The following is a 47,969-nucleotide window of genomic DNA, read 5'->3' as shown; positions in this document are numbered from 1 at the left end:
AGCAGGTAGCGGTGCAGGGCAGGATCCGACGGCATCGTGCTGCCGCCCATGCGGAACCAGATCATCCGCGAGGGCGGGCAGTCGTGGCATTCTTCCACCGTGATGAACTCGACGGGATGACCGCGAAAGCGCTGATGGACCGCCTTGCCCTCCGCCAGCAACGCTTCCGGCGACGGCACGTCGGGCGCGGTAGGCTGGTGGTGCAGGCCGTGTTCACGCCCCTGGAAGGAAGCGCTGCAGAAGAATATCGGCTTGCCTTTCTGAATCGCCGTGACCCGACGCGTGGTGAAACTGCCGCCATCGCGAACGCGATCGACGGAATAGACGACTGGCAACTGGGCATCGCCGGGGCGCAGGAAATAGCCGTGCAGCGAGTGCAAAAAGCGGTCTTCGGGGACCGTGCGGGTAGCGGCGGCGGCGGATTGTCCGAGGGCCTGACCTCCGAAAAGCTGCGGCAGTCCCAGATCCTGGCTCTGGCCGCGGAACAGGTTCTCCTCCAGCGCTTCCAGGCCAAGAAGCTGGATAAGGTCGTTCAGCGCTTGTGTCATTCGGGTATCCTTGATGGCGCGTCGATGAAGGCTTTTCGAACCAGATTCGTCACGAGTATATCCTGCTCGCCGACGACTCGCCGCGACGCCGGATGGGGCAATACGGGACGGTCATGATACGTAGCGACGAATTCTACATGCACCGTGCGCTGGAGCAGGCGCAACGGGCGTTCGACAGTGGCGAGGTGCCGGTTGGCGCCGTGGTGGTCGATGCGGCGGGCACGGTGATCGGGGCCGGCTACAACTGCCCGGTCGAGGGAAAGGACCCGACCGCTCATGCCGAAGTGCAGGCGCTGCGCAGCGCGGCGCTGGCATTGGGCAACTATCGGCTGGACGAGTGCTCGCTCTATGTCACCCTCGAGCCCTGCCTGATGTGCACGGGCGCGATCATCCATGCCCGTATTCGCCGGGTCGTCTACGCCACCGCCGAACCCAAGGGCGGCATGGTCGAATCCCGCGCCAATCTCTTCGCACAGCCCTGGTTCAATCACCGCGTCGAGATCGACGGAGGCGTGCTTGCCGCCCCGGCGAAGCGGTTGCTCCAGCAGTTCTTTCGGGAACGTCGCCAGCATGATGCGTCACCGGGGACCTCTTCGAACTGACCGAGCCGGCGCGAAGGGGGAGCTTCTGTCCGACCCTACGCTGTGTCTGGAAAATGTCTGCGTTTTCAGACAGAGCTTAAAGCGTCGATTCGGACGGCTCGGCAAGCACGACGCGATTGCGGCCCTCCTGCTTTGCGCGGTACAGCGAATCGTCGGCGGTCTGGAAAATCCGGTTGCGCTGCAACGGGAGCGAGTCGGTGACGCTGACCCCGATGCTCAGCGTCACCGGCTCGTCGTTAGGTAGCACGAGGCCGCTCTGGGCGACCGTTCGGCGTATCGATTCGGCGATCTTCCCGGCCATATGGCGATCGCAATTCGGCAGACAGGCGACGAACTCCTCGCCGCCGTAGCGGGCGAACATTCCGCCCGCGCGCTCCACCGGCAGGCGGCAGCGCTCGGCGATCGTCTTGAGGTAACGATCCCCCTCCAGATGCCCGAAATGGTCGTTGACGCTCTTGAAGTGATCGAGATCGCAGATCAATACCGCCAGTGGCAAGGGATGCTCGCAGGCATCCATCCAATGCATCAACTCGCGCCGATTGGGCAGTTGGGTCAACTCGTCGTGACTGGCGATCCATTCGATTTCCTGCTGAAGCCGTTCTCGCTCCTTGATCTCTTCGCGTAGCGAGGCGTTGGCCTGATTGGCCAGACGATGCTGGTGCGCCAGACGCCGATAGATGTAGAGCACCATATGCAACAGATAGGCGAGCAGAATGCCGAAGATCAGGGTGATTTCCGGTAGCCTGCTCCGCATCGCCTGTAACCAGGACAAGGAGGGTCTCACGCTGAGGATGAGCCGGTCGGTGCCCATCTCGACCATCTGTTGATAGCGCCAGTCGGCCAGGTCGCCGAGCGGGCCATAATGGAAATAGAGCTGGCCGTTGCCGCTGAGCGTGATGGCTTGATTCCTGTTGCTGGTTTGCGCGAGCAACGAATTGAGCAGAGTGTCGACGCTGACCGACATGCTGACCGCGCCCAGCAGCGTGCCATCGACCAGGTTGCGCACCGGCAGATAATTGATGATGCCGCGCCCGCCCTGAAGGAAGTCGACGATGCCGGTCTGCCCCTCGATGCCGTAGATCAGCGATCGGTCCAGTGCTTTCCTGGCCAACGTGTACGACTTGTAGAGATTGAGGTCGAGGGTGGATTGATTGCCGCGCAGCGGATAGACGCGGATGACGGTGCCATCGAGGTCGATGAAGGCAATGTTACGGAAGTAGCCGAAATCGTCGTGATAGCGTTTGGCCTGCTGTTCCCATTCCGAGCGTGTGGGCACGTGCCCCAGCATGTTCCAGAAACTGGCGAAGCGTCGCATGGCCTTGACGTGATCGTCGGTTTCCGTGGCCAGCAGAGTCGCGATCCTGTTGCCCTCGCTGGCGGCGAGGGCGTAGAGGCGCAGGTCATCCGTCTGGCGCTGCTCCTGCCAGCTGACCATGGCCAGCAGCGCGATCAAGCCACCGACCAGGAGCGGTAGCAGAATTCGCCGCCAGTAGCGTCGTAGCGTCGGAAAGAGCGATAGCCCCTGAGCGGCCCACAACAGCCATAGCGCCACCAGCATCGGCAACGGGATACCGTTCAGGCTGGAGGCATGTTCCGGTGGTGGAGTCAGCCAGCGATAGCCGAGCCAGGCGCCGCACATGGCCACCAGCAGCAGCGTGATGGGGGAGCCCAGGCCCAGCCGCGACAGCAGCAGCACATTGAGAATCAGCCCGAAGATCATGCACAGCGCGAGAATGGGTGGGCGGCTGTGGAAGAGCTCCCAATGGCCCGGCAGAAAATCGAGCCCGCGTTGCCAGAGATCGACGCTGACCCAGTGTTCCGCGATGAGAAAGGTGGCGATGATCGCCAGGGTCAGGATACCGGTGGGAATCAGCAGCCAGCGACTGGTCCCGATCCGCTGACGAAGGGCAGCGAACTGACCCAGCCACAGCAGGCCAAGCAGCAGAAGGATCCAGTACTGGTCTGGCTCGCCGTCTGGCCAGAGACCCAGCAGCAAGGCCGGAAGTGCCAGATACAACGACAGACGGGACAACACCATCGACATAGACGTTAGGGTTCTCCACCGCGGCTGCCGACGACAGCCCAGCGACAACTCGGCGACAATCCGGTGACAGTCTGGCAGAACGACCGGTCACAGCAGGGGAGCGACGGTCTCGAGAGGTAGCGTATCCCCCTCGAGTGCGCGCTCCCCTAACAGGTTGAACTGCTGCTGGCTGCGATTGACGTACTTTAATATTTCGTAATAGCGGCGCACGTTACGCACGTAGATTACCGGTTCCCCGCCACGAGCGTAACCGTGGTGTACCCGAGAGTACCATTCCCGGTCCTGCAGCAACGGCAGCGCTTCGCGAACGTCGGCCCAGCGGTTGGGATCGCCCCCGCGCAGGCGGGCGATATCCTGGGCATCGAACAGGTGCCCGAGCCCGACGTTGTAGGCGGCCAGCGCCATCCAGGTGCGATCCGGCTCGGGGATGTCCTCGCTGAGGCGCTGCTTGACCTGAAGCAGGTATCGCGCGCCACCGTCGACGCTCTGGCGCGGGTCGAGGCGATTATCGATGCCGATCTCCTCGGCGGTGGGGCGCGTCAACATCATCAGGCCGCGAACGCCGGTCGGCGATTCGGCATCGGCTTCCCAGTGCGATTCCTGGAAACCCAGCGCCGCCAGCAGACGCCAGTCGAAACCGGTCTCGCGCGCGGCCTCCTTGAAGTAAGGCAGAAAACGCGGCAGACGAGTGCCGATGTGATGGATGAAAAGCCGGGCGCCGACATACTCGAGGTAGTCGTCATGGCCGAAATACCGTCCGATGAGCTCGTCCAGCCCGCCATTGCGCCGCTGCGCCTGGAGAAAGTCGTTGGCGGCATTGAGGAGATCGATCGGCTGGTTTGCCGCAAAGGCCCAGGCCAGGCTCAGGGGCTTGCCCAACGGAAAGCCACGCTCGACGTTGGGGAAGAACAGGCGGTTGAGCTGGAACTGGTGGGTATAGACGACAGCGGCATCGAGATCGTCGCGCTCGACCATCTCCATCAGATCGGCAATGGTCAGCCCGTCCGCTTCGCGCCAGCCGAGCCCCGGCAGGTTCTGCTGCTGCGTGTGCAGTGCCTCGGCGTTGCCGGAGTTGGCAATGACCCCGATACGCAGCCCCACGAGGTCGTCCAGGGTGCGCACCGGTGGCAGGCCACGGCGATAGACCACCAGCGGCTGCAGCGTCAGAATCGGTTTGCTGTAGCGAATGCCCGGTCGGCTCAGATCCAGAGACAATGCGGCGGCGCCCATGTCCGCCTTGCCGCTGCGCACGTCGTCGAGGACGTCGTCGATACGGGTATCGCTGTCGACCGCCAGACTGACGCCCAGCGACTGTGCGAAACGTCGCATCAGTTCGTATTCGAATCCGGTCGGCCCATGCCCTCCGTTATAGAAGGTAATGGGACCCTTGCGAGTCGCGACCTGCAGGAAATCGCGCTTTCGAATCGGATCGAGCCCGTCACTGTAGCGCAGCGCGAACTGAGCGGGGCAGAGAAGAGTCGCCAGCGTCAGCAGCACTGTCAGCGCGAGTCGCAGACGTGTCAGGAGCTTGGGCATGCAATGGGGTCGGTAACAGCGTGACGGGACACCATAGCCGGCCACCGTCTCGCTGTCATCCATTCGGTTTCCTGCCACGCACCCCGAAACGCGGGCATCAGGCGTCGATCATGGCGGTATCTTCCCCGCCGGATTCATGGCTTGCGACCGAGACCGGCGTGTTGACTTAGCGAGCGCCGCCGCTTTCCAGTATCATGTCGCCCTGATCCCGGCATCGCTGCCCGTCTCGAGCTCAGTATCTCGAAATGAGACAAACGCGATCCTCGACCGTCCTGGAGGCTTTCCACGCCATGCTCGAATTGCAAGGCGCTCCCGCGCTATCTGCATTCCGTCACGCCAAACTGCTCGCCGATCTTCGCGCTGTCGTTCCCGAAGTCGAGTCTCTCAGCGCGCATTACGTCCACTTCGTCGATCACCATGACGAGCTCGATGATCAGGCTCGCCAAGTGCTGGACCGGCTGCTGGACTACGGTGTTCAAAGCCTCGAAGGTTTCGAAAGCCGTGGCAGCGACGCCGACCAGCGTGCGTCCACCGACGGCCATCTGTTTCTGGTCGTTCCCCGTATCGGCACGATCTCGCCCTGGTCCTCCAAGGCCACCGATATCGCCCACAATTGCGGGCTGGATCAGGTCGCGCGCATCGAGCGAGGCATCGCCTACCGCGTGACATTGAAGAGCGCACCGAGCGCCGAGGCCTACGAGGCCATGGTCGCGCACCTGCATGACCGCATGGTCGAAACCGTGCTGTTCGACTCGAGCGACGCGGCCAAGCTGTTCTCGCACCACCAGCCGACGCCGCTGGCGACGGTGGACGTGCTGGGCGGCGGCCGGCCGGCGCTGGCCAGCGCCAACACCGAACTGGGGCTGGCACTCGCCGACGACGAGATCGACTACCTGGTCGAGGCCTTCGGCGAGCTCGGGCGCAACCCGACCGACGTCGAACTGATGATGTTCGCCCAGGCCAACTCCGAGCACTGCCGCCACAAGATCTTCAATGCTGACTGGGTGATCGACGGCGAACCCGAGACGCACTCGCTGTTCAAGATGATCAAGAACACCTTCGAGCAGTCCAGCGACAAGGTGCTCTCGGCCTACAGCGACAACGCGGCGATCATCGAAGGGCCGACGGCCGGGCGCTTCTTCCCCGCGCCGGACAGCCAGGTCTACGGTGCGACCCGGGAGCCGATCCATATCCTGATGAAGGTGGAAACCCACAACCACCCGACCGCGATCGCCCCGCATCCGGGCGCGGCCACCGGCGCCGGCGGCGAGATTCGCGACGAGGGCGCGACGGGGCGCGGCGGCAAACCCAAGGCGGGGCTCACCGGCTTCACCGTCTCCAACCTGCGCATTCCCGAATTCGTGCAGCCGTGGGAAGCCTTCGACTACGGCAAGCCGGAGCGGATCCAGTCGGCGCTCGACATCATGCTCGAAGGGCCGATCGGTGGCGCGGCGTTCAACAACGAGTTCGGCCGGCCCAACCTCAACGGCTTCTTCCGCACCTTCGAGCTCGATGCGGTGGGCGCCGGCGGCATCGAGCGTCGCGGCTACCACAAGCCGGTGATGCTGGCCGGCGGCTACGGCAACGTCCGCGACGGCCACGTGCTCAAGGGCGACATTCCGGTCGGCGCCAAGCTGATCGTGATGGGCGGCCCGGCGATGCTGATCGGTCTCGGCGGCGGTGCGGCGTCGTCGATGGCGTCCGGTGCTTCCAGCGAAGATCTCGACTTCGCCTCGGTGCAGCGCGACAACCCCGAGATCGAGCGTCGCGTCCAGGAAGTGATCGATCGCTGCTGGGCGCTGGGTGACGCCAACCCCATCGCCTTCATCCACGATGTCGGCGCCGGCGGTCTCTCCAACGCCCTGCCGGAGCTGGTCAAGGACGGCGGCCGCGGCGGCCTGTTCGACCTGCGTGCGGTGCCCAACGCCGAACCGGGCATGAGCCCGCTGGAAATCTGGTGCAACGAGGCGCAGGAGCGTTACGTGCTGGCGGTCACGCCCGAGCAGCTCGACACCTTCGATGCGCTGTGTGTCCGCGAACGCTGCCCCTACGCCGTGGTCGGCGAAGCCACCGAAGCGCACCATCTGGCGGTGCGCGATGGCCATTTCGAAGCCGATCCCGTCGATCTGCCGATGAGCGTGCTGTTCGGCAAGCCGCCCAGGATGCAGCGCAGCTTCGAGCGGCACACGCTCAACCTGCCGGGGCTGGGGCTCGACAACCTCGACCTGCGTGAAGCGCTGGATCGCGTGCTGCGGCTGCCCACGGTGGCGTCGAAGAGCTTTTTGATCACCATCGGCGACCGCTCGATTACAGGCCAAGTGGCCCGCGACCAGATGGTCGGCCCCTGGCAGGTACCGGTGGCTGACTGCGCGGTGACCACCTCGAGCTACGACACCCACGCCGGCGAAGCGATGGCGATGGGCGAGCGCCCGCCGGTGGCGCTGATCGATCCTGCGGCCAGCGCGCGGCTGGCGGTGGCCGAGGCGATCACCAACCTGGCGGCGGCACCGATCACGCAGCTTTCCGACATCAAGCTCTCCGCCAACTGGATGAGTGCGGCCGACCACGTCGGCGAGAATCAGGCGCTGTATGATGCCGTTCACGCCGTGGGCATGGAACTCTGCCCGGCACTGGGTATTGCCGTGCCGGTGGGCAAGGATTCGATGTCCATGCGCACTGCCTGGCAGACAGAAGAGGGTGACGAGAAGAGCATCACCGCACCGCTGACGCTGAACATCACCGGCTTCGCCCCGGTCACCGATGCGCTGCGCACACTCACGCCGCAGCTGCGTCTCGACCAGGACGAGAGCGATCTGATCCTGATCGACCTTGGCCGCGGCCAGAACCGTCTCGGCGGCTCGGCGTTGGCGCAGGTCTATGGTCAGGTCGGCAACGTCTGCCCGGATCTCGACGAGGCCGAGGACCTGGTGGCGTTCTTCAACGTCATCCAGGGGCTCAATGCCGACGGCAAGCTGCTCGCCTATCACGATCGCAGCGACGGCGGCCTGATCGTGACGCTGCTGGAGATGGCCTTCGCCGGCCGCGGCGGGCTCGAGATAAAGCTCGACTGGCTCACTGACGATGCCGTCGGCGCGATGGATGCGCTGTTCGCCGAAGAGCTCGGCGCAGTGATTCAGGTCAACCGTCAGGATACCGAATTCGTGCTGGCGCAGTTCGCCGCCGCCGGGCTCGAGACCTGCGGTGTCATCGCCCGGCCGCGTTACGACGATCAGGTCCGCGTGACGCTGTTCGAAGAGCCGCTGCTGGAAACCACCCGCGCCATGACCCAGCGCACCTGGTCCGAGACCAGCTACCGGATGCAGGCGCTGCGCGACAACCCCGAGGCCGCCAAGAGCGAGTTCGACGGCCTGCTCAACCTGCGCGATCCGGGGCTGTCGGCCAGTCCGACCTTCGACGTCGACGACGACATTGCCGCACCTTTCATCCAGACCGGCGTGCGCCCGCGCGTGGCGATCCTGCGCGAGCAGGGCGTCAACGGTCACATGGAGATGGCGGCGGCCTTCGATCATGCCGGTTTCGAGGCGGTCGACGTGCACATGAGCGACATCCTCGCCGGGCGTGTCACCCTCGACGACATGAAAGGCCTGGTCGGCTGCGGCGGCTTCTCCTACGGCGACGTGCTCGGCGCCGGCGGCGGCTGGGCCAAGTCGGCACTGTTCAACGGCCGCGCGCGCGATCAGTTCGCCGCCTTCTTCGAACGCGAAGACACCTTCGGCCTCGGCGTCTGCAACGGCTGCCAGATGTTCTCGCAGTTGAAGGAGCTGATCCCCGGCGCCGAGCGCTGGCCGCGCTTCGTGCGCAATGACTCCGAACAGTTCGAGGCCCGCGTATCGATGGTGCAGGTCGAGGAGAGCCCGTCGATCCTGCTCGCCGGCATGGCCGGCTCGACCCTGCCGATCGCCGTCGCTCATGGCGAAGGTCAGGCGCTGTTCGAGGACGGCGGCCACCTGCGCAGCATGCAGACCAGCGGCCAGATCGCGATGCGCTACATCGACAACGAAGGCCAGGTCACGACTCGTTATCCGGCCAACCCCAACGGCTCGCCGGCCGGCATTACCGGCCTGACCACGCCGGATGGTCGCGTCACGATCATGATGCCGCACCCGGAGCGTGTCGCCCGCGCGGTGACCAACTCCTGGCGCCCGCCGGAGTGGACGCAGGACGGCGCGTGGATGCGGATGTTCCGCAATGCCCGCGTCTGGGTTGGTTGATGTAAGGGGTTGACGTCAGCGTTTTGGCGTGACGATGGAAGCCGGCTTGCCCTGGGGTCTTATACCCTGGGGCAAGCCGGTTTTTTGTCTGAGGACATCGCTATGGATGGTTATATCTGCCAGCGCCTTCGAAAGCGCGCTGGCGGATTGACGGCTAGCCGGGTCTTTCGACATGGATGTCGAAAGAGGCGCACCAGGACAGGATGTCCGTGTGCGCCGACCCGAAGCGCAGCCGGCGAATTAGCCAGGGTTTCGCGATTTCGGGCGCAAGGAGAGGGAGAGCGAAGAGAGGGCGAGCGTTAAGCCCTCTCTTCAGACCGTGCAAAAGGATAGTAAGACCGTAAGCAGTCGTGTCCTTTGCTGAGTCCGTTGTGACCGCCTTTCAGGTTTCCGGATAAAGCATCCAATGCCGCGCCCGTATCCGCTCGAGACACCGCCTGAGCTCGCCATCCAGCGCGCGATCTTCGACTACCGTGGCGAAATCTTCGCGCAGCGCACCAACCATCTCGGCGAGCGGCGCGGGCAGCGGATCGCTGCGCAGGTGTACCCCCTGCAATGCCGCCAGCAGCGCGGCGGCGGCGACCTGTTCGGTGAGTTCGAGCACTCGCAGGGCGTCGCGGGCGGCGATGGTGCCCATGCTTACCTTGTCCTGGTTGTGGCACTCGGTGGAGCGGGAGAAGACGCTGGCGGGCATGGTGCCCTTGAGCGCTTCGGCGGCCCAGGCGGAGGCGCCGATCTGGACCGCCTTGAAGCCGTGATTGATCATCGCGCGTTCGGCCGGCGCGCCGGAAAGATTGCTCGGCAGGCCGTGGTTGTAGCGGGTGTCGACCAGCAGTGCGAGCTGGCGGTCGAGCAGGTCGGCGACGTTGGCGGTCAACGTCTTGAGACTGTCCATGGCGAAGGCGATATGGCCGCCGTAGAAGTGACCGCCATGCATGACGTCTCCGACGTCAGGATCGATCAGCGGGTTGTCATTGGCGCTGTTGAGCTCGGTCTCGATGAAGCCGCGCAGCCAGCCGAGGCTATCCGCCAGCACGCCCAGCACATGCGGCGCGCAGCGCAGCGAGTAGCGGTCCTGCAGGCGCTGCCGCGGCGGCAGATTTTCCAGTTCCAGATCGGCTCTCAGCCACGCGGCGATACGAGACTGGCCGGGGTGCGGTTTGGCCGCGAACAGTCTCGCCTCGAAATGGTTGGGGTTGCCGCGCAGAGCGGCCACATTGAGCGCGGTGATGCGGGTGGCGAGCTTCAGCAGATATTCGGCGCGGCCGAAGGCCTGGCACGCCAGCGCGGTCATGACTGCCGTGCCGTTCATCAGTGCCAGCGCTTCCTTGGGTCGCAGCGTGAGCGGCTCCCAGCCCAGCTCGGCGTGCGCCTCGGCTGCCGTTCGTGTTTCACCCCGCCAGATCACCTCGCGCTCGCCGCACAGCAGGGCGGCCACGTAGGAAAGCGGCGTGAGGTCGCCGCTGGCTCCCACCGAGCCCTCTTCGGGGATCTTGGGCAGCAGATCTTCCTGTAGACAGGCGTGAAGACGCTCGAGCAGCGTGAAGCGCACGCCGGAGACGCCCTGACACAGCGACTGCAGACGCGTCGCGAGCACTGCCCGCGCCGCTTCGGGTTCGAGAAAGCGGCCCAACCCGCAGCCGTGAAAGGTATAGAGCTGGCGCGGCAGCGCTTCGACCTGGGAGAGCGGAATGGCGGTAACGCAGGAATCGCCGTAACCGGTGGTGATGCCGTAGATCTGCCCCTCGCGGTCCAGCAAGCCGTCGACGACCGCCGCGCCCCGGTCGATCCTGGCGCGCCACTGCGGATCGGCCTCGAGTGTCGACTCGGCGCGGCGTTCAGCCAGAGCAATGATCGATTCGAGGGATAGCGGCGTAGGGCCAAAAGTGACCAGCGGGGCGTTCGGGGGCATGCGGCGGCGTCCGGTTAGGCTCATGGATCGCCGAGTGTAGCCGCGAGCCAAGGCTCGCGGCCAGCAGAGGCGGCCAGGCACCTCTTTTCGATGGGCTTACTCGGGAAGGGTAGCGGTGTAGAAGAAACGTACCGAAGGCTCGCCATCGAGCAGCGGAGCGGTGCCTTCCTTGAACGGCGGGTAGTGCGGCATCTGCATGTGATGCTCGAAGGCGTTCCGGTCGCGATAGACCTCGTGCAGAACGACGATGTCTTCGCTGCCTTCCGGCGTCAGCACGTCGAATGCCAGGCAGCCTTCCTCGTTGGCCAGGGACTCGCTGGCATCGTTGTGGGCCAGTGCGAGGAAGGCCGGCACCTGGCCCGGCTTGATGCGAAATTCGGCAATGACCACGAAGTGGGTGGATTCGGCCATGGTGATCTCCTTATCGAAATTGAGCGGGGCAATGGCGAGCGCATCGTCGCCGACACGCCGGCCTGGGCATCAGTGTACGCGCGGCGCCTCGCCCATGCCGAGACGTTCCTGGAATTCGGCCACGGCGCTCTTGAGGAGTTCCAGCAATCCGGGAATCAGCGCGACGCCCTGGTCCGGCCCCTCGACGAACTGTTCGACGCTGACGTGAACGGCCTCGTTGTGCACGACCAGCTTGGCGGCTTTCAGCGTATTCATCACGTCGTTGGCGGTTTCCAGCAGCAACGTGCGATTGGTGGCCGCGGCAGCCTGCCACACGCCGGGCAGCATCAGTTGGAAGAATGCCGGTTCGTCGGTGGCGACGACCAGCACGAACTCGAGATTGTCCTGACGAATGCGCGCCGCCTGGGCGTCCATGGCCTCGATGTCGATCTCCATGGCGCGCAGCTGCTCGATATAGCGTTCGAGCGGGGTGGGGGCTTCGTGTGATGTGTCAGACTGCATGAAGACGCTCCGGGCAGAGTCATGGCGTGGGCGCGGCAGCGCCATGACCTTATTGTAAGGCAGGGCGCCAAGACGGTCAGGTTTCCGTTGCCGATGGATGCAGGACCGAAGCGCCGAGGGCTCTGAATGCATCGATTCGCTCGTCGGTGGCGTCGGTGATCAGCGTCCAATGGTGCGGGAAGGGCGTCCAGTGCTGCTGACTGGCGTGACCCAGTTTGGTGGCGTCGGCCATCACATAGACTGCCGCGGCACGCGCAATCATCGCTTCCTTTAGCCACGCCTGTTCCGGACTCGCCTCGCAGAGGCCCAGTTCGGTGATGCCGTCGGCGCTGAGGAACAGGCGATCGACCGTCAGACGCGAGAGCGCGGCGTGCGCCAGCGGGCCATAGGCGGTCATGCTCGAAGCGCGCAAGTCTCCACCGAGAACGGTGGTGTGCCCTTCCGGCAACTGCGTGAGCCAGGGAAGCGCTGCCATATTGTTGGTCACGACGTGAAGGCCGCGCCGTTCATTGAGCCGAGCCGCCAGCGCCGAAGTCGTAGTGCCTCCGTCGAGCAGTAGCGTATCGCCGTCCTTGATGCACGTCAGTGCGCAGGCCGCGAGGCGTGCCTTGACGTCACCCTGGCGCATGCGTCGCTGCTCCAGCGTCAATTCGGGCTCGCGCTGGCCAATCGTCGTGGCAGCGCCGCCGTAGGTACGAACCAGCAGCCCTTGCTGGGAGAGCGCGCCGAGATCGCGACGAGCGGTCGCCTCGGAAATGCCGAAGTGGCGGCACAACGCCTCGATACTGGTAATGCCGGCGTGGACGGCTTCCAGCATGTCGTGGCGGCGTTTGGCGACTTTCATGTAATCCTCCGCAATCGAACGAACCCGCCTGGGCGGGTTCGAGCTTCGTCTCTTGGCTAGTCTCGGCGCCTATTGTGCCAGGGTCTGGAGCTCACGGCCGCCGATCGCTGACCCATCGATGGATCAATCGCCCAGAGACAACTGATGACGCGCCGCAACGATATCGGAGAGCTCGGGAACGTACTTCTCGCCGTCACCCTGGGATTCGGCGCTGGCGTAGAGATCGCGGACCGCCTTGGCGACACCTGCCTCCACCTCCATGGCTTCGGCCAGCGCGGCGAGATAGCGCGTGTCCTTGTGGGCATTCGCCAGGGTAAAGCGATGTGCGTTACGGTCTCGCTCCAGCACGTACTGGAAGAAGGTCCGGTAGAAGCCGCTATCCATGCGCGAGCCGCGAATGACTCTATCGAACGTCTGCGGCGTGATGCCGGCCTTGGCGCCGATGGTCAGCGCCTCGGCGAAGATCGCGCCGTAACCCATGGCGAGAAAGTTGTTGAGCAGCTTCATGGTATGGCCGGCGCCCACCGGGCCTACGTGCATGATCCTGGCGGCCCAGGTTGCGATGACCGGGCGCACTCGCTCGAGCGTAGCCTTGTCGGCACCGATGATCGCCTGGAGTTCGCCGCTCTCGGCCTGCGCCGGGATGCCGCCGAGCGGGGCGTCGATCATCGAAATACGATCCGTGGCCAGCGACTCGGCAAGCTTGCGCGTCAGCGTCGGTTCGGACGTCGAGCAGTCGACGATGACGAGGTTGTCCCGTCCCGCCTGCCTGGCGCCGGCGCGGATGCCATGCTCGCCATCGATCAGTGCTTCGACCTGAGGCGCGCCGGTCACGCACAGGAAGACGATATCGCACTCGGCGCCCAGAGTGGCCGCGCTGGCCGCTTCCTCGGCACCCTTGGCAACCAGGTCGTCGATGGGTTGACGATTACGATGCGCCAGTACCTTGAGCGGATAACCCGCCTTGAGGATATTGCCGGCCATGCCGGCGCCCATGAGTCCGAGTCCTGCGAAACCGATGATCGGCATATGTCTCTCCTGGTATCGATGGATCGTTGACGATCGAGATGGGCCTCAAGCGTTGGCGTCGTGACGGCTCGCCAGTTCCACGGCCTGACGAAGCGCCTCGATCAGGCTGCGATCGTCGGCAATGCCCTTGCCGGCGATATCGAAGGCGGTTCCGTGATCCACTGACGTGCGCACGACAGGCAGGCCAACGGTGACGTTGACGCCGGCTTCGAGGCCCATCACCTTGACCGGGCCGTGGCCCTGATCATGATACATTGCCACCACGCAGTCGAAGTCGCCACGACCGGCACGGAAGAACAGCGTGTCGGCGGGCAGCGGGCCTTCGACATCCCAGCCGCGCTGGCGCAGTGACTCGATGGCCGGCACGATCTTTTCTTCCTCTTCACCATAGCCGAACAGACCGTTCTCCCCCGCGTGGGGATTGATGCCGCACACCGCGATGCGCGGATTCGTCTGGCCGGCGCGTACCAGCGTTTCATGGGCGCGCTCGATGGTACGCGTGACCAGCCCCGGCTCGATGCGCGCTATGGCGTCGATGATGCCGATGTGGGTCGTGACGTGGATCACCTTCATCTTCGGTGTCACCAGCATCATCGAGACTTCCTCGGTGTCGGTCAGGTGCGCCAGCAGTTCGGTGTGGCCCGGGAAGATGTGGCCGCCGGCATGCAGGGCTTCCTTGTTGAGCGGGGCGGTGCAGATCGCATCGAGCTCGCCGGCTTCGATCAACTCCACGGTCTTGGCGATGTACTGATAGGCGGCATCGCCCGCGATCGGAGAGACCTTGCCCCAGGGCAGGTCGGCGGGGATCAGACCGAGATCGATGCACTCGAGCGTGCCGCGCTCGAATCGCGCCTGTGCGGGAGTCTCGACGACATGCAACTGAAGCGTGGAACCGACGATCTCCATGGCCTGACGCAGGCGCCCGGCATCGCCGATGACCAGCGGACGGCACGCGTCGTGGACCGTGTCCTGGGCGAGCGCCTTGACGATGATCTCGGGGCCGACGCCGGCAGCGTCGCCCATGGTGATGCCGATGATGGGGCGGTCGGTCATGCTCGTATCCTCTGCTGAATCCTGAAAAGGGGTAGCGGCTTTTGCGTCATGCCACATCCGGGCGAAGGCGGCAGTGTCGCCAAAGCCGCCTGCCTTGGTAATGACTTCCAGCGTCCGGCCGCGATACCCGGCCTGGAGTCGCGCCATCCCGGTATCGGGTGCATCGACGAGACCTAGCCGGGTAATGTCCGCCGCTGTCAGTAACGCTCTGGCGGTAGCGCCTCCGGTGGCGATCAGTCGATCGACCGTGTCCAGATGCGGCGCGAGTATCTCGCCGAGCCGGACGCTGAGCCTGGGTCCGTCCGCGGCGTTGCGATCGTCGGGCTGGGACAGGCGAACCATGATGTCGTCCCCGGCTTGCAGCGTTTGCTGAATGCGTCGGGTGACCGATGCCAGAGTGGGCGAGAGCGAGTCGTCACGTGCCTCGCCAACGAGATCGGCGGCATCGATCTCGATCACCTCGATAGTCGGGTTGGCGTCGATCAGCGCGTCGGCCTGCGCATGCGAAATGCCGCTCATGCTGCCGATCACGATCATCGTCGGGCGCCGACGTGGTTCTCGCGGGAGACGGTTCGTGGCCGACGTGCCGGCGAGCCCCAGCGCCGCCGGCAGTGCCAGTCCCAGCCCGGCCGAACCGACCCAGAATACGTCATCGAGCGGTGCGGACAGCGTTGCCAGACGCTCTAGATCGACATCGGTCAGCGCGTCGCAAACGACGGCCTGGACGCCGTCCTGCTGATATTGACGCAACGTTTCCGACACCACGGCATCCGCTTCGTAGAGCGTCGACAGGTCGAGTCGGCGTGTTTTCAGCTCGGCGCCCTCCAGCATCTCGACCAGATCCGCGCGGCCACGAATACCTTCGTTGGTCCAGACTTCGGTCTCTTCGACGGGGCGCTCGTGAAGCCACTGGCGGCCATCACGCGTGGTTCTTCCGGTGGCCGGGTAGGCCGGTGCGACGATCGCCATGCCGGCACCGGGAACCAGGCTCGCGATTTCGGCGGCAACATTGCCGCGTAGCGTCGAGTCGACCTTCTTGAACAGATAGTGGTAACGGCCTGTCCACTGTTCCAGGCAGGTACGGTGACGCCGGGCGGCCTCGGCAGGATCGCAGGCCCGGGAATCCATATCGATAGCTGTCGCGTCGCTGTGACCGACGGTCGTGGTGGACAGCATGACGTCGGTCGACAGGCCCAGCGTGGTGCAGCCAATCGCGGAGTCTGCGGTGCCGGTGAGATCGTCGGCCAGAATCAGCAGAGATGTCAGAGCACTTTCAGGCGGATGAATGTCGGGGGGGAGAGTGTTAATCGTCATTTTTGATCGAATCGATAGAATATTGCTCTATAAAATGATCGTTTCAATCACAAAAGGCAAGTCGACGAAAGTGGTGCGTTTGCGTAAAAATGATTCATCTTCAGGGATAAAACTGGATGCAGCTGATCGGTAAGCGAGCTTTTTTGAGTGGATCGATCACTTTCGGGACAGATGTGACGTCTTCAGTCTGGCGTGGGCCGCTATAGCGCCTGAATGGACATCGGCCACGCTGCAGTCGTGCGCCAGCGCCAGCCGGTGAACATCCTCATACTCCGGCGCGACACGGATGTCCCGGCCGTTCAGCGTGCCTATCTTCACCCGTACCGTGCCCCATTCGGTTTCGACGAGTTCGATCCGGCGTTCGAGGCGCCGTCGGCTGGTCTGGTGGCGCCGCACGCCGAACGTCGAGGAGTGAAGCAGCATGAGCTGCTCCAGGCGGTCCGCTTCGTGACAGGGGGCCAGTACCGTGATCAGGGTTCCCAGGCGCGACTTTTTCATCGTGACCGGGGTGTAGAACACGTCCAGCGCCCGAGCTTCCAGCAGTACGCCCATCAGGTGGCCCAACTGCTCTCCGGTGACGTCATCGAGCTGGCACTCCAGCACCGCGATGATCTCGCGCTCCGGGGAGACTGTCGCGTTTTCCATCGAGATGACGCGCAGCACGTTGGGATGAGGAAAGTCGCGATTGCCGGCACCGTAGCCGATCCCGATCGGCGTGCCTGCCGGAGCGGCGCGGAATGACTCCACCAGCGTCGCCAGAAACGCGGCGCCGGTGGGCGTGGTCAGCTCGCCCGCGACATTAGCCTCGAAGGTGGACAGCGGCACGCCCTTGAGCAGTTCCAGCGTCGCCGGCGCGGGGATCGGGAAGCGCCCGTGCGCCATCGTGACCACACCGTATCCCACCGGCACCGGGGTCGCGGTGATCGTATCGATATCGAGTGCTTCCAGCGCGAAGCAGACGCCGAGGATGTCGATGATCGAGTCCATCGCCCCCACTTCATGCAGGTGTACCTCGGCCGGATCGATACCGTGGATTCGTCCCTCGGCCTCGGCAATCGCGGTGAAGATCGCCGTCGCCCGGCGGCGAACCCGGGGGGGGAGATCGGCGTCGGCGACCATCGTCAGAATCTCTCCCGCAAGGCGGTGGGGATGATCATGATGTTCGTGTTCGTGTTCGTGTTCGTGTTCGTGTTCGTGTTCGTGTTCGTGCGAGTGCGAAGCATCGTGGTCGTGGCCATGGCCGTGATCGTCGCCATCGGATTCAAGCTTGATTCCGAGCAGCCGCGCCCGGATACCGCAGCGATCCACCGGCCGGGTATCGAGTTCGAAAGGGTCGATTGGCAAGCGGCGTAACGCCGTGGTGACATCGTCCAGGTCGGCGCCGAGATCTACCAGCGCCGCCAGCAGCATGTCGCCGGCGATACCGAAGGTACAGTCGATATGAAGCGTCTTCATGAGCGACGCGGCTCCTCGAAACAGGCCGGACGGGGATCGGGACCTCGCTCGAGCAGCGAGAGAATGTTGGCCGCCTGCCAGGCGGCGCCGAAGCCGTTGTCGATGTTGACCACGCTCATGCCGGTGGCGCATGCCGAGAGCATGCCGAGCAGGGCGGTGACGCCCTGCAGGCTGGCGCCGTAGCCTACCGAGGTCGGCACCGCGATCACCGGATTGCGCACCAGCCCGGTGATTACGCTGGGCAGCGCGCCTTCCATGCCGGCGATCACGATCAGCACGTCGGCCCGGGTCAGCGCTTCGCGATGCGCCAGCAGTCGATCGAGCCCGGCAACGCCGACGTCGTTGAGCCGGGCGACGTTGACGCCAAGCCATTCGAGGGTGCCCGCCGCTTCTTCGGCCACGGGCAGGTCGGACGTGCCGGCGCAGATCACCGCCACGGTGCCGGGGAGGCGCTTCGGCGGAGCGCCCCAGCAAAGCAGGCGGCTGGTCGGGTCGTAGCGCCCGGCGGGATGCTCTAGGAGTACCCGCTCGGCACGCTCGGCGTCGAGACGAGTGACCAGCGCTCGCTGGTGTCGATCAATCAGGCGCCCGACGATGGCGCTGATCTGGTCGGCCTGTTTACCCTCGCCGAACACGACTTCGGGAACGCCGTTACGGTTTTCGCGATCGTGATCGACGCGGGCGAACCCCAAATCAGAAATGGGGCGGTCAGAGCGTTCGGTCATGCCATATCCTGTCGGGCCGAATTCAAGGCAGCAGGCGATTCATGCTGCCGCTGCGGTAGCCGGCCAGATCCAGCGTCACCCAGGCGTATCCCAGCGCCGTGAGTTCCGTGACCAGCCGGTCGTGATGTTCGAGCACCGTCGCCATGTCCTGGGGTTCCACTTCGATCCGCGCCAGTTCGCCGTGATGGCGTACGCGAAGCTGACCGATGTTCAAGGCCCTGATGCGGCGTTCGGCCTCGGCGATCCGTTCGAGCTTCTCCAGCGTGATGCGCTCGCCGTAGGCCACCCTCGACGACAGGCAGGCCAGCGAGGGCTTGTTCCAGGTCGGCAGGCCCATAGCCTGGGAGAGTTCGCGGATCTCGGCCTTGTAAAGACCGACTTCGTGCAGCGGGCCGCGTACGCCATATTCGCGGGCGGCCTGGGTACCGGGGCGGTGCTCGCCGTCGTCGTCGGCGATCAGGCCGAAGACGATGTTATGGAATCCCGCGTCGACCATGATCGGTGCCAGATGGGTGAACAGACCGGACTTGCAGTAGTAGCAGCGGTTGGCATCGTTCTCGGCGTAACCGGGGATGGCGATCTCCGAAGTCTCGATGACGCGGTGCGGTGCCTCCAGGCGCCGGGCCAGCTCGCGGGCGGCATCGAGTTCCTCGAACGGATAGGATTCCGAATCGGCGGTGACCGCCAGGACGCGTTCCCGGCCCAGCGTCTCCAGGGCAATGGCGAGCAGAAAGGTGCTGTCGACGCCTCCGGAGAACGCCACCACGACATCGTCCATGTCGCGAAGCACTTGGTGCAGCCGCTCGAGCTTGGCGTCGAGTTCGGCGCCCTGGGCCACGTCGGCGGTCAGCGAAACGCTGTGCGGACGCGACGGCGGCGCCGCGTCCACGCTCAAGGCGTCGATCCGTTCGGTTCGAACCATCGAGGTCATGGGATCCCTCCCGTCGTGTGATTATCGGCCAGCCGTTCAGTCATCGACCTGATTCAATTGTCGGTCTGATCAGTCATCGACATACGGCACTGTCAGCGGCCCCAGCGGCATCACGGCAATCGACATTTCCTCGCCGTAACGTGCCTTCAACGCCTGCAGCGTTTCGGCGATGTCGTGGACGGGCTCCAACAGCGCGGCGCGCGCCTGGGCGTCGCTCAGCGTCGAGTAGAGCATCACGTCGGCCCAGCTCTGGATGACCGCCTGCTTCTGCACCTGCCACTGATCGAGCATGGCGAACTCCGGATCCTCGATCATTTCGAGCAGTGCCTGGGGAGAGTCTGCCATGGCGAGAATCTCGGCGAACTTGCCGTGATCGGGAATGCCATCGGAACACTCGCAGGCCATCAGGATGGTGCCACCACGCTTGACGATCTTGTGCGCGGCGCTCATTCCTTTCACCGCCTGGTAGAGATTCTGGTCGAGCGGGTAGCCGGAATTGCCGGTGATCACAACATCGAAGCGCTGGCTGGCGCGTACCATGGCGTGTTCCAGCTCGTGTTCGCAACCCTGACGGTGCGCTTCGGTGAGGTCTCCGGCAAACACCCGAGTGATCGCCTTGTCGCGATTCAACGTGACGTTGAGCATGAAATGGGGCGGGCACAGCGCGTTGATCTCGCGGGTCATCGCCTGCAGCGGATTGTCGTCCATGTTGCCCCAGGTGGAGCGCGGGTCGCCGATCATGCGGGCGTTGTGAAACGTCATGATCGTCTCGAGACCCGCGATGCCCGGCATCACCCCTTTGGGCCCGCCGGAGAAGCCAGCGAAGAAATGGGGTTCGATGAAGCCGGTGACGATACGAAAATCGGCCTCGACCCATCGCCGATTGAGCCAGGAAGGGCAGCCGAAGCTGTTGTCTCCCACGTTGACCAGCTCATCGTAGTTGTCGCAGTGGTTGTTGATGATCTCGATGTGATCCACCACCCAGTCGCCCAGCATGCCGCGGAGCTCCTCGACCGTCTGGTCGCGGTGAGTACCGGTGCCGTTGATGATGACGAAGTTTTCATGCGGCACGTGATCGAGCGTTTCGATCAGCAGCGGTACCAGCAGATGATTGGGCGTCGGCCGGGTGATGTCGCTGATCACGATGGCGACGCGATCGCTGGCCTTGACCATCTCCTTGAGCGGCGGGGTGCCGATCGGCGAAGAGAGTGCTTCGCGCACCCCGGCTTCGGGATTCTCCATCGCGTGCTGCGTCGTGGGTTCGACGACGAAAGTGTCGTCCGGCAGGTCGAGTGCCAGCTCACCCTTGCCGTAGAGCAGAGAAATGTTCATGAAGGCTCCAGGATCGCGGCGCTTGCGCGCCGCCGGATGATATCGTGCGTCTCAGCATGCCACGATACGGCAGCGACGTCGCTCAACCGTCGCGTGCCACGCCAAGATCCTCGTCGACACGAGACTGCGGTTCGTCCTCGCGGGTGCCGTCGATACCGCGTTTCTTCTGCCAGCGGTCGACCAGCATCACGGCGATTGGCCCCAGGATGGCAGTCGTCAGCGTGGCGATCGAGATCTGCGACGTCGCGATATTGACCAGGTCGTGATAGCTCTGCGCTTCGGCCGCGCTCATCATGCCCGAGTTGGCGGCGACCGCAGCGGCTGCGGCAATGGCGGCCGGGGTGCCGGCGGCGTTGCCCGCCGTGGTCGCTTCGGAGACCGGGGCGATGACGCTGGATTCGCGGAACAGTCTGAAGACCAGGATGCCCACGCCGCCGGTGAGTACGGTCGTCATGACGCCCAGCAGCAGGCCGGCACCCACGACCTCAGGGTTGAAGAACGCCGCCAGGTTCATGTTCGCGCCCAGGGCAAAGGCGAAGAACGGTACCGGCAGGATTTCGCCGGGCTTGAGGAAGGCGCGAATGTCGCGATCGAGATTGCCCAGCAGCATGCCCAGCGCAATCGGCAGCAGCACGGCGATGAAGGCGATGACCGGGAACTGGGAGCCCAGCAGCCCGAGCGACATGAGAGTGAAGAACGGCCCGTCATTGAGCGACAGAATCGCCACCGCGCCGGTATCGGAGCGGTTGCCGTACTGGCTGGTGAGTGCCGCATACATGCCACCGTTGCCGTTGGTCATGGCAGCGATGATCGCCACAGTCGAGAGGCCCAGCAGCCCGTCGATCGGGTCGAACACCAGCCCTAGCCCCACGCCTACCGCCAGGCCGGTCAGATATTTGGCAGTGACCAGCAGGGCGCCTTTCTTGAGCGCCTTGCCCCCCACGCGCAGGTTCATCTGGCTACCGGAGCAAAACAGGAACAGCGCGATGAGTACCAGTGCGCCATCCTTGAACAGTTCCTGGGAGAAGCCGCCGATACGCAGGAATTCGTATTGACCGCTATCGGTCTGTCCCGCACCGAGCCATTGCAGGATCGCGGTGATCCATGACAGGTGGAGCTGATCTATGGTGTTGAGTGCGGCACCGAAAATGAGGGGAACCACCATCAGGCCCCCGGGAACCTTCTGGACCGTGGCGAGCAGTTTCATGAGCTGGACTCCCGTGCGCCATATGTGGCGAGTGATTCACTATTGATCGAAACGATTGCTAATCTGATCGAAACGATCATTTGTGGCAATGCCACTAAAGGCGTAGGCGACCGCAATCCGTCTATTCCCGGAACGGCTCGACCTGAGTACCATGCCGTTCATGTCCAGATCCCGCTCGGCCAACGCCTTTCCCCAGCTCCGCCCTTACCAGACGCAAGCCGTCGATAACGTCATCGCGCATTTCCGTGGCAGCGACGATCCGGCCGTGGTCGTGTTGCCTACTGGCAGCGGCAAATCGCTGGTCATTGCCGAGCTGGCACGCCGCGCGCGAGGCCGGGTGCTGGTGCTGGCGCATGTCCGTGAACTGGTCGAGCAAAATCACGCCAAGTACCTGGCCTACGGACGCGAGGCGGACATCTTCAGCGCCGGTCTGGGACGCAAGGAAAGCGGTCGCCAGGTGGTGTTTGGCTCGGTGCAGTCGGTGGTCAACGGGCTGGAGGATTTCGCCACCGGCGAGTTCACGCTGCTGGTGATCGATGAATGCCATCGCCTATCGATTTCAAAAGAGGCGCTGGCTCGCGGTGCCGGAAAGGCCGAGGATGATCGCCAGCGCAGCGCTTCCACCTACGAGAAGGTGATCGCGCGGCTGCGCGAAGCGCGGCCCAACCTCAAGGTGTTGGGGCTGACGGCAACGCCGTATCGCCTCGGCGAGGGGTTTCTCTATCACCGCCACTACCACGGCATGGTGAAAGGGCCGGAGGATGCCTTCTTCCGCGACTGCGTGTTCGAGCAGCCGCTGCGGGTGATGGTGCGTCAGGGCTATCTCGCCGAGCCCAGACGCATCGATGGCGCCATGGCGTTCTATGACTTTTCGCAGCTGATGCCACAGCGCAACGGCCAGTTCGCCGAGCGGGATCTCAACGGTGTGGTCCAGGGCAACCGCGCCACGCCCCAGATTATCCATGACGTGATCGAGCGCGCCCGCGATCGCCAGGGCGTGATGATCTTCGCCGCCACCGTCGCGCACGCCGAGGAAGTGCTTGGGCTGCTGCCCTCGGAGGAGAGTGCATTGGTGACCGGGGCGACGCCGGGGCCGGAGCGGGAGCGATTGATCGCGGCGTTCAAGGCGCGAAAGCTCAAGTATCTGGTCAACGTGGCGGTGCTGACGACCGGCTTCGATGCGCCGCATGTGGATGTGATCGCTATTCTGCGTCCGACCGAATCGGTGGGGCTCTATCAGCAGATCGTCGGCCGCGGATTGCGGCTCTCGCCGGGAAAGACCGACTGCCTGATCCTCGACTATGCCGGCAACCCGTGGGAGCTCTATGCGCCGGAGATTGCCCAGGCGCGCCCGGACGGCGAGAGCGAGCCGGTGCAGGTCGAATGCCCGGAGTGCGGCTTCGCCAATACCTTCTGGGGCAAGCGCGACGGCGACTTCGTGATCGAACATCACGGCCGGCGTTGCCAAGGGCTGGTGCTATCTACACGCGCCGCTCTCCATCGCGCCCAACCCCGCGCGAAAGACGGAAGGTCAAACCCGGCGGGCGAGCCTGATGTGGGCGCGGCTTCTGGCGCGGGTGAAGGGAAGGGCGCGGCTTCTGGCGCGGGTGAAAGGAAGGGCGCGGCTTCGGGCGCCTTGGAAAGCCGACGCCAATGCACCTTTCGTTTTCGCTTCAAGGTCTGCGAGCAGTGCGGCGGGGAGAACGATATCGCCGCGCGTGCCTGCGGCCATTGCGGCGAGCGCCTGGTCGATCCGGACGACAAATTGCGCGATGCGCTCAAGCTGCGTCATGCCAAGGTGCTCAGGGTCAGCGGCATGCAGCTCGAGGCGACCACCAACGGGCGCGGCGTGCCGCGGCTCAAGGTGACCTACCACGACGAGGATGGCGAGACGCTGAACGAATGGTTCGGATTGGAGACGCCGGCACAGCAGCACGTTTTCGACCGCGTCTTTCTACGCCAGCATCTGCGCGCGCCGGGCAGTGGCTGGCGGCCCGGTTCGGCCGAGGAGGCGGCTGCCGAAGCGGGGCGTCTGCGCGCGCCGGACTTCGTCATCGGCCGCAAGAGCGGCCGACATTGGCGGGTCGAAGAGAAACTGTTCGACTACGTTGGCCGTTATCGCAAGGCGGATGCCGCAGGGGGCGAAGTGTGAAAAATGATTTACCTGCTAATAAATTCGTTGGGGCAATGGCGACCTTTTGACTAGAATGAAGCAGCGCTCGCTCGAGCGTCGCCATAGGCGCCGCTCAGGGCGCCGCCCCTCAAACCGTTAAGCAAGGAGCTCCTCATGAGCTGGACGACCCCGGAAGTGAAGGAAATCTGTGTCGGCATGGAAATCAACGACTATATGCCCGCTGAATTTTGAACCCGCAGCAAGACGCGCGCGGCGGCGCTGCTCTGCAGCTGCGCGTACTGGGGGCGGCCGCCGGTGGCGGTTCGCCTCAGTGGAATTGCCGCTGCGACGTGTGCCGCCTGGTCTGGGAGGGCGATCCGCGCGTCACGCCACGGACCCAATCCTCGATCGCCGTTAGCGTTGACGGCGAAAACTGGGCGCTGATCAACTGCGCGCCCGATATTCTCAAACAGATTCAACAGACGCCGGCATTGCATCCGCGCCAGGGCCTTCGGCATACGCCGATCGCCAGCGTGCTGCTGACCAATGCCGACGTCGATCATGTCGGCGGGCTGCTCAATCTTCGCGAGAGCTCGCCGTTCCGGCTGCTGGCGACGCCGATGATCCAGGATGTGCTGCGTGGCAGCCCGATCTTCGATGTGCTGAACCCCGAACATGTCAGCCGTGAATCCATCGCCCTGGATCAGCCCTTTGCACTGCTCGACGGGCTGCAGGCCCGGCTGTTCGCGGTGCCGGGCAAGACCGCGCTCTATCTCGAAGGTGACCAGGTCGAGATCGGTGTCGAAGGAGAAAGCACGGTCGGCGTCGAACTGATCAGCGGGAACCGGCGCGCCTACTATATCCCCGGCTGCGCCGCGATGACGCCGACGCTGGCCGCGCGCCTCGACGGTGCCGATCTGCTGCTGTTCGACGGCACCCTGTGGCGCGACGACGAGATGGTGCGCGCCGGCGTCGGCCACAAGACGGGCAACCGCATGGGCCACATGTCGATGTCCGGCGCCGAGGGCAGTATCGCGGCGCTGGCCGATCTCTCGCTGGGCCAGCGCGTCTTCGTCCACATCAACAACACCAATCCGGTGTTGATCGCGGATTCCCCCGAGCGCCAGACGGCCGAACGCGCCGGCTGGGAGATCGCCTACGACGGTATGGAGTTGAGCTGTTGAGCCTGACCTTCGAGAATCATCCGGATTTGACCGAACCGTTGAGCGTCGAGGCGCTGGAAGCCCGACTGCGCGAGGTCGGCGAGACCCGTTATCACCATCGTCACCCCTTCCAGTTGATGCTGCAGAACGGCGAGCTCGACAAGCGTCAGGTTCAGGCCTGGGCGCTCAATCGCTACTACTATCAGGCGATGATTCCGATCAAGGATGCCTCCTTGATGGCGAGGCTGGACGATCCGGAATTACGCCGAATCTGGCGTTCGCGACTGGTCGATCATGACGGCGAAGCGGCGGGCGAGGGCGGCATCGAACGCTGGCTCAAACTGACCGATGGCCTCGGCCTGTCGCGGGAGCTGGTCGTCTCGACGCGGGGCACCCTCCCGGCGACGCGCTTCGCGGTCGAGGCGTATACCCACTTCGTGCGTGACCGGTCGCTGCTTGAGGCGATCGCCTCGTCGCTGACCGAGCTGTTCTCGCCGATGGTGATCGGCCAGCGGGTGCGCGGCATGCTCGAACACTACGACTTCGTCTCCCGCGAGACGCTTGCCTACTTCGAGCCGCGCCTGACCCAGGCGCCGCGGGATGCCGAGATGGCGCTCGATTACGTCAAGCGCCACGCGCATCGCGCCGACCAGCAGCAGGCGGTGATCGATGCGCTGCGCTTCAAGTGCAGCGTGCTGTGGGCGATGCTCGATGCTCTTCAACATGCCTACGTTGGCTCCGGCCCGAATTCATCGGGTCAGGTGCCGCCCGGTGCCTGGGGCAGCGGCATCGAAGGGCAGGAGATCGAAGGTGACGGCCTGGGTGGCTACATGAATGGCCGCCTGAGTGACGGCCTGAATGACCACGGGAGGCTTGCCCGATGAGTGCCGATAGCGATACCCATCTCGACAGCAATGCCGGCGGCGTGCCGGCGCTTGCCGAGCGCGACGTGGTAAGAATCCCGCGCGGCGTGAGGCTGCGTGAGGACAAGGCCCGTGGCGGCTGGGTGCTGCTGGCGCCGGAGCGGGTGTTCCAGCTCGATCCGATTGCCCAGCAGGTGCTCACTCGCGTCGACGGCGAGCGCGACGTCGCTGCCATCGTCGACGATCTGGCGCAGGCGTTCGCCGCGCCGCGGGATCGCATTCTCGCTGATGTGCGAGCGATGCTCGCCGATCTGATCACCAAGAACGTTCTGGAAGTGGCATGAATTCCCAACCGGAAGCGCGCCAGTCGCCCTCGATGCAACCACCCCCTATTGGCATGCTGGCGGAGCTCACGCATCGCTGTCCGCTGCAGTGCCCTTACTGCTCCAACCCGGTCGAGCTGACCCGCAAGCGCGAGGAACTCGATACCGAGACCTGGCAGCGGGTCTTTGCCGAGGCGGCCGAGCTTGGCGTACTGCAGGTGCATCTTTCCGGCGGTGAGCCAGCGCTGCGCCAGGATCTGGAAACGCTGGTGGCGAGCTGTGCCGAGCACGGCCTCTACTCCAACCTGATCACCGCCGGCGTCAACATCAGTCGCGCGCGGCTTGAGGCGCTGGCGGATGCCGGGCTCGATCACGTCCAGCTCTCGGTGCAGGGGGCGACCGCGAAGGTCAACGACCATATCGCCAATCTTCCCGGGGCCTTCGACAAGAAGCTCGCCTTTGCGGCGGAAGTGACCGACGTCGGTCTGCCGCTGACGCTCAACAGCGTGATCCATCGTGCCAACTTGCATCAGATTCCCGATCTGGTCGAGCTGGCGCTGGCGCTGGGCGCGCGGCGCCTCGAGATCGCTCACGCGCAGTATTACGGCTGGGCGCTTCAGAATCGTGGTGCGCTGATGCCGCCTCGGGAGCAGGTGATGGAAGCCCTCGAACTGGTGGAAGCGGCCCGCGAGCGGCTGAAGGGCAAGCTGGTGATCGACGCCGTGGTGCCGGATTACTACGCGCGCCTGCCCAAGCCGTGCATGAATGGCTGGGGGCGTCAGTCGCTCAATGTCTCGCCTTTGGGGAAAGTGTTGCCGTGCCACGCCGCCGAGACCATCCCCGGTCTCGAGTTCTGGAATGTGCGCGACCATGCCCTGGGCGAGATCTGGCAGGAAAGCCCCGCGTTCAACGCCTATCGCGGAACCGCCTGGATGCCGGACGCCTGCCAGAGCTGCGACCGCCGCGAGATCGACTGGGGCGGCTGCCGTTGTCAGGCTCTGATGCTGACCGGTGACGCGACCCAGATGGACCCGGTCTGCGAGCTTTCGCCCTATCACGACGAGATCCAGACGCTGGCGATCGTCGATTCCCGGCGCGACGACGAATTCACCTATCGCCGATTTTCACGCCAGCCCGCCTAGCGAAGATTCGGGAACGGGGAGGCCGCCTCCTCGCCGATAGGCCGCCGCGCCAACGCTTGATAGACTGGATGCCTTTCCGCCCAGCACCGGCTTTTCATTTCGTGGCTTTTCATTTCGTGGCTTTTCATTCAGCGGCTTTTCATTGCGCGACAATTCATGGCGCAACAAGGAGGGAGGCGGTGTGAGCGTTATCGAATCCGAACGACCCGATGCCGCCGAGGCGTCGCCCTCCGCGCAGCTGCCGCTCGAATTCGTGGCGCGGGTCAATGGCGAAGGCCTGACCGAGCTGCCGCAGGATCTCTACATCCCGCCGGAAGCGCTGAAAGTCTTCCTCGAGACCTTCGAAGGCCCGCTCGATCTGCTGCTCTACCTGATCCGCCGGCAGAATCTCGACATTCTGGCCATCGACGTTGCCGCCATTACCCACCAGTACGTCGAGTACGTCGATCTGATGCAGGCGATGGAAATCGATCTTGCCGGCGAATATCTGGTGATGGCCGCGATGCTCGCCGAGATCAAGTCGCGCACGCTGCTGCCGAGACCGCCCAGGGGAGACGACGAGGATGAAGAGGATGATCCGCAGGCCGAACTGATTCGTCGCCTGCAGGAGTACGAGCAGCTCAAGCTTTCCGCCGAGACGCTGGACGAACTGCCGCGGATGGGGCGCGACTGGCATCCGGCCCAGGCGGCATTGCCGGAGCTCGAGCCCCGCGTGGTGCATCCGGATGTCTCGCTGAGCGATCTGCTCGGGGCGCTGGGCAGCATGCTCAAGCGCGCCGACCTGCGCCAGTCCCACCGGATCAGCCGCGAAGTGCTGTCGACGCGGGAGCGAATGCTCGCGATCATGGCCAGACTCGAGGCGGATCGCTATACGCCGTTCGAATCGCTGTTCGAGCTTTCCGAGGGGCGCGCCGGGGTCATCGTCACCTTCATGGCGATTCTCGAATTAGCGCGTGAGTCGATGATCGAAATCGTGCAGAATGCGCCGCTCTCGCCGATTCACCTGCGGGCCCGGCTGGCGCTGGAGGTGGGCGTCCCCGGCGAGAACGAAGGCGCTCCCGGCGAGGCAGAGGGCGTCTTCGAGACCGGCAGCGACGACGAGGCGAAGGCATGAACCGCCTGACCGACCCCTACGTGACCCCAGCGTTGGACGAAATTCTCGAAGCGATACTGCTGGCCGCCGGCGAGCCGGTCTCGCTGGAGCGGCTCGAGACGGTGTTCGAGGCAGACCAGGCTAACGCAGGGCTGTTCGATTCGAGGCGGCCGCCGTCGCGGGCGGCGATCCGCGAATCGCTCAACAAGCTCGGCGAGCGGCTGGCAAGCGGCGGCGCACTGGAGCTGATCGAGTCGGCGTCGGGGTACCAGGTGCGCATTCGGCAGCGCTATTCGCCCTGGGTATCACGACTGTGGGACGAGAAGCCTCAGCGCTACTCGCGGGCTCTGCTCGAGACGCTGGCGCTGATCGCCTACCGCCAGCCGGTGACCCGCGGCGATATCGAAGAGGTGCGCGGCGTGGCGGTGAGCAGTTCGATCATGCGCACCCTGGTGGAGCGCGGCTGGATTCGCGTCGTCGGACACCGTGACGTGCCCGGACGGCCGGCGGTCTACGCGACCACGCGGACGTTTCTCGACGATCTGGGGCTGAAGACCCTGGATTCGTTGCCGCCGATGCATGAACTCAAGCAGTTCGAAACGTTCGAAACCGGCATGCACGAGCCTTTCGAGGATGTGCCCCCTGTCGAAACGGCTGATGAGGACGGCGGCGAGACGTCGTCACCTGAAGAAGGCGGCTCGAAAGCGGCGGTGGAAACGCAAGAACCCGATTTATCGGCAGCGTCGGGTGAATGTGACAATGATGAGCCCGACAACGACGAACACGCCGAGATGGCGTCCCCCGGCGAGTCGCTGAGTTTTGCCGAGCTCGAAGCGCGACTGGCCGAGCGTGCCCGAAAACGCCAGGCCGAGGCGGCGAACAACGCCGGCCCGGCGGACGAGAATTCGGACACGGACACCTGAGAATCGCCAATTCCGATCGGTTTGCCTGTGGGCGCGACGGTCACTGGCGAATTCTCCAGCCGACGAGGCAATGAAAGACATGACGGATACCAACACCGAAAAGCTGCAGAAAGTGCTGGCGCGCGCCGGTTACGGCTCGCGACGGGAGATGGAAACGGCGATCAGCGCCGGCCGGATCAAGGTCAACGGTCAGGTCGCCAAGCTGGGCGACCGGGTCGGGGCACGCGACCGTGTGGCGCTCGACGACCGGGCGATCAACCTGCGAGCGGTCGAGGAAGTGCCGCGACGGGTGATCATGTACAACAAGCCGGAAGGCGAGCTGTGCACCCGCAAGGATCCCGAAGGCCGGCGGACCGTCTTCGAACGCCTGCCGCGACTGAAGGGCGAGCGCTGGATCGCGATCGGGCGTCTCGACATCAATACCAGCGGGCTGTTGCTGTTCACTACCGACGGCGAGCTGGCCAACCGGCTGATGCATCCTTCACACCAGATCGAACGGGAATACGCGGTGCGCGTGATGGGTGACGTGAAGCGCGAGCACGTGGTCAACATGGTCGAAGGCGTAATGCTCGAGGACGGCCCGGCCCGTTTCACCGACGTGCAGGAGTTCGGTGGCGAGGGCATCAACACATGGTTCCACGTGGTGATCCTGGAGGGCCGCAACCGCGAGGTACGCCGGCTGTGGGAGTCCCAGGGGCTGACCGTCAGCCGCCTGAAGCGCGTGCGCTACGGCAACATCTTCCTTGACAAGCGAGCCAAGGCCGGCGAGTGGACGGAGATGACCCAGGACGAGATCGACGAGCTTTCGACCCTGGCAGGTCTCGAGCCGCGCAAGGTGCCGGAGATGACGCCGGACGAGAAGAATCGCTGGAGCCGCGACAAGAACAAGCGTCGCCCGGTGACCGCGATGAAGAAACCGCGTCGGCCGCGCCGCGAAGACGCCTGATCCCGGCGGCGCGTCGATTGCCTCGGAGCGGGGAAAAAACGCTTGCCTGCTCTGAGGCTTATGAGTAACATGTGCGCCCAGTCGGAAGGGGGTCGTTAGCTCAGTTGGTAGAGCAGTTGGCTTTTAACCAATTGGTCGTAGGTTCGAATCCTACACGACCCACCACTTTCCGACGGGTCGATGTTCTTGGCGCAAACGAGCGCCATTGATCAGAAAAGCATGGGTCGTTAGCTCAGTTGGTAGAGCAGTTGGCTTTTAACCAATTGGTCGTAGGTTCGAATCCTACACGACCCACCATCGATCTCTTCCTCGCCTTCACGGCATCGATTCGGCATTCCCTCGCCGATCATCCGTTCCGGGTCGTTAGCTCAGTTGGTAGAGCAGTTGGCTTTTAACCAATTGGTCGTAGGTTCGAATCCTACACGACCCACCATTCTGCTTTTATTTCCATGCTTCACGCTGATTGATGCGCGCCTGGTCGTGTCTGTGGTACTGGTTGATCTAGGGTCTGTTGNNGCGCCATGCGGCGTTGCGGGATTGGAAAAGGGAACCACCCTTCTCTGCATCCCGCGCCTGGCCTGGCGCCATTTGGCGCAGCAACGCGGTTCGCGCAGAAACGTCAACAGACCCTAATGACCGTTCCAGGAGAGAGCCCATGTCTTCCCGTGCCTCTGCGCCGCTCGCTGACGCTCGACACTCGTCCCGATCGAGTGTTGCCTATCGCCATGCCGACGAGCCGATCGGCAGCGTCGAGCAGATCTACAGCGGGCGGTTGGTTCCGGACCTGGCGGTCAGCACCTTTCGCAACATCGACCGGCTGTTTCCTTCGAGGATCGTCACGGCCGGCGAGCGGCCACGCCCGCTGACGCAGGCGCTGGAAAGTCTCGACGGGGTGCTGGCCATGATGAACGGGGAGTCCTACGACCTCTATGACTATCTCGCCTTGAATCAGGTCACCGGGCTGGTGGTCCTCCACCGGGGCCGCATCGTCCACGAGACCTATCAGCGCGGCAACGATCGCGTCACGCGCTGGATGTCGATGTCGGTAGCCAAGTCCATCTGCTCGACGCTGGCCGGCATGGCGATTCAGGACGGGTCGATCCGGGAGGGGCTGGCGGCTCGGGTGGTCGACTACGTGCCGGCGCTGGCGGGAAGTGCCTACGATGGCGTGAGTCTGCGCGATCTGCTGATGATGGCCTCCGGCGTGGCCTGGAACGAGACCTACACCGACCCGGCGTCCGATCGCCGTCGGCTGCTCGAGGCGCAAGTCGCCCAGCAGCCGGGCGGGGCGATGAAGGTGATGGCGTCGCTGCCTCGCGCCGCGATGCCGGGAACGGTCCACAACTACAGCACCGGCGAGACGCAGATTCTCGCCGAGCTCGTTCACCGTGCTATCGGCCGGCCGTTGGCCGACTATCTGTCGGACAAGCTGTGGCAGCCCTTCGGCATGGAGCACGATGCTACCTGGTGGCTGGAGTCGCCGGACGGCATCGAGATCGGCGGCAGCGGAATCAGCGCCACGTTGAGAGATTACGCGCGTTTCGGCCAGTTCATGCTCGAAGGCGGGAAGATCGATGGCGAACCGCTGTTGCCCGAAGGCTGGGTTGCCGAGGCCACGCGGCCGACCATGCTCGCTGGCGGCGAATCACCGGGCACTGAACCACTGGAATATGGCTACATGTGGTGGACTGCCTGGACGGACCCTTCACGCCAGGATCAGGCCTATGCGGCGAAGGGTATCCACGGGCAGGCCATTTACGTCAACCCGGCCTGTGAGATCGTGATCGCGCAGAACGCCGCCGCCCCCAAGCCGTTGGGCAAGTTGGCGATCGATCCCATGGCATTCTTCGACGCAATCGTCGCGCACCTCGACCGGCATCGCTGAATTCTGCTCTCCGGCCGTTTCTTTCTCGGCAAGAGATGTCCGGAAGCCATCGCCGGGGTCCGATGGCGGGGCAGGTCAGAAGTTTTGCATCGTATCCCGGTAGCCGAGGAAATCCTTGCGCCGCTGCTCGATGCGGCTGGCCATGGCGTAGTCGCCGCTCTGCCTGGCCACTTTCTCGGCGGAGTCTATCTGGCGGATGGCGGTGTCGATGCGTCCTTCGAGCTGTAGCTGCTCCGCGCGCGCCAGCTGGCCCCAGGCATCACGGCCGGTGCGGCCGGCGGCTTCGGCCAGTAGCCCGAACACGTTAGGGTCCTCCGGATACTGTTCGCTCATGTCGCGCAGCACGTCGAACGCCTGGACGGGAGATGTCTGCAACAGCGTTTCCGCCTGTACCCATTGCGCCGGAAAGTAGGAGGGGGAGAGCCGCAGGATGTGTTGCGCCCGCGTCAAGGCTTCCTGGCGGCGGCCGGCATCGTAGGCGATCTGCGCCGCCGTGGCGGGAATCATCGAAAGATCGGGGTATTGCCGGGCCAGCTCGTCCAGTGTTTTCAGCGCGGCGTCGGTGTGCGTCTGCTGGGCGTCGACCAGCGCCCGAAGGTAGCTCACCGCCGCCGGCGGCGGGTTGTCCTGCTCGAGCACTGTCATCGCCTGGGGCGGGTTGTCCCGATTGATCATCAGCAGTGCCCGGCCGCGAACCATGGCGTACGTGGGGTCGTCATGATGGGGAGGCGAGGACAACTGGTCGGCGCGCGCCTGGGTGTCGCTGATGCGCGATTCGGTGACCGGGTGCGTCAGCAGAAACTCCGGCGGGTTGCCGCCTTGCAGCGCGGCGAGCTTCTGCAGCGTGCGGAACATGTCCGGCATGGCCTGCGGGTCGTACCCGGCCTTGGCCATGGCGTTGAGACCGACGCGATCGGCTTCCTGCTCGAAGCGCCGGGAGTAGGCGAGCTGGTCCTGGATGAAGGCGGCCTGCGTCCCCATCATGGCGGCGATGCCGGCGCTGCCGCCACCCCCGGCCGCCAGCACCATGCCCGCCAGCATCGCCGCCATGGTCGGCAACTGCGTCTCCTCGACCCGCTCCATGCGCCGGGCATAGTGGCGCTGGGCCAGGTGGCCCAGTTCGTGGGCCAGCACCGAGGCGAACTCGTCTTCATCGGGCGCCGTGGTGAACAGGCCGGCGTTGACCCCGACCACGCCGCCGGGAACGGCAAACGCATTCAGCAGACGGCTGTCGACCAGCGTGACCACGAGCCGTTCGTCGACGCCGCTGTACGGCACCAGCTTGGCCAGCATCGAGCGGACGTAGGTCTGGGTGATCGGATCCTGCCAGGGATCGGTCTGGGCACGGAACTGGCGCAGCCAGGCGCGACCCAGGCGGTATTCGTCACTGGTAGTGACGGCGGCGCTGGTACTGCCGAGATCCGGAAGCTGATAGCCTTGCTGGGCCTGGGCGAGCGGGGCGGCGCCGGCCAGCGTTGCGGATAGCAGCGAGACGGCCAACAGCTGCCGTTTGAATGATGTCGGTCGGTGGTTTGTCATGCTGACGGTCTCGATCCCCATTCAGGCAAAGCTACGGTACAGGCAAAAGACCCGGCGCAGCCAAAGATACGCTGCAGGCGAAAGCCGCGGTAGGGGGTAACGGTCTGGGTTATTATGCCTTCGACTACAGTTTGTCGCAGACGTGCCCAGGCGCTTTCCAAAACTCGGGGAGCGATGCCACCGGCCCTGTGGCAGGCTAACGAACTTTCGATTCATCTTTCAATTTACCGTTCACCAACCCGGGATCTGTCATGTCTCAAGCGCCCGATTGCCGACTGGATGCCTCCGGTCTGAGCTGCCCGCTTCCATTGCTCAAGGCCAAGCAGGCTCTCGCCGGCATGCAGGCCGGGCAACTGCTCGAAGTGATCGCGACCGATGCGGGCTCCTGGCGTGATTTCGAGAGTTTCGTCGAGCACAGCCGACACACGCTGGTCGAGCGCGAGCAAGCGGACGGAATCTATCGCTACTGGCTGCGCAAGGCGGATGGAGACGCACCGGCATGAGTTTGAAGGGCATTCTGCGTCACTGGTTCGAGCGTTATCTCTCCGATGAAGAAGCGATCGTCCTGCTGGCACTGCTGATCGGCGGCTTTGCCATCGTGATCTGGCTCGGCGGTGCGCTGGCACCGTTTTTCACCGCGCTGGTCGTCGCCTTCCTGTTGCAGGGCGTGGTGGCCTGGCTGGAGCGTCGAGGGCTGCCGCGTCTGCTGGCGGTGGGGCTGGTCTTTCTACTGTTCGTGGGGGCGCTGCTGGCACTGGCACTGGTCATCATGCCGCTGGTCTGGAATCAGCTGGTCGAGCTGGTCCAGGAAGCCCCCAGCATGTTTGCCAGCAGCCAACGCTGGCTGGGCGAGATGCAGACGAAATATCCGACCATCGTCACGCCGGATCAGATCCAGGGCTGGATCGCCACGGCCGGACACCAGGCCTCGCAGCTCGGCCAGCGGGCGCTGACCTTCTCGCTGGCGTCGCTGGGTAATCTGATGGCGGTGATCATCTACCTGGTCCTGGTGCCGATCCTGGTCTTCTTCATGCTCAAGGATCGCGAACGGCTGGTCGCCTTCATGCTGTCGATGCTGCCGGGCAAGCGCACGCTGATGACCCGTATCTGGCAGGAAATGGATGACCAGATCGCCAACTACGTGCGCGGCAAGACCATCGAGATCATCATCGTCGGCAGCGTGGCCTTCATCGTGTTCTGGGCCTTCGGGCTGCCCTACGCCGCCTTGCTGGGGCTGATAGTGGGGCTGTCGGTGCTGGTGCCCTATATCGGCGCCGCGGTTGCCACGCTGCCGGTCGCGGCGGTGGCGGGTTTTCATTTCGGCGCCAGCGAGCAGTTCCTGTATGTGCTGGCGGCGTACGCCATTCTGCAGGCGCTCGATGGCAATGTACTAGTGCCGGTCCTGTTTTCGGAAGCGGTCAACCTGCACCCTGTCTCGATCATTCTGGCAGTGCTGTTTTTCGGCGGGTTGTGGGGCTTCTGGGGCGTGTTCTTCGCGATTCCGCTGGCAACCCTGATCAAGGCGCTGGTGCAGGCCTGGCCGCGAGGCGAGTCGGACCAGGCCGAGATAGAGAAGGCGCCCTGAAGCGCGTCGCGCCGACCGTCAGGCGTTGAGTTCGCGCGCCGCTTCGAGCACTGCTTCCACGTGCCCCGGCACCTTGACGCCGCGCCACTCGCGGGCCAGGTTGCCGTCGGCGTCGATCAGAAACGTGCTGCGCTCGACACCCAGATGCTCCTTGCCGTACATCTTCTTCAGCTTGATCACGTCGAACTGCCGGCAAATCGCTTCGTCGCGATCGGAGATCAGCTCGAACGGGAAGCCTTGCTTGGCCTTGAAGTTTTCGTGGGACTTGAGGCCATCCCGCGAGACGCCGAAGACGACCGTGTTGGCGGCCTCGAACTCGCCGATCCGGTCACGGAAATCGCCGCCTTCGGTGGTGCAGCCCGGGGTGCTGTCCTTGGGATAGAAATAGATCACCACCTGCTTGCCACGGTAGTCGCCGAGACGAAAGGTCGTGTCGCCGGTGGCCTCGGCGGAGAAATCTTCGACGGGTTGTCCAACGCTGAGGGTCATGAGCCGCTCCGAAATGAAAGGGGAAGGGTTCGCCAAAATCCCTGAGGATTCCGTTGCGAACGAACGATAGCCGATTCTGGCGGTCAATGCTCGGCGTGACGATCATCGAGGCGGGCAGCGGTCTTCAGCCAGCGGCGACGTCGGGTGTCGAGGCGCCGATCTCGGCGGGGAGCCGGCTTGCCGGCTGTACACGCCGAGGCTGCCTGAGTACCATCTGAGGTTTGCAAATCGTGCCTGGTAGGCGCCATGCCCGCATCGGCATGCGTCCGGGGTTCCGGGATCCGTCAGGTCCGGTTGTTCGCTTGCCGGATAATCGACTTGCGGTGAGTTAACGCGGCCGGCGTCCATCCCGGCCACAGGGAGAGAGCTGCAAGATGATCACAGGCAGTATCGTTGCCATGGCGACGCCGATGAAAGCCGGTGGCGAGATCGACTGGGAGGCGCTGCGTCGCCTGGTGAATTTCCATCTCGATCACGGCACTGACGCGATCGTCGCCGCCGGTACCACGGGCGAACCGACCACGATGTCGTTCGCCGAGCACTTCGATGTCATCCGCACAGTGGTCGAAGAGGTCAACGGTCGGATCCCGGTCATCGCCGGCACGGGCGCCAACAACACGGCCGAAGCGGTCGAGCTGGCGCGCTACGCCAGCGAAGTGGGCGCCGACTGCTGTCTGTCGGTGGCGCCTTACTACAACAAGCCGACCCAGGAAGGCTTGTATCAGCATTTCAAGGCGGTCGCCGAAGCCAGCGAACTGCCGATCATTCTCTACAACGTGCCTGGTCGCACCTGCTCCGACATCTATAACGAGACGGTTTTCCGCCTGGCGGAGCTCGAGCGGATCGTCGGCTTGAAAGATGCCACCGGCAATCTGGAACGTGCCGAGGAGTTGATCGATCGGCTCAAGGGCAGCGATTTCGCGCTCTACTCCGGTGACGACCCCACCGCTTGCGACTTCATGCTGATGGGCGGCCACGGCGATATCTCCGTCACCGCCAACGTGGCACCGAAGTCGATGCATGACCTGTGTGTCGCGGCGACCAGCGGCCAGCGCGAAAAGGCGCACCAGATCAACGCGCGTCTGGCGCCTTTGCATACGGCGCTGGGGATCGAATCCAACCCGATTCCGGTCAAGTGGGCGCTCAACCGCATGGGTTATGCCGACACCGGGATCCGGCTGCCGCTGACCTGGCTGTCCGAGCGCTACCACGGCAGCGTCGGCGAAGCGTTGCAGCTCGCCGGCATCGACAGCAAGTGATACCACCCGGCGTGGATCGAATCGCTAACCAGCCCATTGCTTCAAACAAAGGTGGATGCATGAAGCCCGTCCTCAAATGGATGCCTCTGGTGTTGTGCTCGTCGCTGGTCCTGTCCGGCTGCGGTCTGTTCCAAGACGGTTATTACTATGACCGCAACGACGAGTACCAGAACGCCAAGATGACCCAACCGCTGGATCTGCCGGCTTCGCGCAATCAGGTTCGCTATCAGGATTCGATGCCGGTTCCCCAGGCCGACAGCGATTTCTCGTCGACGGAGGCCATGGACGACGCGCCGCGTCCGCAGCCGCTGGCCTCCGGGCAGAGCGACGAGCAGCCTTATGTCGAAATGCGTCAGGCGGGCAGCGAGCGTTGGCTGCTGGTCGATGCCGCGCCGGCCAGTGTATGGCCGCGCCTGCAGGGCTTTGCCGTCGATCATGGCGTCAATCCGACCGCCATCAATGCCGCCAGCGGCCGCATCGATACCGCTCAGGGCAGCATGAGCCTGCGTCAGGGGCTGCGCAGCGGTACCAGCGAAGTCCGCTGCGATATCGGCAGCAGCGCCCAGTGTCTGACCTCGGTCAAGGCGTATCTGGACAGCAACCATACCGCCGACAGCGGCGTGTCGCTGGCCGCACAGCCGCTCGACCAGAGCGAGCGCGTGAAGCTGCGCAACCGCGACGGCGGCTGGAAGCTCGACCTGGCACTGGACAGCGAGCGTGCCTGGTCCGAGCTCTACTATCAGTTGCAGAACGGATTCGATGACGATCGCCTGACGGTGACGGATCAGAACCGCAGCGCTGGCCAGTTCTTCGTCGACTATCTGCCGCTGGAAGCCGACGACGGTGGCTGGTTCGACTGGTTCGGCAGCGACCCGCAGCCCAACCATTACCGCCTGCAGCTCGACTCGAACGCCAACAATACCGTGGTGACGGTCGATGATGCCGATGGTCAACCGGTGGCACCGGCCGCGGCACGGGAGCTGCTGGACGCGATCGCGTCCACGCTGCGCTGATGGCGTCGCCTTCCACACCGGGCCTTCACTTCGCCTCGCTGGGCAGCGGCAGCAAGGGCAACGCGACGCTGGTCAGCGATGGCGAGACCCTGGTGCTGGTGGATTGCGGTTTCGGCGTGCGCGAGGCGGAGAAACGCCTCGCGCGGTTGGGTGTCCATCCGCGCCAGCTGTCGGCGGTGCTGGTCACCCACGAACACAGCGATCACATCACCGGGGTGGGCGCCCTGGCGCGCCGCCACCAGCTGCCGGTCTATCTGAGCGCCGGCAGCTGGTTCTCCGGCAGATTGGGCGAGGTGCCCAGGCACGAACTGCTGGTGCCGCAGGCACGCTTCGCCATCGGCGGGCTGGAGATCGATCCGGTCACCGTTCCCCATGATGCCCGTGAACCGATCCAGTTCTGCTTTCGTGCCCACGGCCGCCGCCTCGGGGTATTGACCGATCTCGGCCACCCGACGTCTCACGTGACCGATGTCTTCGGTGGCTGCGATGCGCTGTTCCTCGAGTGCAATCACGATCCGCGCATGCTGGCCGAAGGCCCCTATCCGCCGCACCTGAAGCGCCGTGTCGCCGGTCGCTGGGGCCATCTCGCCAACGGCCAGGCGGCGGAACTGCTGCGCCGGCTGGGGCTCGATCGGCTACAGCGGATTGTCTGCTCGCACCTGTCGGCGCAAAATAATCACCCCGAGCGGGTACTGGAAACTCTGGTGCCGCTGCTCGACGGCGATGAGTCGCGTCTGCTGGTTTCGGCCCAGGATAGCGGTATCGACTGGCAGCAGGTGGCCTGACGGTGACAGGAACCGTCTCGTCGCCACACCACGTTTCACCTTCATCACCCTCATGAACCTGCTGCCCCCAAGGGGCCGCGACGCGGAGACAGCTCCATGCAAAAACGCGATCTTCTCTATGCCGGCAAGGCCAAGTCGGTCTACCTGAGCGACGACCCGCAGCGGCTTGTCCTGCACTTTCGCGATGACACCAGCGCCTTCGACGGCAAGAAGAAGGAAGCCCTCGAGCGCAAGGGCATGGTCAACAACAAGTTCAACGCCTTCATCATGGAGAAACTCCAGGCAGCGGGCATTCCCACGCACTTCGAGCAGCTGCTCTCGGACACCGAGTGCGTGGTCAAGAAGCTGGAGATGATTCCGGTGGAGTGCGTGGTGCGCAACCTGGCCGCCGGTGGCCTGGTGCGCCGCCTTGGCGTCGAAGAAGGCATCGCCCTGAATCCGCCGACCTTCGAGCTGTTCCTGAAGAATGACGAGAAGGGCGACCCGATGATCAACGAGTCGCTGGCCGAGACCTTCGGCTGGGCGACGCCCGAGCAGCTGGCGACCATGAAAGCGCTGACCTTCCAGGTCAACGACGTGCTCAAGCAGCTGTTTCTCGATGGTGGCATGCTGCTGGTCGACTACAAGCTCGAGTTCGGCGTCTTCGAGGGCGAGATCGTGCTGGGCGACGAGTTCTCGCCGGACGGCTGCCGGCTCTGGGATGCCGAAACCCGCGAGAAGCTGGACAAGGATCGTTTCCGCCAAGGGCTGGGCGGCGTGATCGAGGCCTATGAGGAGGTAGGGCGGCGTCTGGGCATGACCTTCTAGAAACGCTGTCTCAATTCTTGCGCGGGCAAATTGCTTTGTTGTACGGCCCCGGTGCGCCGGTCCGATCGGAATCCTCACCCATACCCCATAGGCTCCGGTTCCTGCGCGCCGTACGCCTTGCACATTTTCATGAGAGGCCCCGACATGACAACGTCGGGGCTTCTCGCTTTCTGGCGATGAGGTTTCCGGCGTATGCCTGCGCCTTCAGTCGATGCGTTCCGCGCTCTCGATCGTGATCGGCGTCTTCGGCACATTGGCGTGAGGGCCCTGGCGGCCGGTGGCAACGCCGGCGATCTCGTCGACGACGTCCATGCCGGAAACCACGTGACCGAACACCGTATAGCCGGGGTTGTAGAGATCGCGGTAGTTCAGCGCGCTATTGTCGACCAGATTGATGAAGAACTGGCTGGTCGCGGAATCCGGATTGGCGGTTCGCGCCATGGCGATGGTGCCGCGAGCGTTCTCGAGCCCGCTCTTCTCCAGCGCGATCGGTGCGTGGGTCTCCTTCGGTTCGAGATCCGCCGTCATGCCGCCGCCCTGGATCATGAAGTCCTGCATCACGCGATGAAAGACCGTGCCGGCATAGAAGCCTTCATCGACGTAGCTCAGGAAGTTGCCCACCGTCTTGGGGGCCGCCTGGGCATCGAGTTCGACTTCGATGTCGCCCTGGCTCGTGTGCAGGCGCACATGCGGATGATCGGCATCGGCGAGCGCCGGAAGAGAGAATGCCGTCAGGGCGGACAGGCAAAGGGCAATCAGCGACTTTTGCATCGAAGGCACTCCAGTCATTCATCGAAGTTCGCCAGCCTAGCCGCATCGGTGCCGAGTGACCAGCCCTGGTCACGTTCGATCCGCTCATCAGCGCGGCTCGATTGCTTCCACCCGAATTTCGGTGTCGACGGCACCTTCCATGACTCGAAAGCGCACGTTGACGTCGCGCAGGAAGACCCCGTAGCGCCGGGTGACGTCCTGCCGGTTCGAGCCGCTGCCGTGATAGGCGGGGCGTGGGTCCTGGGCCAGCACCTCTTCGATCAGTCGGGACAGCGATTCACCGTCGGGATGGCGCTGCAGCGCTTCCTGCGCCGCGGCACTGAAAGCGACGCGGTGCCGGGGCGGCGGCGCAGGCGCGAAACCGGCATCGGCATCGGGGCGGGACTCGGCCCAGGGCAGATAAGGCTTGATGTCGAGAATCGGCGTGGCGTCGCAGAGATCGTGCCCCCGCAGGTGCAGCTTGACCCGGCTTCGATACTCGGCCAACCGAGACCCGGCAATCGGCGTCTGGGCGAACGCGGGTTTCGGCGTGCATTCGATATCGACCAGCTCGACCAGCGACAGGCCAAGGCGGTTGGGGCGGTGGGTGCTGCGGCTGGCGAAGACGCCGATGCGCTGATTGCCTCCCAGGCGGGGCGGCCGCACCCGGGGCGTCCAGTTCTCCGGGCTGCGATCGAAGACGAAGGTCAGCCACAGATGGGTCATCGCCTCCAGGCCTTCGACGGCGAGCGGATCGTCGAACGCTGGCGCCAGATAGAGAATCGCCCGCGCCGACGGCGCCAACCCCGGCTGGCGCGGAATCCCGAACTTGTCGGGGTAATCGCTGGCGACATGACCGATCGTCTCCAGCGTGAAAGCGCTGTCGGACACTGGGGCATGGCATGAGGGCTCTGGAATCATGAAATCGCGCTTTTCGAGGTGAACTTTTGCAATGGTGCCATAATGCAGTAGCGCTCGGCCCCGGGTGCGGCAGGATTCCGGAAGCTCGCATGATACCAAGGAGAGGTGTTTGATGAGTTTTTTGCATGTTTACCACGAAGCCGATGGCGACCAGCCGTTGCTGTCGACGCGCGATGACGAACGTATCAAGCTGGAACTGGGCGCCCATCAGATTCTTTTCCAGTCCCATTCGCTACCGCCGCTTCGCAGTACCGCCAGTGCCGACGAGGTGCTCGATGAGCACGCCGCGCTCATCGACGAGATGCGTCTGCACAGCGGGTGTCAGCGGATCGAACTTCGCGGCATGAGCCCGGTCTATCCCGATGGACAGTTGCGGCGGGAGCTGCTCTACAGCGAATCGCGCGGCATGGGGCAGCAATGGCATCTGTTTCTCCATGGTCAGGCGATTTTCTACCTGCATCTGGCTTATCGTGTCTATGTCGTTGGCTGCGAGCGCGGCAATCTCATCACCATTCCCGCGAATCTGCCTCACTGGTTTGATATGGGACCACAGCCGGATTTCGTCACCGTGACGCTCAGCGAAGGGGATACGGATTCGCTGGCGGAAACCGCCAGCGACATCGCGCTGCGCTTCCCGCGCTATGAGTCTCTGGTCAACGACGCGGCGTGATCCGGCGGTGTCGTTAATGGTCGGTCAGCTCGGAGGATCTCGATATGCTCGAACGAACCCGCTTCCGTGAGGCATTGCCTCAGGATGCCTCGGATCAGGCCGAGGTTTTTTACCATGCGATCATGGAAGGCGCGGCCAATCACTATACCCTGGCCCAGCGCGAGGCCTGGGCATCGGCGCTGCCGCGCACTGCGGAAGCGTGGATGGCGCGGCAGGCGATCCACTCCACGCTGGTGGCAGAGTGCGACGGGCATTGCATCGGCTTCTGCGAACGCGATCTCCGGGCCGGGCGCATCGAAACGCTCTACGTCTGGCCGTCGGTGGCACGGCAGGGCGTGGGATCGCGTCTGCTGTCGCTGTCCATCGAGGCATTGAGAGAAGCGGGGCACAGCGAGGCAATGATCGAAGCGAGTCTGGTGCTGGCGCCGTCGTTGGTCGAGCGCGGTTGGGCGACCCTGGGCGAAGAGTGGAGCGAACGCCAGGGCGAGCGGCTGCCGCGAGTGCGAATGCGATTGGCACTGGATGCCGGCGGCACGTGAACCCAACCGTTGCCGGTTTCGGACGTCTCCATTTCCCTTGAGGCGAGAAATTCGGTAGAGTCGCTTCCATAATGAAAGTGACCCACGATATTTCCTCTTTCTGCCCGGTGGCCCGCGCACTCGACTGCGTCGGCGACAGCTGGACGCTGCTGATCCTGCGCGACGCCATGCAAGGCGCGCGTCGCTTCGACGAGTTCCAGCGCGGCCTGGGCATCGCTTCCAGCATGCTGACGCGGCGTCTGGATCGCATGGTCGCCAACACGCTGTTCGAAAAGCGCTGCTATCAGCAGCATCCGCCGCGTTACGAGTATCATCTGACGGCAAAGGGCCACGACCTCGCACCGGTCATTCTGATGCTCTACCGCTGGGGCGAAGACCATTTGCCGATCGAAGCCGACGGCTTCCATCTGGTCGATCGACAGACCCTGGACCCTGTCGATCCGATCCTGTACGACCGCCACCACGACAGGCCATTGTCGCCCGGCGATGTGCGTCTGGCCCCCGGCCCCGACGCCAGCCCGGCGGTTCATGCCCGTATCGAGCGCATGCAGAAAGCCTTCGACCGTGGTGCTTCTTCCCACTCGCAGACAGCGGCAGCGAAGGCCTCTGGCCAGCTTGTCGATGCTGCGAGTAACTCGATCAATGACTGAAAGGACATCGTCATGCGACGTATCGTAGTGACAGGTATGGGCATCCTCTCGCCGTTGGGATGCGGTATCGAAACCGTGTGGCAGCGTCTGCTGTCGGGCGCCTCCGGCCTGCGCCGGCTGCCGGCGGAGACCGTCGAAGGTCTGGCCGTGGGCGTCGGCGGGCCGGTGCCGACCATCGAGGAAGACAGCGCCGGCTTCGACCCGGATGCCACCATGGATCCGAAAGAGCGGCGCAAGATGGACCGCTTCATCCAGATGGCGGTCGCGGCGGCGGAAGAAGCGCTGACCCAGGCCAACTGGTTCCCGCAGACGGAAGCCGAGAAGGAGCGCACGGCGACCCTGATCGGCTCGGGCATCGGCGGCTTTCCCGCCATTGCCGATGCAGTGCGCACGGTAGACAGCCGGGGGCCGCGGCGGTTGTCTCCGTTCACCATTCCTTCGTTTCTGGCCAACCTCGCCTGCGGCCAGGTCTCGATCCGTCATGGCTTCAAGGGCCCGCTCGGCGCACCGGTGACAGCCTGTGCCGCCGGCCTGCAGGCGATCGGTGATGCCGCGCGCATGATTCATGCCGGCGAAGCCGATGTCGCGCTCTGCGGCGGCAGCGAGGCGTGTATCGATCGCGTCAGCCTGGGTGGTTTCGCCGCCGCCAAGGCGCTCTCCAGCCATTTCAACGACACGCCGGAGCAGGCGTCGCGGCCGTTCGACCAGGCTCGCGACGGGTTCGTGATGGGAGAAGGTGCCGGCCTGATCGTGATCGAGACCCTCGAACACGCCCTGGCACGGGGTGCGACGCCGATTGCCGAGCTGGTCGGATACGGCACGACCTCCGACGCCTACCACATGACGGCAGGGCCCGAGGACGGCTCCGGCGCGGCGCGCGCGATGCAGATCGCACTGCGCCAGGCCGGGCTGGAGGCGTCCGAGATCCAGCATCTCAACGCTCATGCCACCTCGACGCCGGTGGGCGACCGAGGCGAGCTCGCCGCCATTCATCGCCTGTTCGGCGATCGCTCGCCGGCCATCAGCGCGACCAAGGCGACCACCGGCCATCTGCTGGGTGCCGCGGGCGGTGTCGAAGCGATCTTCACGCTGCTGGCGCTGCGTGACCAGACCGCACCGCTGACCCGCAATTATGCCGATCCCGACCCGATGACGGCGGGCCTGGACATCGTCCACGGCGAATCGCGCCAGATGCCGATGGAACATGCCATCTGCAACGGCTTCGGTTTCGGGGGCGTCAACGCCAGCGCGATCTTCAAGCGTTACGAGGCGTAAGCTTTCGGCCACGAGCCACGAGCCACGAGCCACGAGCCACGAGCCACGAGCCACGAGCCACGAGCCACGAGCCACGAGCTAAAAAAGGCGCCAGCGACATTGTCGCTGGCGCCTTTTTGTTCGGGCGAACTCAACTGCGCGATGCGTGCCAAGACGTAGCGCCGACGAAAGTCGCAAGGCTAAACTCGACGTTGGCAGCCGCTCGAACCTAGTCCTTGCGATGGGGACCTGTGCTGATACCTTCGGCATAGGACGCTTTTCGCAATTCGCCGTCCCATCGCTGAAAGCCGTGGGGCTGCCGCCTCCTTATACTCGATTGACATAACCCCTAACCCTCAGGGAGAAAGACATGGCCGCGAGCCCGACACGTGACGATTTCGACCGCTACATGACCCCCAACTATTCGCCGCAGCAGGCGATCCCGGTGCGCGGCGAGGGGAGCCGCCTGTGGGATCAGGCGGGCAAGGAGTACATCGATTTCGCTGGCGGTATCGCGGTCAATGCGCTGGGGCACTGTCATCCGGCGCTGGTCGGCGCGCTGACGGAGCAGGCCAACAAGCTGTGGCACCTCTCTAACGTCTATACCAACGAGCCGGCACTGGCGCTGGCCAAGCAGATGGTCGAGCGCACCTTCGCCGACAAGGCGTACTTCTGCTCTTCCGGCGGCGAGGCCAACGAAGCAGCGTTCAAGCTGGCGCGGCGCTGGGCGTTCGACAACTTCGGCGAGAAGAAGCACAAGATCATCTCGTTCAAGCAGGCGTTCCATGGCCGTACGTTGTTCACCGTCAGCGTCGGCGGTCAGCCCAAGTACTCCGAGGGGTTCGGCCCCATCCCGGGCGGCATCGTGCACGCCGAGTTCAACAATCTCGACAGCGTTCGCGCGCTGATCGATGACGATACCTGCGCCATCGTGGTCGAGCCGATCCAGGGCGAAGGCGGCGTAACGCCGGCAACGCCCGAGTTCATGCGCGGTCTGCGCGAGCTGTGCGATCAGCACCAGGCCCTGCTGGTCCTCGACGAAGTTCAGTCCGGGGTCGGTCGCAGCGGCAAGCTCTACGCCTACATGCATTACGGCGTGACCCCGGACATCCTGACCTCTGCCAAGGCGCTGGGCGGCGGCTTCCCGATCGGCGCGATGCTGACCACCGATCGCGTGGCGCCGTCGCTGGCGGTGGGAACTCACGGTTCCACTTACGGCGGTAACGCGCTGGCCTGCGCCGTGGGTCTGGCCGCGCTGACCACCATCGATACGCCGGAAGTGCTGGCGGGCGTCGAGCGTCGTCACGAGCTCTTCCGCGAGCATCTCGAGGTCATCAATCGCAAGTACGGTGTGTTCAAGGAGATCCGCGGCATGGGTCTGCTGATCGGCGCCGAGATGAGCGACGACTTCGAGGGCCGCGCGCGGGACATCCTGCCGCTGGCCATCGAACAGGGGCTGATGATTCTGGTCGCCGGCCCCAACGTGCTGCGCATGGCGCCGTCGCTGGTGATCCCGGAGGCGGATCTCCAGGAAGGCATGGCGCGGCTGGAACTGGCCATCGAGCAGCTCGTCGGTCAATCATGAATCATGCCGATGTCGTCTCAGGTGCCGTAGCGGATTCGACGACGAGAAGCGTCGGACACCTGCTGTTTCGTCCGGCGCAGTCCGGCGATCTGGCTGCGATCGAGCGGCTGGCTGGCGGCTCCACGCCCAAGCTGACCAACCTGCCCGCGCATCGCGACCGGCTGGAGGAGCGGATCGCCCGCTCCTCCCGTTCGCTTGCGCGCAATGTCGACTTCCCCGGCGACGAGCTCTACACCTTCGTGCTCGAGGATCGGAACCTGGGGGAAATCATCGGCACGGCGAGCATCCGGGCTCAGGCCGGCGCGCAGGATGCCTATTACACCTACCGCCAGGAAACCCTGATCCACGCCTCGCAGCAGCTCAACCTGCGCCATGAGGTGCAGACGCTGTCGCTTTCCCACGAGATGTCGGAAGTCTCGCTGCTGTGCGCGCTGTCGCTGGATTCGCGCTACCGCGGCACCAGTGCGGCGACGTTGCTGCGCCGCGCCCGGCTGATGTTCATCGCCCAGTATCCTGAGCGCTTTGCGGAGACGCTGGGCGTCGCCTTCCCGGGCTTTCTCGACGAAGCGGGCGGCTCGCCGTTCTGGGACAGTGTCGGCCGCCACTTCTTCGAGCAGAGCTACCACGAGATCAACCTGCTGGCGGGTGTGCGCTCGAAGAGCTTCATCGCCGAGGTGATGCCGCAGTTCCCGCTCTATCTGCCGTTGCTGACGCCGCAGGCCCGGGCGGCGATCGGGCGTGAGCATCCGGCCCACGAGCAGGCGCTACAGGAGATGCTGGCCGAAGGCTTCGTGCGTTCGCGCCATGTCGATATCTTCGACGCCGGCCCGGTGGTCAGAGCGGAAAGGCAGCGGCTGCACACGCTGACCCACTGCGGCTGGCACCCGGTGCGGATCCGGCCGGCGGCCTCGCTGCCGGATGCCGAGCCGGCGATGGTGGCCAATCAACAGCTGGCGGATTTTCGCTGCACCGTCGCGCGTTACGCGCTCACCCCGACCGGCCAGCTGCTGCTGTCGGAAGAGCAGGCGGCATTGCTGGGCGTCGAGGAGGGGCGTGCCGTGCTGGTCGCGCCGCTGGCGCTACCCAATGTCGAAGACGCGCTGGACGAGGGAGAACTGTAATGCGCCTGCGACCCATTGGGCACCACGATATCGACGAACTGCAGGCCCTGGCCCAGGAAACCGGCGTCGGTTTCACCTCGCTGCCCAACAGCCGCGAGTTCCTGACCGCCAAGATCGACAACGCGGTAGCGGCTTTCGAAGGCCGTGTCCCCGAGCCGGAGCGGCTCTATTTCTTCGTGCTCGAGGACGAGCAGACCGGCGAGCTGGCGGGCTGCTGCGCGATCGAGGCCGAAGTCGGCCGGGAGACACCGTTCTACCACTATCGTGTCGGCAAGCTGGCCCACTCTTCGGTCCAGCTCGACCTGCATCGCACCATCGACACGCTGTTTCTGAGTTCGGATCACACCGGTGACGCCGAAGTCGCCTCGCTGTTCCTGCGCCCGGCCTACCGGCGTGACCGCAACGGCACGCTGCTCTCCAAGGCGCGCTGGCTGTTCATGGCGGAGTTCCGCGAGTGTTTCCCGGCCAAGGTGCTGGCGGAAATGCGCGGCGTCTTCAGCCCGGACGGCGTCAGCCCGTTCTGGAACAGCCTCGGCAGCCACTTCTTTCCAATGGAATTCAAGCAGGCCGACCAGCTCACCGGGCTGGGGCAGAAGAGCTTCATCGGCGAGCTGATGCCGAAGTACCCGATCTACGTGCCGTTTCTGCCACAGGCGGCGCAGGACTGCATCGGCCAGGTCCACGAGCACACCCGGCCCGCGCTGGAGATGCTCAAGAAGGAAGGGCTGCGCTGGGAAGGCTATATCGACATCTTCGATGGCGGCCCCACGGTGGAAGCCTATATCGATGACGTGCGCGCCATTCGGCATTCGCGCTGCGTCACGGTGGAAGTCGGCGGCGAGCGATTGACGCAATCCGAGCGCCCCGGCTGGCTG

The 47,969-nt window shown here is 64.5% G+C and carries 43 protein-coding genes and 3 tRNA genes; 28 read left to right on the top strand and 18 right to left on the bottom strand.

Annotated features, from left to right (window positions below; translation table 11 throughout):
- Positions 1-548, bottom strand: a 548-nt coding sequence (locus tag DOM32_RS06445) for an acyl-CoA thioesterase domain-containing protein (RefSeq protein ID WP_110632385.1), incomplete at its 3' end; no start/stop codon positions are given.
- Between the two features lie 116 nt (positions 549-664).
- Here DOM32_RS06445 and tadA point away from each other — a divergent pair.
- A complete protein-coding gene (tadA, locus tag DOM32_RS06440; RefSeq protein WP_110632454.1) occupies positions 665-1,150 on the top strand; it encodes a tRNA adenosine(34) deaminase TadA in 486 nt (161 codons plus the stop codon).
- Positions 1,151-1,226: 76 nt separating this feature from the next.
- Here tadA and DOM32_RS06435 read toward each other — a convergent pair whose 3' ends face one another.
- Both DOM32_RS06435 and mltF read right to left on the bottom strand, forming a co-directional pair.
- On the bottom strand, positions 1,227-3,194 hold the full coding sequence (locus DOM32_RS06435) for a sensor domain-containing diguanylate cyclase (RefSeq protein WP_110632382.1): 1,968 nt from the start codon (positions 3,192-3,194) through the stop codon (positions 1,227-1,229).
- An 87-nt stretch (positions 3,195-3,281) separates the two neighbouring features.
- Positions 3,282-4,730 carry a membrane-bound lytic murein transglycosylase MltF gene (gene mltF / locus DOM32_RS06430; protein ID WP_110632451.1) on the bottom strand — a complete coding sequence of 483 codons (1,449 nt, stop codon included), beginning with the start codon at positions 4,728-4,730 and terminating at the stop codon, positions 3,282-3,284.
- A gap of 290 nt (positions 4,731-5,020) precedes the next feature.
- On the opposite strand from mltF, the gene purL reads away from it, so the two are divergent.
- Complete coding sequence (gene purL / locus DOM32_RS06425; protein ID WP_110632379.1) at positions 5,021-8,962, top strand: phosphoribosylformylglycinamidine synthase; 3,942 nt, start codon at positions 5,021-5,023, stop codon at positions 8,960-8,962.
- Positions 8,963-9,344: 382 nt separating this feature from the next.
- On the opposite strand, the gene DOM32_RS06420 is transcribed toward purL, so the two are convergent.
- From DOM32_RS06420 to DOM32_RS06370, 11 genes are all read right to left on the bottom strand, one after another.
- On the bottom strand, positions 9,345-10,874 hold the full coding sequence (locus DOM32_RS06420; protein WP_110632376.1) for an HAL/PAL/TAL family ammonia-lyase: 1,530 nt from the start codon (positions 10,872-10,874) through the stop codon (positions 9,345-9,347).
- A 96-nt stretch (positions 10,875-10,970) separates the two neighbouring features.
- On the bottom strand, positions 10,971-11,285 hold the full coding sequence (locus DOM32_RS06415; protein WP_110632373.1) for a putative quinol monooxygenase: 315 nt from the start codon (positions 11,283-11,285) through the stop codon (positions 10,971-10,973).
- A gap of 69 nt (positions 11,286-11,354) precedes the next feature.
- Positions 11,355-11,786 carry a hypothetical protein gene (locus tag DOM32_RS06410; protein ID WP_071232745.1) on the bottom strand — a complete coding sequence of 144 codons (432 nt, stop codon included), beginning with the start codon at positions 11,784-11,786 and terminating at the stop codon, positions 11,355-11,357.
- A gap of 76 nt (positions 11,787-11,862) precedes the next feature.
- Positions 11,863-12,630, bottom strand: a complete 768-nt coding sequence (locus tag DOM32_RS06405) for a DeoR/GlpR family DNA-binding transcription regulator (protein WP_110632370.1) — start codon at positions 12,628-12,630, stop codon at positions 11,863-11,865.
- A gap of 123 nt (positions 12,631-12,753) precedes the next feature.
- Complete coding sequence (locus tag DOM32_RS06400; protein WP_110632367.1) at positions 12,754-13,659, bottom strand: NAD(P)-dependent oxidoreductase; 906 nt, start codon at positions 13,657-13,659, stop codon at positions 12,754-12,756.
- A gap of 45 nt (positions 13,660-13,704) precedes the next feature.
- A complete protein-coding gene (gene pdxA, locus DOM32_RS06395; RefSeq protein WP_110632364.1) occupies positions 13,705-16,026 on the bottom strand; it encodes a 4-hydroxythreonine-4-phosphate dehydrogenase PdxA in 2,322 nt (773 codons plus the stop codon).
- A 156-nt stretch (positions 16,027-16,182) separates the two neighbouring features.
- Positions 16,183-17,481, bottom strand: coding sequence for a nickel pincer cofactor biosynthesis protein LarC (gene larC / locus DOM32_RS06390; RefSeq protein ID WP_157957026.1), 1,299 nt, complete (start codon positions 17,479-17,481; stop codon positions 16,183-16,185).
- Positions 17,478-18,206 carry a nickel pincer cofactor biosynthesis protein LarB gene (gene larB, locus DOM32_RS06385; RefSeq protein ID WP_110632358.1) on the bottom strand — a complete coding sequence of 243 codons (729 nt, stop codon included), beginning with the start codon at positions 18,204-18,206 and terminating at the stop codon, positions 17,478-17,480. Before larB ends, larC begins: the two co-directional genes overlap by 4 nt.
- 22 nt (positions 18,207-18,228) lie before the next feature.
- Positions 18,229-19,137 (bottom strand): ATP-dependent sacrificial sulfur transferase LarE, encoded by a 909-nt coding sequence (gene larE, locus DOM32_RS06380; protein WP_208625325.1) that lies wholly within the window; start codon positions 19,135-19,137, stop codon positions 18,229-18,231.
- 69 nt (positions 19,138-19,206) lie between these two features.
- Positions 19,207-20,469, bottom strand: a complete 1,263-nt coding sequence (larA, locus tag DOM32_RS06375; RefSeq protein ID WP_110632355.1) for a nickel-dependent lactate racemase — start codon at positions 20,467-20,469, stop codon at positions 19,207-19,209.
- Positions 20,470-20,551: 82 nt separating this feature from the next.
- On the bottom strand, positions 20,552-21,676 hold the full coding sequence (locus tag DOM32_RS06370; protein ID WP_110632353.1) for a 2-keto-3-deoxygluconate permease: 1,125 nt from the start codon (positions 21,674-21,676) through the stop codon (positions 20,552-20,554).
- A 151-nt stretch (positions 21,677-21,827) separates the two neighbouring features.
- On the opposite strand from DOM32_RS06370, the gene DOM32_RS06365 reads away from it, so the two are divergent.
- From DOM32_RS06365 to DOM32_RS06305, 13 genes are all read left to right on the top strand, one after another.
- Complete coding sequence (locus DOM32_RS06365) at positions 21,828-23,828, top strand: DEAD/DEAH box helicase family protein (RefSeq protein WP_420876612.1); 2,001 nt, start codon at positions 21,828-21,830, stop codon at positions 23,826-23,828.
- 135 nt (positions 23,829-23,963) lie between these two features.
- The gene (gene pqqA, locus DOM32_RS18355; RefSeq protein ID WP_075569317.1) at positions 23,964-24,041 is read left to right on the top strand and encodes a pyrroloquinoline quinone precursor peptide PqqA; all 78 of its coding nucleotides are present in this window, start codon (positions 23,964-23,966) and stop codon (positions 24,039-24,041) included.
- Positions 24,038-24,973, top strand: coding sequence for a pyrroloquinoline quinone biosynthesis protein PqqB (gene pqqB / locus DOM32_RS06355; protein WP_244179825.1), 936 nt, complete (start codon positions 24,038-24,040; stop codon positions 24,971-24,973). The genes pqqA and pqqB overlap by 4 nt, the downstream gene beginning before the upstream one ends.
- The gene (gene pqqC / locus DOM32_RS06350; protein WP_208625324.1) at positions 24,970-25,836 is read left to right on the top strand and encodes a pyrroloquinoline-quinone synthase PqqC; all 867 of its coding nucleotides are present in this window, start codon (positions 24,970-24,972) and stop codon (positions 25,834-25,836) included. Before pqqB ends, pqqC begins: the two co-directional genes overlap by 4 nt.
- Positions 25,833-26,159: a pyrroloquinoline quinone biosynthesis peptide chaperone PqqD gene (gene pqqD, locus DOM32_RS06345; RefSeq protein WP_071232746.1), complete on the top strand. Its 327-nt coding sequence runs from the start codon at positions 25,833-25,835 to the stop codon at positions 26,157-26,159. The genes pqqC and pqqD overlap by 4 nt, the downstream gene beginning before the upstream one ends.
- Positions 26,156-27,280 (top strand): pyrroloquinoline quinone biosynthesis protein PqqE, encoded by a 1,125-nt coding sequence (gene pqqE / locus DOM32_RS06340; protein WP_110632350.1) that lies wholly within the window; start codon positions 26,156-26,158, stop codon positions 27,278-27,280. Before pqqD ends, pqqE begins: the two co-directional genes overlap by 4 nt.
- Positions 27,281-27,461: 181 nt before the next feature.
- Positions 27,462-28,394, top strand: coding sequence for a segregation and condensation protein A (locus DOM32_RS06335; RefSeq protein WP_110632347.1), 933 nt, complete (start codon positions 27,462-27,464; stop codon positions 28,392-28,394).
- Complete coding sequence (scpB, locus tag DOM32_RS06330; RefSeq protein WP_110632344.1) at positions 28,391-29,296, top strand: SMC-Scp complex subunit ScpB; 906 nt, start codon at positions 28,391-28,393, stop codon at positions 29,294-29,296. The genes DOM32_RS06335 and scpB overlap by 4 nt, the downstream gene beginning before the upstream one ends.
- Positions 29,297-29,375: 79 nt before the next feature.
- Positions 29,376-30,242: a 23S rRNA pseudouridine(2605) synthase RluB gene (gene rluB / locus DOM32_RS06325; RefSeq protein ID WP_083387467.1), complete on the top strand. Its 867-nt coding sequence runs from the start codon at positions 29,376-29,378 to the stop codon at positions 30,240-30,242.
- An 89-nt stretch (positions 30,243-30,331) separates the two neighbouring features.
- A tRNA-Lys gene (locus DOM32_RS06320) sits at positions 30,332-30,407 on the top strand.
- Between the two features lie 56 nt (positions 30,408-30,463).
- Positions 30,464-30,539 (top strand) — tRNA-Lys (locus DOM32_RS06315).
- A 60-nt stretch (positions 30,540-30,599) separates the two neighbouring features.
- Positions 30,600-30,675: transfer RNA gene (locus DOM32_RS06310), tRNA-Lys, on the top strand.
- 222 nt (positions 30,676-30,897) lie between these two features.
- Positions 30,898-32,127, top strand: coding sequence for a serine hydrolase domain-containing protein (locus DOM32_RS06305; protein WP_110632341.1), 1,230 nt, complete (start codon positions 30,898-30,900; stop codon positions 32,125-32,127).
- A 75-nt stretch (positions 32,128-32,202) separates the two neighbouring features.
- On the opposite strand, the gene DOM32_RS06300 is transcribed toward DOM32_RS06305, so the two are convergent.
- Positions 32,203-33,666, bottom strand: a complete 1,464-nt coding sequence (locus DOM32_RS06300) for a M48 family metalloprotease (protein WP_110632337.1) — start codon at positions 33,664-33,666, stop codon at positions 32,203-32,205.
- Positions 33,667-33,917: 251 nt separating this feature from the next.
- On the opposite strand from DOM32_RS06300, the gene DOM32_RS06295 reads away from it, so the two are divergent.
- Positions 33,918-34,169, top strand: coding sequence for a sulfurtransferase TusA family protein (locus DOM32_RS06295; RefSeq protein ID WP_071232753.1), 252 nt, complete (start codon positions 33,918-33,920; stop codon positions 34,167-34,169).
- The gene (locus DOM32_RS06290) at positions 34,166-35,251 is read left to right on the top strand and encodes an AI-2E family transporter (RefSeq protein WP_071232754.1); all 1,086 of its coding nucleotides are present in this window, start codon (positions 34,166-34,168) and stop codon (positions 35,249-35,251) included. The genes DOM32_RS06295 and DOM32_RS06290 overlap by 4 nt, the downstream gene beginning before the upstream one ends.
- Before the next feature lie 18 nt (positions 35,252-35,269).
- Here the strand turns inward: DOM32_RS06290 and DOM32_RS06285 are convergent, their stop codons facing one another.
- Positions 35,270-35,740 carry a peroxiredoxin gene (locus tag DOM32_RS06285; protein WP_110632334.1) on the bottom strand — a complete coding sequence of 157 codons (471 nt, stop codon included), beginning with the start codon at positions 35,738-35,740 and terminating at the stop codon, positions 35,270-35,272.
- A 374-nt stretch (positions 35,741-36,114) separates the two neighbouring features.
- Here DOM32_RS06285 and dapA point away from each other — a divergent pair, with 374 nt between their 5' ends.
- From dapA to purC, 4 genes are all read left to right on the top strand, one after another.
- Positions 36,115-36,999, top strand: coding sequence for a 4-hydroxy-tetrahydrodipicolinate synthase (dapA, locus tag DOM32_RS06280; protein WP_071232756.1), 885 nt, complete (start codon positions 36,115-36,117; stop codon positions 36,997-36,999).
- A 59-nt stretch (positions 37,000-37,058) separates the two neighbouring features.
- Entirely contained in the window at positions 37,059-38,012 is a 954-nt protein-coding gene (gene bamC / locus DOM32_RS06275) for an outer membrane protein assembly factor BamC (RefSeq protein ID WP_071232757.1), read from the top strand.
- Positions 38,012-38,797, top strand: coding sequence for an MBL fold metallo-hydrolase (locus DOM32_RS06270; protein WP_110632331.1), 786 nt, complete (start codon positions 38,012-38,014; stop codon positions 38,795-38,797). The genes bamC and DOM32_RS06270 overlap by 1 nt, the downstream gene beginning before the upstream one ends.
- 96 nt (positions 38,798-38,893) lie before the next feature.
- A complete protein-coding gene (gene purC / locus DOM32_RS06265) occupies positions 38,894-39,604 on the top strand; it encodes a phosphoribosylaminoimidazolesuccinocarboxamide synthase (RefSeq protein WP_071232759.1) in 711 nt (236 codons plus the stop codon).
- Positions 39,605-39,808: 204 nt separating this feature from the next.
- Here purC and DOM32_RS06260 read toward each other — a convergent pair whose 3' ends face one another.
- Together DOM32_RS06260 and tsaA are read right to left on the bottom strand one after the other, a co-directional pair.
- The gene (locus tag DOM32_RS06260) at positions 39,809-40,375 is read right to left on the bottom strand and encodes a peptidylprolyl isomerase (protein ID WP_208625323.1); all 567 of its coding nucleotides are present in this window, start codon (positions 40,373-40,375) and stop codon (positions 39,809-39,811) included.
- A gap of 87 nt (positions 40,376-40,462) precedes the next feature.
- On the bottom strand, positions 40,463-41,245 hold the full coding sequence (tsaA, locus tag DOM32_RS06255) for a tRNA (N6-threonylcarbamoyladenosine(37)-N6)-methyltransferase TrmO (protein WP_338095110.1): 783 nt from the start codon (positions 41,243-41,245) through the stop codon (positions 40,463-40,465).
- A 142-nt stretch (positions 41,246-41,387) separates the two neighbouring features.
- Here tsaA and DOM32_RS06250 point away from each other — a divergent pair, with 142 nt between their 5' ends.
- The 7 genes from DOM32_RS06250 to astA all read left to right on the top strand — a co-directional run.
- A complete protein-coding gene (locus tag DOM32_RS06250; protein ID WP_071232762.1) occupies positions 41,388-41,945 on the top strand; it encodes a hypothetical protein in 558 nt (185 codons plus the stop codon).
- Positions 41,946-41,989: 44 nt separating this feature from the next.
- Positions 41,990-42,484: a GNAT family N-acetyltransferase gene (locus DOM32_RS06245; RefSeq protein ID WP_110632322.1), complete on the top strand. Its 495-nt coding sequence runs from the start codon at positions 41,990-41,992 to the stop codon at positions 42,482-42,484.
- Positions 42,485-42,555: 71 nt separating this feature from the next.
- Positions 42,556-43,134: a winged helix-turn-helix transcriptional regulator gene (locus DOM32_RS06240; RefSeq protein WP_110632320.1), complete on the top strand. Its 579-nt coding sequence runs from the start codon at positions 42,556-42,558 to the stop codon at positions 43,132-43,134.
- Positions 43,135-43,146: 12 nt separating this feature from the next.
- Positions 43,147-44,409, top strand: coding sequence for a beta-ketoacyl-ACP synthase II (gene fabF / locus DOM32_RS06235; protein ID WP_110632317.1), 1,263 nt, complete (start codon positions 43,147-43,149; stop codon positions 44,407-44,409).
- A 349-nt stretch (positions 44,410-44,758) separates the two neighbouring features.
- The gene (locus tag DOM32_RS06230) at positions 44,759-45,973 is read left to right on the top strand and encodes an aspartate aminotransferase family protein (RefSeq protein WP_110632314.1); all 1,215 of its coding nucleotides are present in this window, start codon (positions 44,759-44,761) and stop codon (positions 45,971-45,973) included.
- Positions 45,970-47,094, top strand: a complete 1,125-nt coding sequence (locus tag DOM32_RS06225; protein WP_110632311.1) for an arginine N-succinyltransferase — start codon at positions 45,970-45,972, stop codon at positions 47,092-47,094. The genes DOM32_RS06230 and DOM32_RS06225 overlap by 4 nt, the downstream gene beginning before the upstream one ends.
- The coding region (gene astA / locus DOM32_RS06220) for an arginine N-succinyltransferase (RefSeq protein ID WP_110632308.1) at positions 47,094-47,969 on the top strand (876 nt) is incomplete at its 3' end. The genes DOM32_RS06225 and astA, both read left to right, overlap by 1 nt.

It is taken from the genome of Salinicola salarius, from assembly GCF_003206135.1.
Classification (GTDB): Bacteria; Pseudomonadota; Gammaproteobacteria; order Pseudomonadales; family Halomonadaceae; genus Salinicola; species Salinicola salarius.
The sequence above is the reverse complement of the archived record's forward strand: the minus strand, read 5'-3'. Positions and strand labels throughout refer to the sequence as shown.

Coding starts and splice junctions, on each gene's coding strand:
- DOM32_RS06435 (WP_110632382.1), bottom strand. CDS start 3,194: ATGTCGATGGTGTTGTCCCGTCTGTCGTTGTATCTGGCACTTCCGGCC.
- mltF (WP_110632451.1), bottom strand. CDS start 4,730: ATGCCCAAGCTCCTGACACGTCTGCGACTCGCGCTGACAGTGCTGCTG.
- purL (WP_110632379.1), top strand. CDS start 5,021: ATGCTCGAATTGCAAGGCGCTCCCGCGCTATCTGCATTCCGTCACGCC.
- DOM32_RS06420 (WP_110632376.1), bottom strand. CDS start 10,874: ATGCCCCCGAACGCCCCGCTGGTCACTTTTGGCCCTACGCCGCTATCC.
- DOM32_RS06415 (WP_110632373.1), bottom strand. CDS start 11,285: ATGGCCGAATCCACCCACTTCGTGGTCATTGCCGAATTTCGCATCAAG.
- DOM32_RS06410 (WP_071232745.1), bottom strand. CDS start 11,786: ATGCAGTCTGACACATCACACGAAGCCCCCACCCCGCTCGAACGCTAT.
- DOM32_RS06405 (WP_110632370.1), bottom strand. CDS start 12,630: ATGAAAGTCGCCAAACGCCGCCACGACATGCTGGAAGCCGTCCACGCC.
- DOM32_RS06400 (WP_110632367.1), bottom strand. CDS start 13,659: ATGCCGATCATCGGTTTCGCAGGACTCGGACTCATGGGCGCCGGCATG.
- pdxA (WP_110632364.1), bottom strand. CDS start 16,026: ATGACGATTAACACTCTCCCCCCCGACATTCATCCGCCTGAAAGTGCT.
- larC (WP_157957026.1), bottom strand. CDS start 17,481: ATGAAGACGCTTCATATCGACTGTACCTTCGGTATCGCCGGCGACATG.
- larB (WP_110632358.1), bottom strand. CDS start 18,206: ATGACCGAACGCTCTGACCGCCCCATTTCTGATTTGGGGTTCGCCCGC.
- larE (WP_208625325.1), bottom strand. CDS start 19,137: ATGACCTCGATGGTTCGAACCGAACGGATCGACGCCTTGAGCGTGGAC.
- larA (WP_110632355.1), bottom strand. CDS start 20,469: ATGAACATTTCTCTGCTCTACGGCAAGGGTGAGCTGGCACTCGACCTG.
- DOM32_RS06370 (WP_110632353.1), bottom strand. CDS start 21,676: ATGAAACTGCTCGCCACGGTCCAGAAGGTTCCCGGGGGCCTGATGGTG.
- DOM32_RS06365 (WP_420876612.1), top strand. CDS start 21,828: ATGCCGTTCATGTCCAGATCCCGCTCGGCCAACGCCTTTCCCCAGCTC.
- pqqA (WP_075569317.1), top strand. CDS start 23,964: ATGAGCTGGACGACCCCGGAAGTGAAGGAAATCTGTGTCGGCATGGAA.
- pqqD (WP_071232746.1), top strand. CDS start 25,833: ATGAGTGCCGATAGCGATACCCATCTCGACAGCAATGCCGGCGGCGTG.
- pqqE (WP_110632350.1), top strand. CDS start 26,156: ATGAATTCCCAACCGGAAGCGCGCCAGTCGCCCTCGATGCAACCACCC.
- scpB (WP_110632344.1), top strand. CDS start 28,391: ATGAACCGCCTGACCGACCCCTACGTGACCCCAGCGTTGGACGAAATT.
- rluB (WP_083387467.1), top strand. CDS start 29,376: ATGACGGATACCAACACCGAAAAGCTGCAGAAAGTGCTGGCGCGCGCC.
- DOM32_RS06305 (WP_110632341.1), top strand. CDS start 30,898: ATGTCTTCCCGTGCCTCTGCGCCGCTCGCTGACGCTCGACACTCGTCC.
- DOM32_RS06300 (WP_110632337.1), bottom strand. CDS start 33,666: ATGACAAACCACCGACCGACATCATTCAAACGGCAGCTGTTGGCCGTC.
- DOM32_RS06295 (WP_071232753.1), top strand. CDS start 33,918: ATGTCTCAAGCGCCCGATTGCCGACTGGATGCCTCCGGTCTGAGCTGC.
- DOM32_RS06290 (WP_071232754.1), top strand. CDS start 34,166: ATGAGTTTGAAGGGCATTCTGCGTCACTGGTTCGAGCGTTATCTCTCC.
- DOM32_RS06285 (WP_110632334.1), bottom strand. CDS start 35,740: ATGACCCTCAGCGTTGGACAACCCGTCGAAGATTTCTCCGCCGAGGCC.
- dapA (WP_071232756.1), top strand. CDS start 36,115: ATGATCACAGGCAGTATCGTTGCCATGGCGACGCCGATGAAAGCCGGT.
- bamC (WP_071232757.1), top strand. CDS start 37,059: ATGAAGCCCGTCCTCAAATGGATGCCTCTGGTGTTGTGCTCGTCGCTG.
- DOM32_RS06270 (WP_110632331.1), top strand. CDS start 38,012: ATGGCGTCGCCTTCCACACCGGGCCTTCACTTCGCCTCGCTGGGCAGC.
- purC (WP_071232759.1), top strand. CDS start 38,894: ATGCAAAAACGCGATCTTCTCTATGCCGGCAAGGCCAAGTCGGTCTAC.
- DOM32_RS06260 (WP_208625323.1), bottom strand. CDS start 40,375: ATGCAAAAGTCGCTGATTGCCCTTTGCCTGTCCGCCCTGACGGCATTC.
- DOM32_RS06250 (WP_071232762.1), top strand. CDS start 41,388: ATGAGTTTTTTGCATGTTTACCACGAAGCCGATGGCGACCAGCCGTTG.
- DOM32_RS06245 (WP_110632322.1), top strand. CDS start 41,990: ATGCTCGAACGAACCCGCTTCCGTGAGGCATTGCCTCAGGATGCCTCG.
- DOM32_RS06240 (WP_110632320.1), top strand. CDS start 42,556: ATGAAAGTGACCCACGATATTTCCTCTTTCTGCCCGGTGGCCCGCGCA.
- fabF (WP_110632317.1), top strand. CDS start 43,147: ATGCGACGTATCGTAGTGACAGGTATGGGCATCCTCTCGCCGTTGGGA.
- DOM32_RS06230 (WP_110632314.1), top strand. CDS start 44,759: ATGGCCGCGAGCCCGACACGTGACGATTTCGACCGCTACATGACCCCC.
- DOM32_RS06225 (WP_110632311.1), top strand. CDS start 45,970: ATGAATCATGCCGATGTCGTCTCAGGTGCCGTAGCGGATTCGACGACG.